This window comes from Arthrobacter sp. 10N44_2 (assembly GCF_056394385.1).
This window is the reverse complement of record NZ_JBFTHT010000005.1, coordinates 57,672-114,956: the sequence shown is the minus strand read 5'-3', so window position 1 is coordinate 114,956 and position 57,285 is coordinate 57,672. Positions and strand designations below refer to the sequence as shown.

The 57,285-nt window shown below is 67.4% G+C and carries 53 protein-coding genes and 1 tRNA gene (2 of these 54 running past the window's edge); 15 read left to right on the top strand and 39 right to left on the bottom strand.

Annotation, left to right across the window (positions count from 1 at the left end; translation table 11 throughout):
• Together galK and AC1DBX_RS07950 are read left to right on the top strand one after the other, a co-directional pair.
• Positions 1–922 carry the 3' portion of a galactokinase gene (galK, locus tag AC1DBX_RS07955; protein ID WP_476931485.1) on the top strand. It extends 239 nt beyond the left edge of the window, so only the last 922 of its 1,161 coding nucleotides appear in the window; the start codon falls outside the window, past its left edge; the stop codon is at positions 920–922.
• Positions 923–942: 20 nt separating this feature from the next.
• Positions 943–2,181: an acetyl-CoA C-acetyltransferase gene (locus AC1DBX_RS07950; protein WP_476931484.1), complete on the top strand. Its 1,239-nt coding sequence runs from the start codon at positions 943–945 to the stop codon at positions 2,179–2,181.
• A 111-nt stretch (positions 2,182–2,292) separates the two neighbouring features.
• Here the strand turns inward: AC1DBX_RS07950 and AC1DBX_RS07945 are convergent, their stop codons facing one another.
• The gene (locus tag AC1DBX_RS07945; RefSeq protein ID WP_476871243.1) at positions 2,293–3,210 is read right to left on the bottom strand and encodes a Bax inhibitor-1/YccA family protein; all 918 of its coding nucleotides are present in this window, start codon (positions 3,208–3,210) and stop codon (positions 2,293–2,295) included.
• A 164-nt stretch (positions 3,211–3,374) separates the two neighbouring features.
• A complete protein-coding gene (locus tag AC1DBX_RS07940; protein ID WP_476931483.1) occupies positions 3,375–4,310 on the bottom strand; it encodes a hypothetical protein in 936 nt (311 codons plus the stop codon).
• A 508-nt stretch (positions 4,311–4,818) separates the two neighbouring features.
• Here AC1DBX_RS07940 and AC1DBX_RS07935 point away from each other — a divergent pair.
• From AC1DBX_RS07935 to AC1DBX_RS07920, 4 genes are read left to right on the top strand one after another with little or no spacing between them, the layout of a single operon-like run.
• Positions 4,819–6,102: a branched-chain amino acid ABC transporter permease gene (locus AC1DBX_RS07935; RefSeq protein ID WP_476856583.1), complete on the top strand. Its 1,284-nt coding sequence runs from the start codon at positions 4,819–4,821 to the stop codon at positions 6,100–6,102.
• A gap of 9 nt (positions 6,103–6,111) precedes the next feature.
• Positions 6,112–7,080 (top strand): branched-chain amino acid ABC transporter permease, encoded by a 969-nt coding sequence (locus AC1DBX_RS07930; RefSeq protein WP_476849101.1) that lies wholly within the window; start codon positions 6,112–6,114, stop codon positions 7,078–7,080.
• Positions 7,077–8,171: an ABC transporter ATP-binding protein gene (locus AC1DBX_RS07925; protein ID WP_476931482.1), complete on the top strand. Its 1,095-nt coding sequence runs from the start codon at positions 7,077–7,079 to the stop codon at positions 8,169–8,171. Before AC1DBX_RS07930 ends, AC1DBX_RS07925 begins: the two co-directional genes overlap by 4 nt.
• Positions 8,168–8,941 carry an ABC transporter ATP-binding protein gene (locus AC1DBX_RS07920; protein ID WP_230009341.1) on the top strand — a complete coding sequence of 258 codons (774 nt, stop codon included), beginning with the start codon at positions 8,168–8,170 and terminating at the stop codon, positions 8,939–8,941. Before AC1DBX_RS07925 ends, AC1DBX_RS07920 begins: the two co-directional genes overlap by 4 nt.
• 533 nt (positions 8,942–9,474) lie before the next feature.
• On the opposite strand, the gene AC1DBX_RS07915 is transcribed toward AC1DBX_RS07920, so the two are convergent.
• The 24 genes from AC1DBX_RS07915 to AC1DBX_RS07800 form a co-directional block, all read right to left on the bottom strand.
• On the bottom strand, positions 9,475–10,824 hold the full coding sequence (locus AC1DBX_RS07915; RefSeq protein WP_476871241.1) for an ABC transporter substrate-binding protein: 1,350 nt from the start codon (positions 10,822–10,824) through the stop codon (positions 9,475–9,477).
• Positions 10,825–11,144: 320 nt separating this feature from the next.
• Positions 11,145–11,218: transfer RNA gene (locus AC1DBX_RS07910), tRNA-Leu, on the bottom strand.
• A gap of 32 nt (positions 11,219–11,250) precedes the next feature.
• Positions 11,251–12,195 carry an N-acetyltransferase gene (locus AC1DBX_RS07905; RefSeq protein ID WP_476931481.1) on the bottom strand — a complete coding sequence of 315 codons (945 nt, stop codon included), beginning with the start codon at positions 12,193–12,195 and terminating at the stop codon, positions 11,251–11,253.
• 126 nt (positions 12,196–12,321) lie between these two features.
• Positions 12,322–13,824 carry an NAD(P)/FAD-dependent oxidoreductase gene (locus tag AC1DBX_RS07900; RefSeq protein WP_476931480.1) on the bottom strand — a complete coding sequence of 501 codons (1,503 nt, stop codon included), beginning with the start codon at positions 13,822–13,824 and terminating at the stop codon, positions 12,322–12,324.
• Between the two features lie 38 nt (positions 13,825–13,862).
• Complete coding sequence (locus AC1DBX_RS07895) at positions 13,863–15,275, bottom strand: S8 family serine peptidase (RefSeq protein WP_476931479.1); 1,413 nt, start codon at positions 15,273–15,275, stop codon at positions 13,863–13,865.
• 66 nt (positions 15,276–15,341) lie between these two features.
• Entirely contained in the window at positions 15,342–16,301 is a 960-nt protein-coding gene (locus AC1DBX_RS07890; protein ID WP_476887327.1) for a Ppx/GppA phosphatase family protein, read from the bottom strand.
• Positions 16,298–16,960: a DUF501 domain-containing protein gene (locus AC1DBX_RS07885; RefSeq protein WP_476931528.1), complete on the bottom strand. Its 663-nt coding sequence runs from the start codon at positions 16,958–16,960 to the stop codon at positions 16,298–16,300. The genes AC1DBX_RS07890 and AC1DBX_RS07885 overlap by 4 nt, the downstream gene beginning before the upstream one ends.
• A 207-nt stretch (positions 16,961–17,167) precedes the next feature.
• Complete coding sequence (locus AC1DBX_RS07880) at positions 17,168–17,971, bottom strand: FtsB family cell division protein (protein WP_476931478.1); 804 nt, start codon at positions 17,969–17,971, stop codon at positions 17,168–17,170.
• An 86-nt stretch (positions 17,972–18,057) separates the two neighbouring features.
• A complete protein-coding gene (eno, locus tag AC1DBX_RS07875; protein ID WP_018774732.1) occupies positions 18,058–19,338 on the bottom strand; it encodes a phosphopyruvate hydratase in 1,281 nt (426 codons plus the stop codon).
• A gap of 189 nt (positions 19,339–19,527) precedes the next feature.
• The gene (locus AC1DBX_RS07870) at positions 19,528–20,145 is read right to left on the bottom strand and encodes a MazG nucleotide pyrophosphohydrolase domain-containing protein (protein WP_476931527.1); all 618 of its coding nucleotides are present in this window, start codon (positions 20,143–20,145) and stop codon (positions 19,528–19,530) included.
• Between the two features lie 121 nt (positions 20,146–20,266).
• Positions 20,267–21,433, bottom strand: coding sequence for an adenosine deaminase (locus AC1DBX_RS07865; RefSeq protein ID WP_243180079.1), 1,167 nt, complete (start codon positions 21,431–21,433; stop codon positions 20,267–20,269).
• Between the two features lie 32 nt (positions 21,434–21,465).
• On the bottom strand, positions 21,466–22,200 hold the full coding sequence (locus AC1DBX_RS07860; RefSeq protein ID WP_476856591.1) for a DedA family protein: 735 nt from the start codon (positions 22,198–22,200) through the stop codon (positions 21,466–21,468).
• A gap of 156 nt (positions 22,201–22,356) precedes the next feature.
• A complete protein-coding gene (locus AC1DBX_RS07855; protein WP_223914188.1) occupies positions 22,357–22,992 on the bottom strand; it encodes a DedA family protein in 636 nt (211 codons plus the stop codon).
• Between the two features lie 178 nt (positions 22,993–23,170).
• Positions 23,171–24,502 (bottom strand): thymidine phosphorylase, encoded by a 1,332-nt coding sequence (locus tag AC1DBX_RS07850; protein ID WP_476931477.1) that lies wholly within the window; start codon positions 24,500–24,502, stop codon positions 23,171–23,173.
• Positions 24,499–24,903: a cytidine deaminase gene (locus tag AC1DBX_RS07845; RefSeq protein ID WP_230010838.1), complete on the bottom strand. Its 405-nt coding sequence runs from the start codon at positions 24,901–24,903 to the stop codon at positions 24,499–24,501. Before AC1DBX_RS07845 ends, AC1DBX_RS07850 begins: the two co-directional genes overlap by 4 nt.
• Positions 24,904–24,905: 2 nt before the next feature.
• Positions 24,906–26,222 (bottom strand): ABC transporter permease, encoded by a 1,317-nt coding sequence (locus AC1DBX_RS07840; RefSeq protein ID WP_223914190.1) that lies wholly within the window; start codon positions 26,220–26,222, stop codon positions 24,906–24,908.
• Complete coding sequence (locus AC1DBX_RS07835) at positions 26,219–27,619, bottom strand: ABC transporter permease (protein ID WP_476931476.1); 1,401 nt, start codon at positions 27,617–27,619, stop codon at positions 26,219–26,221. The genes AC1DBX_RS07840 and AC1DBX_RS07835 overlap by 4 nt, the downstream gene beginning before the upstream one ends.
• On the bottom strand, positions 27,612–29,303 hold the full coding sequence (locus AC1DBX_RS07830) for an ABC transporter ATP-binding protein (protein WP_476931475.1): 1,692 nt from the start codon (positions 29,301–29,303) through the stop codon (positions 27,612–27,614). The genes AC1DBX_RS07835 and AC1DBX_RS07830 overlap by 8 nt, the downstream gene beginning before the upstream one ends.
• 163 nt (positions 29,304–29,466) lie before the next feature.
• Positions 29,467–30,573, bottom strand: coding sequence for a BMP family lipoprotein (locus AC1DBX_RS07825; RefSeq protein ID WP_476849114.1), 1,107 nt, complete (start codon positions 30,571–30,573; stop codon positions 29,467–29,469).
• Between the two features lie 308 nt (positions 30,574–30,881).
• A complete protein-coding gene (locus AC1DBX_RS07820) occupies positions 30,882–31,913 on the bottom strand; it encodes an NADP-dependent oxidoreductase (RefSeq protein ID WP_476931474.1) in 1,032 nt (343 codons plus the stop codon).
• Positions 31,910–32,341, bottom strand: a complete 432-nt coding sequence (locus tag AC1DBX_RS07815) for an organic hydroperoxide resistance protein (protein WP_223914194.1) — start codon at positions 32,339–32,341, stop codon at positions 31,910–31,912. Before AC1DBX_RS07815 ends, AC1DBX_RS07820 begins: the two co-directional genes overlap by 4 nt.
• Positions 32,342–32,507: 166 nt before the next feature.
• Positions 32,508–32,972, bottom strand: coding sequence for a MarR family winged helix-turn-helix transcriptional regulator (locus AC1DBX_RS07810; protein ID WP_476859162.1), 465 nt, complete (start codon positions 32,970–32,972; stop codon positions 32,508–32,510).
• 275 nt (positions 32,973–33,247) lie between these two features.
• Entirely contained in the window at positions 33,248–34,447 is a 1,200-nt protein-coding gene (locus AC1DBX_RS07805) for an amidohydrolase (protein ID WP_476849117.1), read from the bottom strand.
• Between the two features lie 97 nt (positions 34,448–34,544).
• Positions 34,545–35,678, bottom strand: coding sequence for a mannose-1-phosphate guanylyltransferase (locus AC1DBX_RS07800; protein WP_026537818.1), 1,134 nt, complete (start codon positions 35,676–35,678; stop codon positions 34,545–34,547).
• A 267-nt stretch (positions 35,679–35,945) separates the two neighbouring features.
• Here AC1DBX_RS07800 and sdhC point away from each other — a divergent pair, with 267 nt between their 5' ends.
• The 5 genes from sdhC to AC1DBX_RS07775 all read left to right on the top strand — a co-directional run bounded on the left by sdhC (position 35,946) and on the right by AC1DBX_RS07775 (position 40,498).
• Positions 35,946–36,326 (top strand): succinate dehydrogenase, cytochrome b556 subunit, encoded by a 381-nt coding sequence (gene sdhC / locus AC1DBX_RS07795; protein WP_079553238.1) that lies wholly within the window; start codon positions 35,946–35,948, stop codon positions 36,324–36,326.
• Positions 36,327–36,329: 3 nt separating this feature from the next.
• On the top strand, positions 36,330–36,824 hold the full coding sequence (locus AC1DBX_RS07790) for a succinate dehydrogenase hydrophobic membrane anchor subunit (protein ID WP_476859163.1): 495 nt from the start codon (positions 36,330–36,332) through the stop codon (positions 36,822–36,824).
• Positions 36,825–37,015: 191 nt separating this feature from the next.
• Positions 37,016–38,815, top strand: coding sequence for a succinate dehydrogenase flavoprotein subunit (gene sdhA / locus AC1DBX_RS07785; RefSeq protein WP_476849119.1), 1,800 nt, complete (start codon positions 37,016–37,018; stop codon positions 38,813–38,815).
• A gap of 1 nt (position 38,816) precedes the next feature.
• Positions 38,817–39,599 (top strand): succinate dehydrogenase iron-sulfur subunit, encoded by a 783-nt coding sequence (locus AC1DBX_RS07780; protein WP_026537821.1) that lies wholly within the window; start codon positions 38,817–38,819, stop codon positions 39,597–39,599.
• A gap of 134 nt (positions 39,600–39,733) precedes the next feature.
• Positions 39,734–40,498, top strand: a complete 765-nt coding sequence (locus tag AC1DBX_RS07775) for an alpha/beta hydrolase family protein (RefSeq protein ID WP_079553244.1) — start codon at positions 39,734–39,736, stop codon at positions 40,496–40,498.
• Here the strand turns inward: AC1DBX_RS07775 and AC1DBX_RS07770 are convergent.
• From AC1DBX_RS07770 to glyA, 11 genes are all read right to left on the bottom strand, one after another.
• On the bottom strand, positions 40,461–41,627 hold the full coding sequence (locus tag AC1DBX_RS07770; RefSeq protein WP_476859221.1) for a YihY/virulence factor BrkB family protein: 1,167 nt from the start codon (positions 41,625–41,627) through the stop codon (positions 40,461–40,463). The two genes, AC1DBX_RS07775 and AC1DBX_RS07770, sit on opposite strands and share 38 nt — an antisense overlap.
• A complete protein-coding gene (locus AC1DBX_RS07765) occupies positions 41,572–42,183 on the bottom strand; it encodes a 2'-5' RNA ligase family protein (RefSeq protein WP_223914197.1) in 612 nt (203 codons plus the stop codon). Before AC1DBX_RS07765 ends, AC1DBX_RS07770 begins: the two co-directional genes overlap by 56 nt.
• A 4-nt stretch (positions 42,184–42,187) precedes the next feature.
• Positions 42,188–43,303, bottom strand: a complete 1,116-nt coding sequence (trpS, locus tag AC1DBX_RS07760) for a tryptophan--tRNA ligase (RefSeq protein ID WP_476931473.1) — start codon at positions 43,301–43,303, stop codon at positions 42,188–42,190.
• A 17-nt stretch (positions 43,304–43,320) separates the two neighbouring features.
• Positions 43,321–44,154, bottom strand: coding sequence for an exodeoxyribonuclease III (locus AC1DBX_RS07755; RefSeq protein WP_476849121.1), 834 nt, complete (start codon positions 44,152–44,154; stop codon positions 43,321–43,323).
• Between the two features lie 10 nt (positions 44,155–44,164).
• Positions 44,165–44,734, bottom strand: a complete 570-nt coding sequence (locus AC1DBX_RS07750) for a hypothetical protein (protein WP_476849122.1) — start codon at positions 44,732–44,734, stop codon at positions 44,165–44,167.
• Positions 44,735–44,826: 92 nt separating this feature from the next.
• Positions 44,827–45,183: a VOC family protein gene (locus AC1DBX_RS07745; protein WP_230009984.1), complete on the bottom strand. Its 357-nt coding sequence runs from the start codon at positions 45,181–45,183 to the stop codon at positions 44,827–44,829.
• A gap of 24 nt (positions 45,184–45,207) precedes the next feature.
• Positions 45,208–46,056: an ABC transporter permease gene (locus AC1DBX_RS07740; RefSeq protein WP_476931472.1), complete on the bottom strand. Its 849-nt coding sequence runs from the start codon at positions 46,054–46,056 to the stop codon at positions 45,208–45,210.
• The gene (locus tag AC1DBX_RS07735) at positions 46,053–46,928 is read right to left on the bottom strand and encodes an ABC transporter permease (RefSeq protein ID WP_476931526.1); all 876 of its coding nucleotides are present in this window, start codon (positions 46,926–46,928) and stop codon (positions 46,053–46,055) included. The genes AC1DBX_RS07740 and AC1DBX_RS07735 overlap by 4 nt, the downstream gene beginning before the upstream one ends.
• A gap of 10 nt (positions 46,929–46,938) precedes the next feature.
• A complete protein-coding gene (locus AC1DBX_RS07730; protein WP_043436284.1) occupies positions 46,939–47,916 on the bottom strand; it encodes an ABC transporter ATP-binding protein in 978 nt (325 codons plus the stop codon).
• A 183-nt stretch (positions 47,917–48,099) separates the two neighbouring features.
• Complete coding sequence (locus AC1DBX_RS07725; RefSeq protein ID WP_230008086.1) at positions 48,100–49,020, bottom strand: bifunctional methylenetetrahydrofolate dehydrogenase/methenyltetrahydrofolate cyclohydrolase; 921 nt, start codon at positions 49,018–49,020, stop codon at positions 48,100–48,102.
• Between the two features lie 3 nt (positions 49,021–49,023).
• The gene (gene glyA, locus AC1DBX_RS07720; RefSeq protein WP_476931471.1) at positions 49,024–50,322 is read right to left on the bottom strand and encodes a serine hydroxymethyltransferase; all 1,299 of its coding nucleotides are present in this window, start codon (positions 50,320–50,322) and stop codon (positions 49,024–49,026) included.
• Positions 50,323–50,635: 313 nt separating this feature from the next.
• Here glyA and purU point away from each other — a divergent pair, with 313 nt between their 5' ends.
• The 3 genes from purU (at position 50,636) to AC1DBX_RS07705 (ending at position 52,623) form a co-directional block, all read left to right on the top strand.
• Positions 50,636–51,496, top strand: a complete 861-nt coding sequence (gene purU, locus AC1DBX_RS07715; RefSeq protein WP_476856602.1) for a formyltetrahydrofolate deformylase — start codon at positions 50,636–50,638, stop codon at positions 51,494–51,496.
• Positions 51,497–51,517: 21 nt separating this feature from the next.
• The gene (locus tag AC1DBX_RS07710; protein ID WP_476859172.1) at positions 51,518–51,997 is read left to right on the top strand and encodes a methyltransferase domain-containing protein; all 480 of its coding nucleotides are present in this window, start codon (positions 51,518–51,520) and stop codon (positions 51,995–51,997) included.
• Positions 51,998–52,101: 104 nt separating this feature from the next.
• Positions 52,102–52,623 carry a gamma carbonic anhydrase family protein gene (locus AC1DBX_RS07705; RefSeq protein ID WP_223984877.1) on the top strand — a complete coding sequence of 174 codons (522 nt, stop codon included), beginning with the start codon at positions 52,102–52,104 and terminating at the stop codon, positions 52,621–52,623.
• A gap of 27 nt (positions 52,624–52,650) precedes the next feature.
• Here the strand turns inward: AC1DBX_RS07705 and AC1DBX_RS07700 are convergent, their stop codons facing one another.
• The gene (locus AC1DBX_RS07700) at positions 52,651–54,348 is read right to left on the bottom strand and encodes a flavin monoamine oxidase family protein (RefSeq protein WP_476856604.1); all 1,698 of its coding nucleotides are present in this window, start codon (positions 54,346–54,348) and stop codon (positions 52,651–52,653) included.
• A complete protein-coding gene (locus tag AC1DBX_RS07695) occupies positions 54,345–55,883 on the bottom strand; it encodes an amino acid permease (protein WP_223914206.1) in 1,539 nt (512 codons plus the stop codon). The genes AC1DBX_RS07700 and AC1DBX_RS07695 overlap by 4 nt, the downstream gene beginning before the upstream one ends.
• A 111-nt stretch (positions 55,884–55,994) precedes the next feature.
• Between AC1DBX_RS07695 and AC1DBX_RS07690 the strand changes: the two genes are divergently transcribed.
• Positions 55,995–57,285, top strand: the 5' portion of a protein-coding gene (locus AC1DBX_RS07690) for a PucR family transcriptional regulator (RefSeq protein ID WP_476931470.1). Its footprint extends 485 nt past the window's final position; 1,291 of the gene's 1,776 nt are visible here — the first part of the coding sequence; its start codon is at positions 55,995–55,997; its stop codon lies off the right edge, out of view.

Genomic DNA, 57,285 nt, shown 5'->3' with positions numbered 1-57,285 from the left:
CGCGGAGACCGGCTCGCTGGACCGCGCCAGCGCCAGGGGCTGGACAAAATACCCGCTCGGGGTCATCTGGGCCCTGCAGCAGCGGGGCCTCCAGGTTCCCGGCGTGGACCTGCTCCTGGATTCCGAGGTTCCGCGCGGGGCGGGCCTGTCGTCCTCCCATGCCATCGAATGCGCCGTGATTTCGGCGCTGAACGGGCTCATGGACGCCGGCCTCTCCGTGCAGGACATGGTCCTGGCCACCCAGCGGGCGGAGAACGACTTCGTCGGCGCGCCCACCGGCATCATGGACCAGTCCGCCTCGCTCCGGGCCACGGCCGGCCACGCCGTCTTCCTCGACTGCCGGGACCAGAGTGTCCGGCTGGTGCCGTTCGACGCCGACGCCGCGGGACTGGTGCTGCTGGTTATCGACACCCGGGTTTCCCATTCCCACGCCGACGGCGGGTATGCGGCCCGGCGGGAATCGTGCGAACTCGCCGCCGAGGTCCTTGGCGTGCGGGCGCTGCGCGACGTCGGGTTCGAGGATCTCGGGGAGGCCAGCGGGCTTCTGGACCAGGAGACCTTCCGCCGGCTACGGCATGTGGTCACCGAGAACCAGCGCGTGCTGCAGACGGTGGAGCTGCTGGACACCCGGGGCCCGGCCGCCATCGGCCCCCTGCTCGACGCGTCCCATGCCTCGATGCGCGATGACTTCGAGATCTCCTGCGCGGAGCTGGACCTTGCCGTGGACACGGCGCGGTCGGCCGGCGCGGTCGGCGCCCGCATGACTGGCGGCGGCTTCGGCGGCTCCGCGATCGTCCTGACCCCGGCGGGATCGGCGCAGCAGGTTCGCTCCGCCGTCGAACGTGCCTTCGCCCGGGCCGGGTATGCCGCGCCGGAGATCTTCAGCGTCAGCCCCGCGGCCGGAGCCATGCGCCTGGCCTAGGCGGGGCGTAGTCTGGGCGCATGCCAGAAGCTGTCATCGTTTCTACCGCCCGGAGCCCGATCGGCCGCGCCTTCAAAGGATCCCTGAAAGACGAACGTCCCGACGATCTCGCCGCGGCCATGATCACAGCGGCCCTCGCCGGGATTCCTGCGTTCGACGCCGCCGCCGGGCCAGGCCGCGGCCTGGACGACATCTATCTGGGGTGCGCCGAGCCAAGCGGTGAGGCCGGCTCCAACATGGCCCGGGTGGTCAGCATCCTGGCCGGGCTGGACAACGTTCCGGCCGCCACCATCAACCGTTTTTGTGCCTCCAGCCTGCAGACGCTCCGGATGGCCTTCCACGCCATCAAGGCCGGCGAAGGCCAGGCGTTCGTGGCCGCCGGGGTGGAGGCAGTGTCGCGCTACCGGGACTGGGCCGGCGCCGGCGAGACCGACGCCAGCACGCACAATCCGCGCTTCGAGGCGGCCCGGAAACGCACCGAGGCCCGCGCGGCCGCCAACACGCCGTGGACCGACCCGCGGCTGGGCGGCCGGATGCCGGACGTGTACATCGCCATGGGCCAGACGGCGGAGAACGTCGCCACAAGCTACGGCATCACCCGCGCCGAGCAGGACGACTGGGCGGTGCTCAGCCAGAACCGGGCCGAGGCAGCCATCGCCTCCGGGTTCTACGCCCGCGAAATCACGCCCTACACCCGTGCCGACGGCTCGGTGGTGGACCGCGACGATTCACCGCGTGCCGGGGTGACAGCAGAGGCGGTCGGTGCCCTGCAGCCCGTCTTCCGCAGTAGCGGCACTGTGACGGCCGGGAACGCGTGCCCGCTCAATGACGGGGCCGCCGCCGTCGTGGTCATGAGTGACTCGCGCGCCCGCGAACTGGGTCTCGAACCGCTAGCCCGGATCGTCTCCACCGGTGTCAGCGCCCTGTCCCCGGAGTTGATGGGCATGGGACCGGTGGAAGCGACCCGCCGGGCGCTCACGATCGCCGGGCTGGGCATCGGGGACATCGACCTCGTGGAGCTCAACGAGGCCTTCGCGGTCCAGGTGGTGGCCAGCGCCCGGGAGCTCGGCATCGATCCGGAGAAGCTCAATATCCACGGCGGCGCCATCGCGCTCGGCCACCCCTTCGGGATGACCGGCGCACGCATGACCACCACGCTGCTCAACGGGCTCCGCGCCCGCGATGCCTCCCTCGGCCTGGCCACGCTGTGCGTCGGCGGCGGCCAGGGCATGGCGGTTGTGTTCGAGCGGCTCAGCTGAGGCGTTGCAGCTGATGGGCTGCAGCAGGTTCCCGTCGCCGCAAACACGAGGAGCCCCGCCGTTGGGCGGGGCTCCTCGCGGGAAATCAGGGTCGTTCAGGAACGACGCCGGCTACTCGTCGCCGCGGAGGATGGCCAGGAGTCGGATGATCTCGACGTAGAGCCAGACCAGCGTGACCGTGAGGCCGAAGGCAGCGGTCCAGGAGAATCGCTGCGGGGCGCCGGCGCTGATGGCCGCCTCGATGGACGTGAAGTCCATGATCAGGGAGAAGGCGGCCAGGCCAATCGCCAGGAAGCCGATGAAGACGCCGAGCGGGATGCCCATGATCTCCACGCTGGTGCTCAGTCCGAACGGCGTGGTCACGGCCCCGGTCATCATCATGAAGAGGTTGATGAGCGCGAACACCGCATAGCCGATCAGTGCGATCATGAAGAACCGCATGAGCTTGGGCGTCGCCCGGACCTTGCCGCTCTTGAATAGCACCAGCGTCACGGCGAAGACGGACAGCGTCCCGACGACGGCCTGGATGCCGACTCCCGGGAACAGGTTGTCGAGGATGCGGGTCAGGCCGCCGAGGAAGAATCCTTCGAGCAGGGCGTAGGCCAGGATCAGTCCGGGCGACGGCTGCTTCTTGAAGGTGTTGACCATTGCGAGGGCGAAGCCGCCGAGGGCTCCGAGGATCATCAGCATGGATCCGGTGCCCTGCGGGACGGCGAGCGCCACTGCGGCGCCGACTACCAGGATGCCGAGGCACCCGGCGGTCTTGACGATGACGTCGTCGTACGTCATCCGGCCAATGTCAGCCGGCCCGGCCGCCGGGCGGTTGTACAGGTCCTGGAGCTGTTCCTGGGTCATGCCCTGCTGGGCCGAATTCCACCCGCCCTGGCCCGGGGCCTGGCCGTAAGCGGTCTGGCCATACTGGTTCTGACCGTATGGGTTCTGACCGTATGGGGCCTGCGGGGCAGGCGGTGCCTGGGTGGCTTCGCGGAAATTCTTTCCGCTGAAGATCGGGTTTCCGCCATGTGCCATTGCGGGTGTCCTCCAAAATAAGGGGGTGGGTGATGTTCCGGTGCGATGCGGACTAGTGCGTTGCGGACTAGACGAAACAGGGTTTTATATAGTCACGCTACCAATTCCCACGGCTGACAGGGAGGGATAGTTCCCCACGGGGACCGCCGCAACCGAACCGTGATCTAGGTCAGCGGGTTTTTCAGGCCGAGCATGTCCGCGGACGCCGGCCTCCCGGCGCGGCTCGTGAGAGTGCGGCTCGTGACGGTGCCGGCCGCGAGCAGGCCGGACTGTCCGTCACCGTGGAAATCGTCGAACCGCTGCGACGGGTCCCCCTTCGGCTCCGGGAGCGGGCCGGGAACCGGCGCCGGCGTTCCCGTGCCGCTGTTGACAATGACGTCGTCGATATAGATGTCGGCCATTTGCTGATCGTGTTCGGAGCCAAGCTGGAGCGTGTCGAGCGTCGTGGCGGAAATACTGACAGTGCCGGCGTAGACCGAACGCCCGTCCCACCAGATTTGGACGTTGGTCCCGGGGCCGTTGGGGACCACGTGCATGACGAGCCGGTGCCAGGAGTCAGTCGGGACGTCCCGCCGCAAGGTGGTGTAGGCGAACCCTGCGGGTGACGAGGTACGGAGCACGAGCTCATGGGAGATGTTCTGCCGGAAAACATCCAGGACGCGGACTCCGCCGGCAAAGAACCGGAAGTAGGGAACATTGTTTCCCGCCATTCCTTCGGCGGCGATGTTGAACCAGCCGTCCGCATATGCCTCCGTGGTCCCGGGGGTCAGGCCCACCGTCAGCCTGGCGATGGAGCCCGGCGCCGCGGTGGTGTGCAGGAGGGCGGCACAGTTCCCGGAGCGCGAGAGCCCGGTGGACACCGAGGCGTTCCCCGTCCCGGCCGCGGAAATGCCGAACCCGTCCAGGGTGCCTGCCTCGAAGCTGGACGCCGCCGCCTGGATCCCCGGATAGGGGTCCCTGAGTGCCTCCGTGGAGGGAACGCAGGCCTGCGCCCCAGCGGTTTCGGGGCCCAGGCTGAGCGCCGGGAGGCCCAGGATCGCCAGTACAAGCGAACCCGCGAGGCACAGCTTGACCACCCGGTTCATCAGTCGGCCCTCCACGATCGGCCCCTGCCTTCGGCGCCGGCCGGATTCCGGAACGAACGGACTCGGGTTCTGGCGCTCTTCGCACCATAACGCCGGCGGGCTTGGAAAAAGCTTGGGGGTGGCGGTGACGCGGGCCGGAGCGGACGTGCCCGGCCGCCCGCGCCAGCCCCGGGCGGCCCGGCGAATTGGGGACCGGGCAGGCCACTGTTTAGGCATACTCGGAATCAACAAAAGTTTTCTTTAGCTGGGCTACAGCAAGGTGTCGGCGGCGCTACACGGTTGTTACCCGATCGCGACGTTCTCCCTGCTCGCGGCGGCATTCTTTGGGCCCCCCGGGCTGTAGCATAGGCCACACAGGGTGACGGACATCACAACACATGATCGTATTGCCAGACGCTCGTCCCCTGACCGTTCGCAACGGTTGCAAAGGCGCAACCCACAGCACCCCCATGTGGAGGTTTTCAATTTGAGAAGCACAACGAGCGGCCTGTCGCAGAGACGGCGCGGCAGACTATTGAGGGCTGTGGGGTCAGTATTTGCAGCCACGGCTGCGCTACTGCTCATCGTGGCCCCGGCGTCCAGCGCCACGACCCCCTCGCCGACACCATCCCCGTCGGCCACCCAGTTCACGAACAGCATCAGCGGCTTCCTGCGCGGCGACGACCGCGCACCGATCCCCGGGGTGACCATCACCGCCACGAGCGGCGATTTCACGGGAACCACGAAATCGGGGGCCAACGGCGCCTGGACCATCGGCGTCCCCACCCAGGGAACCTACGAGGTCAAACTCGATGAGTCCACGCTTCCGCAGGGCATCAAACTGGCCGAGGGCCAGGAGAACCCCCGCAACGTCACCTTCAGCCAGACCTCAAACCTCTCGGTGATCTTCACGTTTGGCAAGGGCATTGTCGTGGAGCAGCAGAATTTCATGCAAAACCTGCTCAACCGGCTGGTGGCAGGCCTGAGCTTCGGCCTGTTGCTCGCCCTCGCGTCCGTGGGCCTGTCCCTGATCTTCGGCACCACCGGCCTGACCAACTTCGCCCACGGTGAAATGGTCACCCTCGGCGCGGTGCTGGTGTTCGCCTTCAACCAGATGCACCTGCCGTTCTGGCTGGCCGTCATCCTGGCCGTCATCGGCGGCGGATTGTTCGGCTACGTCCAGGACGCGGGCCTGTGGAAACCCCTGCGGCGCCGCGGAACCGGACTTGTTCCGATGATGATCGTCAGCATCGGCCTCGCCCTGTCCGTGCGCTACATCATCCAGTTCTACTTCGGCGGCGCCACCCAACAACTGCCGTTCGCCCAGAGCGTGGAAATCCTGATCGGCCCGATCTCCATCTCCCCCAACAACCTCTTGTCCCTCCTCGTCAGCGCCGTCGTGATCGCCGCCCTCGGGATCGTCCTGCTCAAGACCCGCCTCGGCAAGGCCACCCGTGCTGTGGCCGACAACCCGGCGCTGGCCGCGGCCTCCGGCATCGACGTCGACTCCGTCATCCGGATCGTCTGGGTGGTCGGCGGCATGCTCGCCGCCCTCGGCGGCATCCTCTGGGCCTACTACCGTCCCGGCGTCACCTTCGACATGGGCTCGCAAATCCTGCTGCTCATCTTCGCCAGCGTCACCCTCGGCGGCCTCGGCACAGTCTGGGGCGCCCTGGTCGGTTCCATCATCGTCGGCATCTTCGTTGAGCTGACCACCGTGTTCGGCCTCGCAGCCGACCTCAAATACGTGGGAGCGTTGTTCATCATGATTGTTGTCCTCTTGTTCCGCCCTCAGGGCATTCTGGGCCGCAAAGAGCGCGTGGGTTAGGAGACAGCCATGGACTTCGGATTCATATTTTCCAGCGCCGCCGGCGAACTTTTCAGCCCGACGACAGCTGCCTACGCCCTGGCCACCCTCGGCCTCGCGGTTCACTTCGGCTACACCGGCCTGCTCAACTTCGGCCAGGCAGGCTTCATGGCAGTGGGAGCCTACGGCTTCGCCATCTCCACCCTGACGTTCCATGTGCCGTTCTTCGTCGGACTGCTCATCGCCGTCGTCGCCTCCGCCATCTTCGCCCTGCTGCTGGGCATCCCGACGCTGCGGCTGCGGGCGGACTACCTGGCCATCGTGACCATCGCGGCGGCCGAAATCGTACGCTACATCGTCACGACCAACCAGCTGACCGCCGTCACCGGCTCGGCCAACGGCCTGGCCGCCTTTGAGGGCGATTTCTACGCCATGAACCCTTTCCCGCCGGGGACCTACGTTGGCATGAACAACCGCGACTTCTTCATCCGGGTGGTCGCCTGGGCAGTCGTGGCCTTCTTCTGCACCCTGGTCTGGCTGCTGATGCGCAGCCCCTGGGGCCGGGTACTCAAGGGCATCCGCGAGGACGAGAACGCCGTCCGCTCGCTCGGCAAGAACGTGTACGCCTACAAGATGCAGTCCCTGATCATCGGCGGCGCGCTCGGTGCCCTGGCAGGCATGATCTTCACGATTCCCCGCGGCGCGGTGCAGCCGGCCAACTACGGCACGGAATTGACGTTCTTCCTCTACACCTGCCTGCTGCTCGGCGGGCTCGGCACTGTGCTCGGCCCGGTGGTCGGCGCGATGATCTTCTGGGTGGTGCTCTCGCTCACCCAGGGCATCCTCTACGGCCTGATCGAGTCCGGCACCATCACGTGGCTGAACACGGTCCAGGCCGGGCAGCTGCGTTACATCCTGGTCGGCGTGGCGCTCATGCTGCTGATGATCTTCAGGCCCCAGGGCGTTCTCGGCAATAAGAAGGAGCTGGCATTCGCATGAGCATTCCAAGCGAAGAGTCACGGGACGAACCCCGCACGTCGGAAGAGATCGACTACATGACGGACAACCGTCCGATCGCCGCCGGCGAGATCGCGCCCGGTTGCAAGAAGCGTGATCCGATCGTGGTGGCAGAAAACGTCACCCGCACCTTCGGCGGCATCAACGCCGTCGACGTCCAGTACCTCGAGATCCCGCGGCACAAGATCACCGCGCTGATCGGCCCCAACGGCGCCGGCAAGACCACCTTGTTCAACCTGCTGACGGGATTCGATACCCCGAACTCGGGTACCTGGCAGTTCGAGGGCAACAACATCGCCGGCGTCTCCTCGTACAAGGTTGCCCGGATGGGGATGGTGCGCACGTTCCAGCTCACCAAGGTCATGGGCAAGCTCACCGTCATGGAGAACATGCGCCTCGGCGCCTCCAGCCAGTCCGGGGAACGGCTGTCCAAGGCTTTGTTCAAGGGCATCTGGGGCGGCCAGGAAAAGAAGATCACCCAGGAAGCCAACGTGCTGCTGGAGAAGTTCAAACTGGACGCCAAGAGGGACGACTACGCGGCGTCGCTGTCCGGCGGGCAGCGGAAGCTGCTGGAAATGGCCCGCTCCCTCATGGTGCGGCCCAAGCTGGTCATGCTCGACGAGCCGATGGCCGGCGTCAACCCGGCGCTGACGCAGTCGCTGCTGGACCACATCAAGAACCTCAAGGCCGAGGGCATGACCGTCTTGTTCGTCGAGCACGACATGAACATGGTCCGCCACATCGCCGACTGGGTGGTGGTGATGGCAGAGGGCAAGATCGTGGCCGAAGGGCCTCCCGCCGAAGTCATGAAGAACCCCGCCGTGATCGACGCCTATCTCGGCGCCCACCACGACGTGGATCTCGGCGACGCCGAGGGCATCAAGGAACTGGCCGCGGAGCTGGTCGCCGACGAGGAATCGATTGTCGGCACTGAAAACGCCGGCATCATCTCCGCCGACGTCCTCACCACCGAGGCGGAGGAGGCGGCGAACGGGACAACGCGCGGCCGCCGCAGCGCCGGAGAGCCGAACCGCGCCCAAGAGCCAAACCGCACAGAGAAGGACAAAGAATGAGCGCCACCAGCGCGGCACCGGCCGCCCAGCCCGCCTTCGATGGCGACTCGGTCGTGAAGGTCACCGATCTGGTGGCTGGTTACATCCCCGGCGTCAATATCCTCAACGGCTGCAGCATCGAGGCCCGCAAGGGTGAGCTGATCGGCATCATCGGCCCCAACGGCGCCGGCAAGTCCACGCTACTGAAGGCCATGTTTGGCCTGGTCAAGGTCCACTCCGGCTCGGTGGTGGTCCGCGGGCAGGACATCACCGGGCTCAAGGCCAACAAGCTGGTCAGCAAGGGCGTCGGCTTCGTTCCGCAGAACAACAACGTGTTCGCCGCCCTGACCATCGAGGAAAACATGCAGATGGGCATGTTCCAGCGGCCCAAGGACTTCGCCAAACGGTTCGACTTTGTCTCCGAACTGTTCCCGGAGCTCGCCAAACGGCGCGCCCAGCGTGCCGGCTCGCTCTCCGGCGGCGAACGCCAGATGGTCGCCATGGGACGGGCCCTCATGATGGACCCGGCCGTTCTGCTGCTCGATGAGCCCTCCGCGGGCCTCTCCCCTGTCAAGCAGGATGAGACCTTCCTCCGGGTCCACGAGATCAACCGGGCCGGCGTCTCCGTCATCATGGTGGAACAAAACGCGCGCCGCTGCCTGCAGATCTGCGACCGCGCCTACGTGCTGGACCAGGGCAAGGACGCGTACACCGGTACTGGCCGGGAGCTCATGAAGGATCCCAAGGTCATCCAGCTCTACCTGGGGACGCTCGCAGACACTGTCGAATAGCGCTTCGGGCAGTATCCCCACAGGGGCCGTCACCAGCCGGTGGCGGCCCTTCTGCGTGCCCGGTGCCTGCTAAAACAGTCCGGGGCCCCACGGCATCTCCAGTCGCCTCCGGCCGCCCCCGCAGCCGCTTGCTCTGCCCCCGTCACTCTTCGTTTGAGCCACGTTTTCGCGGCGGTTTCGGACCGGCGCACCTCGGATCCGCGCCGCCCTCGTCCGAATCCGCAGCGCAAATCCGGTTCCGCAGCCGCCGCACGGCCACGGCAGCCCTTCCCCGCACCTCGTGGCTGCCAATGCACCTCGGATGTCGACACCACGACGCCGGCCCCTCCTGGCGTCCTCGTGTCCTGTTTCCGCACCGGCTCCGGACCGGCGCACCTCGGATCCGCGCCGCCCCTGTCCGAATCCGCAGCGCAAATCCGTTTCCGCAGCCGCGTCCGTTTCCGCGGTCCTGACGCTCCACCCCCGCTCCCCCGCACGCAAAAGACCCCCGTCCGGACTGGACGGGGGTCTTCTGTTAGTCGAGGGGAAGCGGCTTACAGCTTGCCGAATTCTTCCTTGACCGGCTTGTAGGTGTTGTCATCCTGGTACTCGTAGATGCCAATGTAGGCTTCCGTCGGGTCGCCGGCGTCGGAGAACGTTACGGGGCCGGACTGGCCGTCGTAGTCGATGTCCTTACCGTTGCGGAGCAGGGTGACGCAGCTCGGGAAGGTGTTGCACTTCTCCCCACCTTCAGAGACTGCCTTGAGCTGGGCTGCGATGTCGGTGCCCTTGGTGCTCTTGGCGGCCTCGGCGGCCAGTGCGATCAGGTTCACTGCGTCGTAGGACTCGCCGGAGTAGCTGTAGTCCTTCAGCGCCGGGTCAATCGCCAGGAGCTTCTTCTTGAAGTCCTCCTTGGCGAAGGTGCCCGGGATGGTGCCCTGGGCGCCCTTCAGGGTTCCTGCCTGGAAGTCCTTGCTGTAATCGGACATGTTGCCGTCCACCATGAAGATCTGGGTCGGCTTGACGCCCTTGCCCGTCATCAGCGGAACGATGCTCTTGGCCTGGTCGAAGGTGATCAGGGCAATGGCATCCGGCTTGGCGGCCAGAACCTTGTCCACCTGGCTGCTGAACTGGGAATCGCCTTCATTGAACAGCTCCTGGGCAACAACCTTGCCGCCGGCCGCCTCGAAAGCTGCCTGGACGTTCTTAGCAAGGCCGGTTCCGTAGGCGTCGTTCAGGACGATCATGCCGACCGTCTGGGCGCCACAGGTGGCCATGTAGTTGCCGAGGACCTTGCCCTGGAGCACGTCCGAGGGGGCGGTGCGCCAGTAGAGGCCCTTGTCATCCCACGCCGTGAAGTCCGGGGAGGTGTTGGCCGGGGAGAACTGGACGACGCCTGCACCGGTGATCTGGTTGATCACGGTCTTGGAGACACCCGAGGAGGCGGCGCCGACGATTGCGCTGACGCCCTGTCCGAGCAGTGCCGTGGTGGACTGGGTGGCGATGTCGGTCTTGGTGTCGCCGGAGTCACGGTGGATGACCTCTACCGGCTTGCCCAGGACGCCGCCGGCATCGTTGACCTCCTTGATGCCGAGGTTGACACCTGCAATTTCGGGCGGGCCGAGGAAGGCCAGCGAACCCGTCGTCGGCAGGAGCGAGCCGATCTTCAGGGGCGTGGGGGTGGTGGTGGCCGAGGCGGGCACAGTGCCCGTTTCGCCGGCGGCGCTGGTACCGCCACCGGTGGCGCTGGGTGCCGGGCACGCGATTCCCGCGGCCGCGGCTGAGCTGGATCCCGACGAACTCGGGGCGGGTGAACCGCCACAAGCCGTAGCCAAAAGGGCGACGCCGAGGCTAAGCACGGTGAGCTTAGCGACGCGGGGCGCAACCCGGGGGAGTGAAGTCATGTACAAGCTCCTCGATCTAAAGGTGCGAACGGCCTTTGACGCGAAAGATCAGGTGTTCCTGATTCCACTTCAAGCTAGTGCAATTTCGACGTGAAAATAAGTGACTACGGTCACATCCTTATAACACTCGTTGCATAGAGGAAATCTGGACGGTTTGCGGCGGCTGTTTTGTCGGGGGCGACGGCCCGGAACGGCTGCCCGGGTCAGGCGGCCCCGAGGGCAAGCACGTGCGTGGGAGACAAGCCCGTGCGAGGGGCCTGGGAACGCCGGGGGTCAGGGCCACCCGGCTGTCGGGCGCCGCAGGGCGGCGCACAGCTCAGTGCCCCAGGTGGGACTCGAACCCACAACACGCGGATTTTAAGTCCGCTGCCTCTGCCAATTGGGCTACTGGGGCGCCCGGTCAATGGTATCCCGTCGCCGGGCGGATCAGCCCGCGAAAGGATCCGCATAGCGGAAGGTGCCGCTCACGCCGCCGGGCCAGACGGCGAGCGGCAGCAACTGGAAGTGCGCGGCCCAGCCTGCCTCCGGCGGCGCCACCCCGAGCGAGGTGGACGGAACAAAGCCGAACCGGGAGTAATACTCGGGGCTGCCCAGCAGGGCTATCCCCCGCTCCCCCGCGGTGTTAGCCCGCGCCACGGTCTCGTTCATGAGCGCGGTGCCGATGCCGTGGCGCTGCAGCCGCGGCACCACCCCGATCGGCCCGAGGCCGAGCAGCTCCAGACCGTCCACCCATCCGCGGGTGCTGATCACATGCCCCACGATTTCGCCGGCGAGTTCGGCCACGATGCTGAACGCCGGCAGGTATTCCTGGCACTCGAACAACCGCGCCAGCAGCTTCACTTCCTCGGGTTCGCCGTCGATGTGCTCTCCGGTGGCGGGCGAGATGGCAAACGCGGCGGCGGTGAGGGCGAGGATGGCGGGACGGTCCGCCGGTTCCTCGCTGCGCAGCACGAGTTCCGGTGCCGGTTTGTGCACCCCCTTGGCCGCGACGAGCTCGTGCAGTACCTCCAGCGCCCGTTCGGTGTCCGCCACCGGCACCAGCAGGTGGTCATGGTGGAAGCCGGCCAGGACGTTGCAGCTGATCTTCGCCTCGGTCAGGGCCGCGCTGACGGCTGCCGTGAGGCCGATCGCCTCAAGCGAAGAGTGCACCTGGAGCGTGATCCAGGCCGCGACGAAGTCGTAGGAGAGCCCCAGGCTGTCCGCTTCGTGCCGCGGCAGCACGACGGTCAGCCCTTCCGCCTCACGGACGGCGGCCGCAATGGCCCCGGCCAGGGGCTTGCCGTGCGGCCACAGGGCGTAGACGTATTCGCCCTCGCGCAGTTCGGGGTGCATGGTGGCCAGGAGGGCGTGCAGGTCCTTTTCAGCTGTCATGGAGCCAGTCTAGGCGGGGGTCCCGCGCTCCGGTCCGCTCCCGGCGTCCTGGGGGCGGCTGCCCGCCACGAAAACGGCGGCCGCTCCCCCTGAGGGGAACGGCCGCCGTCGAAGGCTCGGATCAGGCTACTTGGAGTCGGCCGGAACAGCTTCCTTGGTGTCGTTCTTGGCAGTGCCGTTCTTGGCAGTGCCACTTTTCGCGGCGTCGTTCTTGGCAGCATCCGCAGGCGTGCCGGCAACGGGAGCAGCGGCAGTCTTCGGGGCCGGCGTCGCTGCGGCCACGAAGGCGCCGCGCGGGTTGTCCAGATCCATCAGCTGCGTGGTGTCGCGGCCCAGGAAGAAGGCCCAGATCCAGCCGGAGATCACGCGGATCTTGCGCTCCACGGTGGGGATGGCCATGCCGTGGTAGCCACGGTGTGCCAGCCAGGCCAGCGGGCCCTTGAGGCCGATGCGGCCAAGCAGGTTGATGTTCGCCACGCCCTTCCATTCGCCGAAGCCGGCGACGGCGCCCAGGTTCTTGTGCTTGTAATCCTTGAGCGGCTTGTCCCAGCGGGAGGCCCACAGGTTCTTGGCGAGGCGCTTGGCCTGGCGCAGCGCGTGCTGCGCGTTCGGCACGCACGTGCCGTCCGGCAGGCCGCTGCCCGTGAGGTCGGGGACGGCAGCGACGTCGCCGGCGGCCCAGGCGTTCTCGATGATGCCCTCGTCGCCTGCGATGCGCAGATCGGCCAGGACGCGGACGCGGCCGCGCGGCTCGAGCGGGAAGTCGGTGGAGCGGACCATCGGGTTGGCCTGCACGCCGGCAGTCCAGACCAGGGTGTCGGTCTCGAATTCCTGGGCCGGGCTCTTGTCCGGGAGGTTGATGAGCTTCAGGGAACCCTCGGCGTTGTCGAGGGAGGTGTTCAGCAGGACCTCGATGCCGCGGCTGCGGAGGTGCTCGACGACCCATTCGGCCTGCGATGCCGTGACCTCGGGCATGATGCGGCCCATCGCCTCGACCAGGACGAAGCGGACTTCCTCCTGCTTGATGCGCGGGTTGTTCTTGACCGCGGCGCGGGCCAGGTCTTCCATTTCGGTGATGCACTCGATGCCGGCGAAGCCGCCGCCGACGACGACGAACGTCAGGGCGCGGGCGCGCTCAACGGGGTCCGTCATGAGGGAACCGGTCTCGATCCGCTCGAGAACCTTGTTGCGCAGGGCGACGGCCTCTTCTATGGTCTTCAGGCCGATGCCCTTGTCCGCGAGGCCCTTGATCGGGAACGTGCGGGTGATGGCGCCGGCGGCAAGCACGACGTCGAAGTACGGAATCTCGAAGGTGTGGCCACCGTCGGAGGGTGCGACCACTGCCGTGCGGTTGGCGTGGTCGATCGAGGTGACGCGGCCCTGGATGAGTTCCGTCTGCTTCAGGTGCTGGCGGTGCGAGACGACTGCGTGGCGCGCCTCGATGTTGCCGCCGGCAACTTCCGGCAGGAAGGGCTGGTAGGTCATGTAGGGCAGCGGATCCACGAGGGTGACGATGCCACCAGCATTCGCGATCTTTTTCTGAAGTTTGAGGGCTACATACAGGCCGACGTACCCGCCGCCGACGACGAGTACCCGGGGACGGTCCTGGAGCTGAAGGGAGGATGCCATATCTCAAGAATACAGTAGTTTGTGAAAACCTTCACTAACTATGACGGCTTGCTGGAGTCCACCGGATTGACGGCCTCGGGTTCGGCCTTGCCGGTCCCGTCCGGGCCGTCCGGGCCGTCCTTCGGCGGCGTGCGCATGGCGGCCCGCAGCTGGAACGCGGCGGCTACAACGATTCCCACGAGCAGGGCTCCGAAGCCCAGGACCACCGCGGCCGGCACGGCACTGTCCAGCTGGGACGGCTTCTCCGCGACGGGCAGGGTCGCTTCGGGCAGGGTGGGGGCAGCGCTGGAGGGCGCGGGCTCCGCGGCAGGGGCAGTCGTGGCGAGGTTTCCGCGCCGGTGGACCCGGATCCAGTCCGAAATGGACCCCAGCGGATTGACTTTGGTTTCCGGGACATCGGCCTTGAGTGCGGCCTCGGCGTTCAGCACGCCGAAGCCGTAGAGCGGATCCTTCCCTGGCGCCCCGGCGTCCTTGGCCGTGGTGACGATCCGGTTGATGACCTGGCTGGCGGACATTTCGGGCCATTTGGAGCGAATCAGGGCCGCGACGCCGGACACGATGGGCGTGGCTCCGGAGGTGCCGGCCCAGTCGGCGTAGCCGCCGCCGGGCAGGCCGCCAACCAGGTCCTCGGCGGGAGCTGCGACGCCGATGCTGATGCCTTGGGAGGAGGAGTCGATGCTGGCCGCGCCCGTGCGGTCCAGGCCTGCAACCGTCAGGACGCCGGGGATGGTGGCCGGGGCGCCGACCTGGACGTTGCCGCCCACCCGGTTGCCCGCGGCGGCGACGATCACGACGTCCTTCTGTTCGGCGTAGAGGAATGCCGCGTCCCAGCTCTGCGGCCATTCCGGCGACGTGCTGCCGAGGGAGATGTTGATGACGCGGGCGCCGTTGTCCACGGCCCAGCGCACTGCCTCCGGGATCTGGTCCTGGTCGCTCTTGCCGCCCGGGTTGGCGGAACCGAGCCAGGTGGAGACGGACAGCAGCTGCGCTTCCGGGGCGACGCCGACAACCCCGTCAGGTCCAGCGGCCGGGCCGGCGGCAGGGCCAGTTGCGCTGGCGCTCGGTTTGGCGGTCGCTTCGGGCGCTTGGTGCCCCCGTCCGGCCAGCATGGTGGCCACGAGCGTGCCGTGTTCGGGTTTGGCGCCGATACTCTCCTGGCCGTTGGCCTTGCCGGCGCCGGAAATGTCCGCGCCGCCAGCGAGCACGCCGCCCAAATCCGGATGCCGGCCGTCCACGCCGCTGTCAATCACGGCGACCTTGACCCCGGCTCCCTTGGAAACGTCCCAGGCTTTGATGATGCCGGACTCGGCGAGCCAGTATTCCTTGTCCCGCCAGGAGTCGGCGTGGGCGGGTGCGGCCAGGGTCAGCGCCGCCGTGGACGCTCCGCCGGCGAGGGCCAAGGCCATCAACGCGGAGGCGGTCCGGCGGCGCCGGGCTGTTGCTCTGGTCATTCAGGTCCTATCGGCGGATGCACCAGCGGCACGGGCGCGCGCTGGGGCACGGCTGCTGGGGCGGGATCATCGGATGCTGAGGGCAATTCCGTCAAGAATATCGTGTTCGCTGCTCACGGCCGTGGTGATGCGCCCGCCGGTGACCTCGGCCAGGCGCTGCAGGACCCGCCGCCAGACCAGTCCACCGGCGCCGATCACGTCCACCCGCCCGGGGTGCATGTAAGGCAGCGCGGCCCGCTCCTCCCGGGTCATTTCGAGCAGCTCGGTGCAGGCTTTCCGGACCGCGTCCAGGTCCAGTTCGGTGCCGTGGATCGCGGCCGGTGAGTACTCCGGCAGGCGCAGCGCGTGCGCCGTGATGGTGGTGACGGAGCCGGCCACGCCGACGACGGCGGTGGCGCGTTCCAGCGGAACGGTTTGTGCCGCCTCGCTGATGGCGGCGTCGACGTCGGCCTCTGCCGCTGCGATCTGATCCGCTGTGGGCGGATCGCTGCGCAGGTGCCGTTCGGTCATCCGGACGCAGCCGACGTCGACCGAGCGGGCCGCGATGACGCCGTCGGCGTTGCCCAGCACGAACTCCGTGCTGCCGCCGCCGAGGTCCACCACCAGCACGGGGTCCTGCCCGCGGGAGGGCAGGACACTGCTGGCGCCGGCGAAGGACAGCGCGGCTTCCTCGTCGCCGGTGATCACCTCGGGTTCGACGCCGAGGATGTCGCGGATGCCGTCGACGAAAACCTGGCGGTTGCGGGCATCGCGGGTGGCGGAGGTGGCCACGAAGCGCACTTTTTCGGCGCCGTGCTCGCGGATGAGGGCAGCGTAGTCCCGGGTCGCGGCGAAGGTGCGCTCAAGCGCTTCCTGGGCCAGTTCACCTGTGGAGTCCACGCCCTGGCCCAGCCGGACCACGCGCATTTCCCGCACGATGTCGGTCAGCCGCGGCGTGGCCGGCCCTGTTGCGCCGCCTGCGCTCACATCTGCGATCAGCAGGCGGATGGAGTTGGTGCCGCAGTCTACGGCCGCGACCCGGGTCACTTGGACTCCCCCGTGCCGGTGGTACCGGCCGTCTCAGCAGCACCGGCGGCGGCGGCCGTGTCAGCGGCGCCGGCGCCGGCGGCGTCGACGCGGGACTTGCGGACCGGTGCGGGCCGGCCCACGATCTCCGGCAGGCCTTGGGGGCCATGGCGGCTGAGGTCCCGGGACGGGGCCTCCCCGCCGGTGTCCCAGGCGCCTTCGCAGTAACAGCGCTCCACGGTCCACCATTCGGCGATGGCCGCGATCGATTCATCGCCCAGCGGGTTCACGCCCGGGCCGGCCGCCAGCGAATGCCCCACGAGGACGTGCAGGCATTTGACGCGGGTCGGCATTCCGCCGGCGGAGACGCCGTCAATTTCGGGAACGGCCCCGATGCCGGAGCGCGCGCCGATCTCGGCACGGGAGGCCAGATATGCCTCGTGGGCGGACCGGTACCGGGCCGCGAGGCCGGCGTCGGCAGCGAGCCGGTCGTTCATTTCGTTCATCAGCCCGGCGGCCTCCAGCCGCGATACCGCCGACGTGATCACCGGGTGGGTGAGGTAAAACGTGGTGGGGAACGGCGTACCGTTGCTGAGCCGCGGCGAAGTGGCGGCAACGAGCGGGTTTCCGCAGACGCAGCGTGCCGGGATTTCGACGACGTCGCGCACGGGCCGGCCCAACTGGCGGCTGAGGACCTCGAGATCGTGCGGCGACGGCTGGCGGGAGCCCTCCGGGGTGTCTGCCCTGTGCCGTGGTGCCGGGGTCTTGGCCCCGTCGTTGTTCTCGGCTGCTCGGTTCTGGTCCACTCGGTTCTCGTCCACGGGAGTGGCACCTTCCTGCCCTGTTCCGGATTGTCCGCGGGACAATCCCGGCGGCGGGCGCCGCTTCTAGTCTGTTGCCGATCGCCTGATGGACTCCCAGAGGGCGTCCACCCAGGGCAGGTTGGCCGGGTCTTGTGCTGATGCTGCACCCGCCGCGCCACCGGACTGCGCGGCAGGAAGATCGCTGCCGAATACCCAGTAGCCCGTCTCTCCGGGCATAACCATGTTAATGCGGTCGCGGGCCTGCTGTTTCACATAGTTGGGATCCTGCCACCGCGACACCTGGCGTTTGAGGTCCTCCTGCTTCGTCTGCTTGGCCGCAATATCGGCCTGCAGCGCCGCGATTTCGGCGCGTTTGTCCAGGAAGATCTTGACCGTGGGGGCCAGCAGGATGGTGATGGCAATCATGACGACGCCCAGGGCCAGCAGCCGGCCCGAGAACGCCTTGGCGGGCACGGGGTCCAGGGATTCGTCCGGACCCCCTGCGGCGGTCCGGTTCTGAGTCTTGCCGCCGGCCTTGCCGCCGGCCTTGCCGCCGGCCTTGGCGCCGGCCTTGACGCCGGCCTTCCCGGCCGCCGGGCGGGTCTCGGGCTTAGCCGGTGCTCCTGCCGGGGCTGTTGCGGGACGGGCTTTGGCCGCAGATGCGGCGCCAGTGCTGCCCGGGGCCGGCTTGCCTGTGTGAGCTGATACCCGTGGCGGGGCAGGCGCAGCGCCGGCCGGCGCCGCCGCGCCGCTGCGGGCGCCGCCAAAGTCCGCCTGGATGACCTCGCCGCCGTCGGCTGCTGCCCCCAGACCCGTGGCCGCAGGCTTGGCAGCAGCAGCCTTGGCGGCAGGCGTAGCCCGGGGAACATTGGGGCGTCGGGTTGCCATGTCACTCCTTCAAAAACGGACCAAAAAAAGAACCGGTGGCCATGGTCTTTCAACCATAGCCACCGGTTACCGGTTTTCGCGGCTAACTAGCCCTTGAAACGCGGGAACGCGCTGCGGCCGGCGTACCGTGCGGCGTCGTCGAGTTCCTCTTCGATGCGCAGCAGCTGGTTGTACTTGGCCACGCGCTCGGAGCGTGCGGGGGCACCGGTCTTGATCTGTCCCGCGTTGGTGGCAACGGAGATGTCAGCAATGGTGGTGTCCTCGGTTTCGCCGGAGCGGTGTGAGGTGATGGTGGTGTAGCCGGCACGCTGGGCCAGGGAAACGGCGTCCAGGGTCTCGGTCAGGGAACCGATCTGGTTGACCTTGACGAGCAGGGAGTTCGCGGTCTTGGTGTCAATGCCGCGCTGCAGGATGGCCGGGTTCGTGACGAAGAGGTCATCGCCCACGAGCTGGACCTTGTCGCCGATGGTGTCGGTGAGGGTCTTCCAGCCTTCCCAGTCGTTCTCATCCAGCGGGTCCTCGATGGACACGAGCGGGTAGTCGGCCACGAGCTCGGCGTAGTAGGCGCTCATCTCGGTGGCGGAAAGTGCCTTGCCCTCGAACTGGTACGCGCCGTCCTTGAAGAACTCGGAGGAGGCGACGTCCAGGGCCAGGGCAATGTCCTTGCCCGGGGTGTAGCCGGCGTTCTTGATGGCTTCCTGGATCAGGTCCAGGGCGGCACGGTTGGACGGCAGGTTCGGCGCGAAGCCGCCCTCGTCACCCAGGCCGGTGGACAGGCCCTTGGCCTGCAGGACGGACTTGAGGTTGTGGTAGACCTCGACGCCCCAGCGCAGGCCTTCGGAGAAGGTCTCGGCGCCGATCGGGACGATCATGAATTCCTGGATGTCCACGTCGGAGTCGGCGTGCGAGCCGCCGTTGAGGATGTTCATCAGGGGCACGGGCAGGACGTGCGCGTTGGGCCCGCCCAGGTACTTGTACAGCGGCAGGTCAGCGGAGGCGGCGGCGGCGTTGGCCACGGCCAGGGACACGCCCAGGATGGCGTTGGCGCCGAGCTTGCCCTTGTTGGGGGTGCCGTCCAGGTCGATCATGGCCTGGTCGATGCTGCGCTGGTCGGTCGCGTCGAAGCCGGTCAGGGCCGGGGCGATCTGGTCGATGACCGCGTCGACGGCCTTCTGGACGCCCTTGCCGAGGTAGCGGCCCTTGTCGCCGTCGCGAAGTTCAACGGCCTCGTGCTCGCCGGTGGAAGCGCCGGAGGGAACTGCTGCGCGGCCGATCTGGCCGTCCGAGAGCAGGACTTCAACTTCTACGGTCGGGTTGCCACGGGAATCGAGGATTTCGCGGGCGTGGATGGCATCGATAAGCGCCATGGATATGCTCCTTTGGGTGAAGCGATCTGCAGGGAATCTGACTGCTTGGACTCTGGCTGTACATCAAGCGGAAAAGCCGACGTCGTCGTCGCTACTAGCGTAGTCGAGAGCGGGATAAGTTACGGAAACCTATCCAAACCCCGGACGTCATGATGGTGCCGCTACCGTGCCGACTCTAGTCTGCCAGCGCTAATGTGCCGATGGCCGGGAGCCGGTGCTGTCCTGGAACCGGCGCAGGGCGCCGCGGAGGGCGCGTTCGGCGTCGAGCCCGCCGGCCCGGGCAGCGGCCACGATCCCGAACAGCAGGTCGCCGAGTTCCTCCTCGGCGGCCGGGAGGTCGACGGCGGTTTCGACGGCGGTTCCGACGGCGGTTTGGCCGGCGGCCGCTGCCATGCCCGCGCGTTCGGCGCGGTCCAGGAGCTTTTGGGCCCGCGCGAGGGCCGGCAGCGCGGCGGGAACCCCGTCGAAGACGTGGCCGCGTTCGGGCCTCTCGGCCTTCTTGACGGCGTCCCATTTCAGGACGATCTCCTCCATCGTTGCCGGGAAGGATTCCTGCAGCGAGCCGTCGGGCCGGAACACGTGCGGGTTGCGCCGGATCATCTTGGCCTTCAGGCCCCGGGCGACATCGCCCAGGTCAAAGGCGCCGCGTTCCTCGGCGAGCCGGGCGTGGAGCACCACCTGCAACAGGACGTCCCCCAGTTCAGACTGCAGTTCCGCGTCGCCGGCGCCGGTCTCGATGGTCTCGGCCACTTCATAGGCCTCCTCCAGGAGGTACTCCACGAGGGACTCGTGGGTGAGGGCACCCATCCAGGGGCAATGCTCGCGCAGGGCCGCTATCAGCCCCAGCAGCTCCCCGACCTCGCAAGCTCGGCCAGGGACCCCTGCCGCTGTGGGCCCAGCGAGCCCCTGGACGGGTGATGTGTCCTCGTTAGCCAAGATCGGAGTAGGCCTCGTTGATGTATTCGACCAGGGCTTCCTTCTCCTCGAGCGGCAGGAAGGCGGCCTCGGCCGCGTTCAGCGTCAGCTCCAGCAGGTCATCGAGGTCGTAGTCGAACGTCTCAACCAGGAGTTCGAACTCGTCGGTCAGCGTCACGCCGCTCATGAGCCGGTTGTCGGTGTTGATGGTGACGTTGAAGCCGAGCTGGTAGAGCATGTCCAGCGGGTGGCTTTCGATGCCCTCACCGAAGCCGGCAATGGCGCCGGTCTGCAGGTTGGAGGAGGGGCAGATCTCCAGGGCGATGCCACGGTCCCGCACCCAACTGGCGAGCTCGCCCAGGGTCACCATGCCGATGGTGTCGTTGACGGAGTCGTCGAAGCCTTCGGCGTCGGCGGCCTCTTCGTCCTCTTCGAATTCGATCGTGACGTCCTCGGCGATCCGGACGCCGTGGCCCAGGCGCAGGGCCCTGCCGTCGACGAGGGCCGACTGGATGCTTTCCAGGCCGGCGGCTTCGCCGGCGTGGACGGTGGCCGGGAAGTTGTGCTGGGCCAGGTAGGTGAAGGCGTCCTTGAAGCGGGACGGCAGGAAGCCGTCCTCGGCGCCGGCGATGTCGAAGCCGACGGCGCCGTTGTTGCGGTGGCGGACGGCCAGTTCGGCGATCTCCTGGCCGCGGTCGGCGTGGCGCATGGCGGTGATGAGCTGGCCCACCTGGATATCGCGGCCGGTCTCTGCCACGGCGTCCACTCCAGCTTCGAGGCCGGCCTGCACGGCTTCGACCACGTCGTCCAGGCTCAGGCCCTTCTGCAGGTGCTGTTCGGGCGCCCAGCGCACCTCGCCGTACACGACGCCGTCGTCGGCCAGGTCTTCGACGAATTCCTTCGCGACGCGGAACAGGCCCTCCTTGGTCTGCATCACGGCGATGGTGTGGTCGAAGGTCTCCAGGTAGCGGACCAGGGAGCCGGAGTCGGCGGATTCGCGGAACCACTCCCCCAGTGCAACGGGGTCCGTGGACGGCAGCGTGTGGCCGACGGCCTCAGCAAGTTCAATGATGGTGGCCGGGCGGAGTCCGCCGTCCAGGTGGTCGTGAAGGGAAACCTTGGGAAGGCCCTTCAGGTCGAAGTCGAGGTCAGGGGCAGCGTCAGGAATAGTCTCAGTCACGTTCCAACCATAGGGTCGCCGGGCGCTGGAAGCTACTTTCCGGATGCTCCGGACTCAGCGGACGGACCGGCCAGCATCGTGCCGTGCAGCTCGGAAGCACGCTCACCGGAGGCGGGTTCGTTGACGTATTCGGTCTCGGACGGGACCGGACTGGTGTCGTGGCGGCCCAGGCGCTTGTGCCACCAGCGCAGGAGATGGTCGATGAGGACACCGAGCACAATGGCGAATACCACCGCGATGCCCGCGCTGAGCAACGGGTTGTGGTGCAGCCACGGGAAGGAACTGGCCAGGACGCCGATGCCGATTGAGTAGGCGACCCACGTCAGGCAGGCGAAGCCGTCCAGGAAGAAGAACCGGCGGTGCGGAAACGCCGTCGTGCCTGCCACGTAGTTGACGGCGACGCGGCCCCACGGAATGTACCGGGCGGTGAAGATCAGGACGGCGCCGCGCTTCTCGAGTTCGTAGTGGGCCCAGCCGAACACCTTTTGGACCTTCGGTTTGCGCATCCAGCGGAACCGCTCGAGGCCAATCTTGCGGCCCAGCATGTAGGCCATGTTGTCGCCGGCCATGGCTCCCACGAGGGCCGTGAGGCCGAGGATCCACAGGTTGGGCTGGCCGCTGTGCACGGAGTACGCAGCCAGGGCGACGATCAGGGTCTCGCTGGGGACCACCATCGCGAAGCCGTCCACGAAGAAGAAAACCAGCAGGAGGGGGTAGATCCACCACTGGCCAGCGGCATGGAGCACGGCCTCGTTAATGAACTCCATGCAGGTGGTGCTCCTTGATGACTGGGAACGGACAACTAAGCCGTATCGTACTCGCGATGACAGTGGGTAGAACTATGGACGAAACTTTGCACGACGTGCGGCCAACAACCGTGACCCAAATCGCTCCTAAGTGTCCCATGGGCGGGCCCAATCCGCCTAGGACTCGGCGGGCGGCACGGAATGCGTCGGTTCCTCCGGTGCGCGGCCGCGCACCCTGCTGATCACGCGGTCCAGGACGACGCCCAGGACGATCGCGCAGACGATGGCAATGGCCGCGCCCAGCACGTGGTTTTCCTCAAACCACGGACCAACAGTCAGTCCGATCCCCACCGAGTAGCTGGCCCAGAGCAGCGCCGAGAGCACCGTCAGGCTGACGAATCTGCGCCACGGGTAGTGCGTGGCGCCGGCCGTCAGGTTAACGGCCACCCGCCCGATCGGGACGAAGCGGGCCACAAGGATCAGTGAGGCGGGCCGTTTCCGCAGTTCCCGGCCGGCCCAGCGGAAGGCCGCCTGCATGCGCGGGCCGCGCTGCCACGCCCAGCGCCGGGTTCCGGTCCCGCGGCCGATCAGGTAAGCCATGTTGTCGCCCACCAGGGCCCCTGCGGCAGCCGTTGCGATCAGGAGCAGAGGGTTGGGGACGCCCGCAGTGGCGGCGACTGCAGCCAGGCCCACCACCACCGATTCGCTCGGAATCGGGGGGAAGAACCCGTCGATCACGCAGCAGGCGAAAACCAGGACGAGGACCCAGGGTTGCCCTGCGGCGGCGAGGATGAAGTCGTTGATTGCCTGCACAGCTTCCTAACGCGCGGCGGGGCCAGATCGATCCAAGCGCAGGCTCGGCCGGAGCCGGGCCTGCGCTTGACGGGTACTGCTGTGGAGTCAGTGTACCGCCGGCTCCGGCCGCCGCTGCCCTCTCCCCTACGGCTGTTATCCCCAGGGTTTGGGCACCGTAAGGGATAGGGCGACGGGCTTAGGCGATGCGGTCGATGATGAGCTTCTGGGCGGGCCGGGAGCCCTCGGGGGCGATCACGGCGGCGCGTTCGAGCGCTTCCTTGGCACGCTCGAACTTCTCCGGTGTGTCCGTGAGCAGGGTCATGAGCGGTTCGCCTGCCTTGACCGTGGCGCCGGGCTTGGCGTGCATCCGCACCCCGGCACCGGCCTGGACCTGGTCCTCCTTGCGGGCGCGCCCGGCACCGAGCCGCCAGGCAGCGACGCCGACGGCCATCGCGTCGAGCTCCACCAGGACACCGTCGGCCGGGGCGTAGATGACCTCGGATTCCTTGGCGACCGGGAGCTTGGCGCGCGGGTCTCCGCCCTGGGCCTCGATCATCCGGTTCCAGACGTCCATGGCCCGGCCGTCCCGGAGTGCTGCCCGGGGATCGGCGTCGCGGATGCCGGCGCACGCCAGCATTTCCTCCGCGAGCCGGACGGTGAGTTCGACGACGTCGTCCGGGCCTCCGCCGGCGAGGACCTCCACGGATTCCTCGACCTCGATCGCGTTGCCCGCGGTCAGGCCCAGCGGCGTGTTCATGTTGGTGAGCAGGGCCACCGTGTTGACGCCGGCGTCCTTGCCCAGGGCCACCATGGTTTCGGCCAGTTCGCGGGCGCGGGCCTCGTCCTTCATGAACGCGCCGCTGCCCACCTTGACGTCGAGCACCAGCGAGCCGGTGCCTTCGGCGATCTTCTTGCTCATGATCGAGGAGGCGATCAGCGGGATGGCCTCCACGGTCCCGGTGACATCGCGGAGCGCGTAGAGCTTCTTGTCCGCCGGGGCCAGCCCGGCGCCGGCCGCGCAAATGACCGCGCCGACGTCCTGGAGCTGGGCCATCATTTCCTCATTGCTCAGGGCCGCACGCCAGCCCGGGATGGCCTCGAGCTTGTCCAGGGTGCCGCCGGTGTGGCCGAGGCCGCGGCCCGAGAGCTGCGGCACTGCCACGCCAAACACCGCTACAAGCGGAGCCAGCGGCAGGGTGATCTTGTCCCCGACGCCGCCGGTGGAGTGCTTGTCCGACGTCGCCTTCACGCCGCCGTCGGGCCGCCGCAGGCTGGAGAAGTCCATCCGCTCGCCGGAGGCGATCATGGCCGCCGTCCAGCGGGAGATCTCGGCCCGGTCCATGCCGTTGAGCAGGATGGCCATGTTCAGGGCGGCCATCTGTTCGTCGGCGATGGCGCCGCGGGTGTACGCGTCGATTGTCCAGTCGATCTGGGCCGGGCTGAGCACACCCTTGTCCCGCTTGATGCGGATGATGTCGACGGCGTCGAACGCTTCACTGTTGGGGGGGTTCTGAGTCGTTTGTGTCACCGGGGTTCCTCCAGGTGTTGGGGGCCAAAGGCATCGGGAAGGACCTGGTCCATGGTCTTGATTCCCTGCGTGGTCATGAGCTCCATGTCCGGAGCCCGGAATTCGTAGAGCAGCTGGCGGCAGCGCCCGCACGGCATGAGGACATTCCCGCCGGCGTCGACGCAGTAGAAGGCGCGCAGCCGTCCCCCGCCGGTCATCTGCAGGTTGCCCACCAGGGCGCACTCGGCGCACAGGGTCAGCCCGTAGCTGGCGTTTTCGACATTGCAGCCGCTGACGATCCGCCCGTCTCCGGTGAGGGCCGCGGCCCCCACCGGAAACTTCGAATACGGCGCATAGGCGTTCTTCATGGCGGACACTGCCGCAGCTTCGAGTGCAGCCCAGTCGACGTCGATGCTGTCCATTCTCAGCCCTTGATGTACGGTATGCCGTCAGCGGCCGGCGGCCGGGAGCGGCCGACGAGCCCGGCCACGGCAAACACGGTCACCACGTACGGCAGCATGGCCATGAACTGGCTCGGCACCGGGGTGCCGATGATCGTCACGATGCTCTGCAGGTTGTCGGCGAAGCCGAACAGCAGCGCGGCGAAGAACGCCCCGATCGGGTTCCAGCGGCCCAGGATCATGGCGGCGAGGGCAATGAAGCCGCGCCCGCCGGAGATTTCCTTGGTGAAGCTGTCGATCGCCACGAGGGTGAAGAACGATCCGCCGATCCCGGCGACGGCGCCGCCGAGCGTGACGTTCCAGAAGCGGGTCGCGTTGACCTTGATGCCCAGGGTGTCGGCCGCCTGCGGGTGCTCGCCCACGGCACGGACGCGCAGGCCCCACTTCGTCTTGAACAGTGCGACCCAGATCACGATGACTGCCACGTACATCAGGTAGCCCACCACGGACTGTTTGAAGAGGATGGGCCCGATCACGGGGATGCTGGACAGGACCGGGATATCGATGATGGGCAGCTCGGCGGGCGAGTTGTACTTCTCCGGATCGGACTGCATCACGGTGGTGAACAGGAAGCCGGTGAGCCCGGAGACCAGGACGTTGAGCACGACGCCGACGATGATCTGGTTGACCACGTACTTGATGCTGAACACTGCCAGCACCACCGACACAAGGGCGCCCGCCACGGCCGCCGCAAGCAGGCCCAGGTAGGGGTTGTGCGTCAGGCTGGCGACGAGCGCGGCCGTGAAGGCACCGCCCAGGAGCTGGCCTTCGATGGCGATGTTAACGACGCCGGCGCGTTCGCACAGCACACCGGACAGGGAGCCGAAGACGATCGGCACGGCGAGGGTCACGGATCCGGCGATGAGGCCGGCCAGCGAAATACTGGGGGTCCGGGCGCCGCCCACCACCCAGATCAGGAAGGCGACCACGAACACGACGGTGAACACGGCCGGCACCCAGCGCGGGGGCCGCCGGTTCGCTCTCGCCTTCAGGACCAGGGCGTAGCCCGCGAGGCCCAGCAGGATCAGGGAGAGCACCATGCCGGACAGGAATGCGGGTACTTCGATCGCCGGGAGCTGGAAGAAGTCTCCGCTGGATGAAACGCCGAACTTGGCGTTCGCCTGCGGGCCCAGCAGTCCGAAGAAGATGAACGCTACGGTGGCCAGCACCGCAAGCGTGACCGGCAACTTCCAAGTCACGGGCTTGGCGGACACCGTCGGCCTGTGGTTCTTCTCCGGCTGGGGTTTTCCTTCAACGGGCGAGGTTGCTGTTGTGCTCATGCGGCACCTCCGGTGGTTGCGGCCTGCTTGGTTTTGCCGGCGGTCGCGGCCTTCTTCTTGCGCGGGTTGAGTCCGAAGATCGCCCGGACCAACGGCGGCGCCGCGATGAACAGCACGATGAGTGACTGGACCACGAGCACGATGTCGATCGGAGTTCCGGTCTGGATCTGCATCTGGACAGCGCCTGCGCGGAAGGCCCCGAACAGCAGGCCGGCGGCGAAGGTGCCCCATGGCGAGGACCGTCCCAGCAGCGCGACCGTGATCGCGTCAAAGCCGTAGGTTGCCGCGACACCGTCGGTCAGGACCTTTTCGGTGCCCGCCACCTGTGCCACGCCGGCCAGGCCGGCCAGGCCACCGGCAATGGTCATCACCAGGATGGTGGCCCGGGAGACGTTGATGCCGGCGGTCAGGGCTGCCTTGGGGTTGGCCCCGACGGCACGGAATTCGAAACCGAGCGTGGAGCGGTTCAGCAGCCACGAAACAAACACGGTGGCCGCGATGGCCAGCAGGAATCCCAGGTGCAGCCGGTACTGGCTGCCGAAGATCAGCGGGTACGCGGCGCTGGGGTCCACGATGGGCGATATCGGTGTGTCCGCCCCCGGACGCTGGAACAAGTCAGTGTCGAGCAGGTAGCGCAGGAAATAGAGTGCGATGTAGTTGAACATGATGGTCACGATGACCTCGTGGGCGCCGGTCCGGGCTTTGAGCACGCCGACGATGCCGCCCCAGACGGCGCCGCCGATGACGCCGGCCACCAGGACCAGCAGCAGGTGTATCCCCAGCGGCAGGTGCAGCGCGAAGCCGACCCATGAGGCGAGGATGCCGGCCATGATGATCTGGCCCTGCGCACCGATGTTGAACAGGCCCGCGCGGAAGGCCAGGGCGACGCCGAGGCCGGCGGTGATCAGCGGGGTGGCGATGGTCAGCGTCTCCATGAGGGGGGCGAACTGTCCGGCCACGCCGTTCCCGCGGGGGTTGAAGACCGCGCCCTGGAAGAGGGCGACGTACGAATCGGTGGCGGCGGACCAGACGGCGATGAGGAAGTCACTGGGCCGGGCAAAGAGATAGCCCGCCGTGGTGCCGACAACCTTGTCCGTCATGGCGATGAGCAGGCCGCCGAGGATCAGTGCGAGCAGCACCGCCAGGATGGTCACGATGCCGTTGCCGGTGAAGATCTTGCGCAGCAGCGACTCCTCTTCCGGGGCACCCGGAAGAGCTCCGCTCTGGGTCGAGACCGGAACGGCCGATGGCTGGTGGGCGCCGCCCGCGGTGTCCAGCAAGGTGACGAAGTCTGCATCGTCCTCGAGCGGTTCAGGCTCCACGTCGGTGGCCTGCGATGCCGGAAGTTGGTCCGGGTCCGGTGCGGCCGCGGACCGCGGCTCGGTGTTCTCACTCATGGGGGTCTCCTACGGCGCCGGAGCCGGGCTCCTGCACGGACGGGGCGGCGGGGGCCGGGTTCATGGCCGGCTTCGTTGCGGGGTTTTCGGCCGGGGTGCCGGCCGGGTTTTCTGCTGCGTTCGCGGCCGGGTTTTCAGAAAGGGATCGGGCCGAGTGCCTGCCTGCGGCGTCGGTCTGGGCCTCGTCCGGGGAAACGCCGGCCATCATCAGGCCCAGGACGTCGCGCCCGGTGCCGGCCGGGACGATCCCGACCAGCCGGCCCTTGTACAGCACGGCGATCCGGTCGGCGAGTTCAATCACCTCGTCCAGTTCGGTGGAGACGATCATGACGGGCGTGCCGTGGTCCCGCTCCGCGACGATCCGCTTGTGCAGGAACTCGATGGAGCCCACGTCCACGCCGCGGGTGGGCTGGGAGGCGATGAAGAGCCGCAGCGGCCGGGAGAGCTCCCGGGCCATGACGACCTTCTGCTGGTTGCCGCCGGACAGGGTGCCGGCTGCCAGCGAGCCGGACGGGGTGCGGACGTCGAATTCCGCGATCCGGGTCTTGGCGTTCTCCAGGACCTTGGCCGGGCTCATGCTGATGCCTTTGGCGAACGGCGCCTGGTCGTAGCGGTCCAGGATCAGGTTCTCGGCGATGGAGAACGTGCCGATCAGCCCGTCGAGGGAACGGTCCTCCGGGACGAACCCGACGCCGGCGTTGAGGACCTCCTTGACGCTGCGGCCCACGAGTTCTTCGCCGTCGAGGGTGATCGAGCCGTGGACCCGCTCGTGCAGGCCCAAAATGGCTTCGGTCAGCTCCGTCTGGCCGTTGCCCTGGACGCCGGCGACGGCGAGGATCTCGCCGCGGGCGATTCCGAAGCTGATCCCGTCCACCACGTGCTGGCCGTTGGGGGCGATGACGGTGAGGTCCTTGACCTCGAAGGTGGTCTCCTGCGGATTCGCGGGAGCCTTGTCCAGGGTCAGGCTCACGGCCCGGCCCACCATCATGGAGGCCAGCTCGGTGGTCGAGGCGCCGGGATCGGCCGAGCCCACTACCTTGCCGCGCCGGATGACTGTGATGGTGTCCGAAACGGCCTTCACCTCACGCAGCTTGTGGGAAATGAAGACGATCGAGGTGCCGTGGCTCTTGAGCTGGCGCATGATGTCCAGCAGTTCATCGGTGTCCTGCGGGGTCAGCACGGCCGTGGGCTCATCGAGGATGAGCACCTTGGCGTCGCGGACCAGTGCCTTGATGATCTCCACGCGCTGCTGCACGCCCACGGGGAGGTCTTCGATCAGCGCATCGGGGTCGACGTCGAAACCGTACCGGTCGGAGATCTCCCGGATTTTCCGGCGGGTGTCATCCAGGTCCAGGAATCCGCCGGTCTTGGTGGTCTCCGCTCCCAGGGCAACGTTCTCCGCGACGGTGAAGACGGGGACCAGCATGAAGTGCTGGTGCACCATGCCGATGCCGGCCGCCATGGCGTCGCCGGGGCCGCGGAACGTGACCGGTTTGTCGTCGATTAGGATTTCGCCCTCTGTGGGCTCGTACAGTCCGTAGAGGACGTTCATCAGCGTGGACTTGCCAGCGCCGTTCTCACCGAGCAGACAGTGGATCTGCCCGGGTTCAACAACCACATCGATGTGATCGTTCGCTACCAGGGAGCCGAAGCGTTTGGTAATGCCCTTGAGTTCAAGTTTCAAAACTCTGACCAATCTCGAGGTGTCCGGACGGCTTGGTCCGGACGCGTAGGGGCGCTGCAGCACCAGCTTAGTGCCTGGGATCTGAGGCACTAAGGGCCGCAACGAAAAGCGCCACAGCCCGTGCGGTGGTGACCGGACGGGCCGTGGCGCTTAGCGGAGGAAGTTAGGCTTTCGGGCTGGCTGCGGATTCAACCTTCAGCTTGCCGTCGGCGATGTCCTTCTTGATCTGGTCCAGGTCGGACTTCAGTTCGGCCGGAACCTGGGAATCCATGTCGTGGAACGGGGCAAGCTGGACGCCGTCGTTCGCGAGGGTGCCAACGTACGGCTTGTTGGTGAACTGGCCGTCCTTGTCCTGCTTGACGACCGTCTCGACGGCCTCGCCCATCTGCTTCATGACGGAGGAGAGCATGATGTCCTTGTAATCCGGTGCCGTGAGGTAGCCGTCGGAGTCAACCCAGATGAGCTTGACGTCCTTGCCTGCTGCCTTGGCTTCCTGCAGGGCCGCGCCGGCACCCTTGCCGACCGGACCGGCGACGGGCATGACGATGTCGGCGCCCTGGTCCAGGAAGTTCTGGGTGAACTGCTTGCCCTTGTCCTGCTTTTCAAAGTCACCGGTGAAGGAGCCGTCCTGCTTGGCCTTGTCCCAGCCGAGAAGCTTGACGTCCTTGCCCTTCTTCTCGTTGTAGTACTTCACACCGTCGGCGAAACCGTCCATGAAGATGGTGACCGTGGGGATCTTGATGCCGCCGAACGTGGCGACCGTCCCGGTCTTGGTGGTGCCGGCTGCGAGGTAGCCGGCCAGGAATGCTGCCTGGGCGGTGTCGTAGATGATCGGCTTGACGTTGGCGACCGGGGTGTCATAGCCGAAGTCGATGATGGCGAAGTGCTTGTCCGGGTTCGCGGTGGCCTGGGACTTGGTGGCGTCGCCGAGCAGGAAGCCGACCGTGATGGTCAGGTTGCAGCCGGCGGAGACCATGGCGCGCAGGTTCGGTTCGAAGTCGTTGTTGGTCTTGGACTCGGCCTGGTTCATCTCGATGCCGAGATCCTTCTTGGCCTTCTGCAGTCCCTCGTAGGACGACTGGTTGAACGACTGGTCGTCGAATCCACCCGAGTCGGACACGATGCAGCCCGTGTAGTTGCTGGCGGTGTTGGTGGCGGTGCTGGCCTCCGGGGCAGCTCCGCAGCCGGTCAGCAGGAGTGCAGCCGCGCCCGCGGTGGCAACGCCGGCCATTGATCCGCGCTTAAAGGTGGCACGCAGAGAGTTCTTCAATTTTCCTCCAGGAAGAAAGAGTAGGCGCTACGACGGAAGTTCAATGAGTGTCTGTCTGCGGTGTTCCGCTGATCTCTGTTGTCACTGATGGATTTCGCAGCACTGCGCCGAGGCGCACTTATGCAAGCTACTGTAGTGGCCTGCGCCACGTCCCGATAACACACGTCCCGGCGAATGCCCAGATTGTTGAGAACTTGTTACCTAGAGGTAGCCGGTGCCCGCCGTGCCACATACGCCTCCGGCGCCGGTCCCCGCAGGAACCGGCGCCGGAGGCGTATGTGGCGGCACGGCGATTGCCGGGTGTCCGGCTACAGCCGCACGAGCATCTTGCCGGTATTGGCGCCGTCGAGCAGGTCCATGAAGGCCTGCGGGGCGTTCTCCAGCCCGTCCACCACCGTCTCGTCGTAACGGACCGTTCCGTCGGCCAGCCAGCCGGACATGGTCTCGACGAACTCGGCCATGTGCTGCCAGTAGCCGCCCACCAGGAAGCCCTTGAGCGTCAGTTGTTTGCCGATCGCCAGCATGAGGTTCCGCGGTGCCGGCGTCGGTTCGGTCGCGTTGTACTGGGCGATGGCCCCGCACATGGCCACCCGGCCACCGACCGTGAGGGCGGACAGCGCGGCTTCGAGGTGCTCGCCGCCGACGTTGTCGAAGTAGACGTCGATCCCGCGCTCACCCGCGGCCGCGGCGAGCTGTTCCGCCACGGGGCCGTCGTGGTAGTTGAACGCGGCATCGAAGCCGAGTTCGAGCAGACGTGCCACCTTTTCCGGCGAGCCGGCGCTGCCGATCACCCGGGACGCGCCCATGGCCTTGGCGATCTGCCCGACGAGCGAGCCGACCGCGCCGGCGGCGCCGGAGACGAACACGGCGTCGCCGGGCTTGAATTCCGCGACCTTCAGCAGTCCCGCGTAGGCGGTCAGCCCGGTCATGCCGAGGGCGCCGAGGAATGCTGACGCGGGGGCCAGATCGGTGCGCGCCACCGTGGTGGCCGCGGCATCGACGACGGCGTATTCGCGCCAGCCGAGGCCGTGCACCACCGTGTCGCCCACAGCGCGCCCTTCGGCCCGGGACGCGATCACTTCGCCGACGGCGCCGCCGTCGAGGGCGGTATCCAGCGCAAACGGCGCGGAGTAGGACTTGACGTCGTTCATGCGTCCGCGCATGTACGGGTCCACCGAGATGAACAGGTTGCGAACCAGGACCTGGCCGTCCTGCAGTTCGGGCAGCGCCGACTCGGCGAGGCGGAAGTTCGCCGGGACGGGGCGGCCGTGGGGGCGAGACGCCAGCTGGATCTCGCGGGTGGTGGCGGGAAGGGTGAGAGTTTCGGTTTTGTTGCTCATGCGGCTACCTCCAGGATGGTGATGTCGACAGTGATGTTGCCGCGGGTGGCGTTGGAGTACGGGCAGATCTGGTGCGCCTTGGCCACGAGGGCCTCGGCCGTGTCCCGGTCCACGGCGGGCAGGGCGATCTCAAGTTCGGCGGCCAGACCGTAGCCGGCACCGTCCTCGAGGGCGCCGAAGTGGATCTTGGCGGCGACGGCGGAGTCCGTCAGGTCGGCGCGCTCCTTGCGTCCCACCAGGCGCAGGGCGGAGTGGAAGCACGCGGCGTAACCGGCGGCAAAGAGCTGTTCGGGGTTGGTACCCGCGCCGTCACCGCCGAGTTCGACCGGGCTGGCAAGGGTGACGTTCAGCTTGCCGTCCTTGCTGATGGCGGTGCCGTCGCGGCCTTCGCCTGAGGCCAGGGCCTCTGCTGTGTAAAGGGTCTTCATGGTGTTTCCGTTCTGTCGGCGGGAAGAAGGGGTTCAGCGGGGAACTCGCCGGAAGCCTGCGGAGTCGCCGTAAATTTCCGGCGAGCTGGCACGCCTCCCGCGATTTCGACGTCGGCCGTGGGGGCCGGGGAAGGGTGGTGGAGGGGGAAGGGCTTAAGGGAAGGGCTTAGTGGGAGGCGTGGAGCGCGTTCGTCAGCCGGCCCAGGGTGTCGCGGAGCTGGTCCAGTTCCGCGGCGGTGAACCCGGCGGCGTCCGCCAGTCGCTGCGGGATTCCGCTGGCCTTGGCGCTCAGTGCGGCGCCGGCGCCGGTCAGGAAGATCTCCACGCGGCGCTCGTCCTCGGCGGAGCGGCGGCGCTGGACGAGTCCGAGCGCTTCGAGCCGCTTGAGCAGCGGCGAGAGCGTGCCGGAGTCCAGGCCCAGCTCCTCCCCCAGTTCACGCACGCTGCGCGGCTCCGCTTCCCAGAGCACCAGCATGGCGAGGTACTGCGGGTAGGTCAGGCCGAGCTCCTCGAGCATGGGCCGGTAGGCGGCCGTGGCGGCACGTGAGGCAGAGTACATCGCAAAACACACCTGCCGGTTCAGGCGGAGCGCTTCCGGGCCGCCCGTGCGGGCCTCTTCTGACGTGGTCATGACTCCACCGTACCGCACAATTTAGTTGCGTGCAATTCAGTTGTGCACAACTGAATTGCGGAGCAGGAACCGGCATCGACGTAGAAGGGGCCGCCGCGGCACGATTCCCAGCCGCTGCCGCCGAGTTTCCCCACGTTTGACGGGTGCCGACGGCGTGTCGGCCCGCACCGCCGGCGTGTCCCGGCGTCATGCCGGCATAGGTGGGGAAACTCCGCGCGGCGGTCCTGGCCGGGTGCAGCAGGGCGGACCCGGTGTAGGGGCCCGGGCGGAACGGCCTACAGGTCGCGGATAGTGCGCAGGGCCGCCGCCGTGAGCACCTGGATGCCCAGGCCCAGCGCCCGCTCATCGACAATGTAGTCGCCGCGGTGCAGGTCGTATTCTTCCCCGCCTGGCGTCTTCGTGCCGAGGCGCATCATGGCGCCGGGGGTGTCGGCCAGGAACCAGGCAAAGTCTTCCCCGCCCATGGACTGCGGGGTCAGGACCACGGCGCCCTCGCCGATTTCGGCGCGGGCCGCGGCCTCGATCAGCGCGGTCTCGTGCTCGGAGTTGACCACCGGCGGCACGCCGCGGGTGTGTTCCAGGTGGACATCGACGCCGTACGGCTCGGCGACCTGCCGGATGATGTCGTCGAGCAGCTCGCCGGCGTCGTGCCAGGCGTCGCGGTCCAGGCAGCGCATGGTGCCGGCCATGTAGCCGCTGCCCGGGATGGCGTTCGGGGCCGAGCCCGCGGAGATCTGCCCCCAGACCACGGACACGCCGCTGCGGACATCGACGCGGCGCGAGAGCACTGCGGGAACGTTGACCGCGATCTGCGCCAGGGCGAAGACCAGTTCCTCGGTCAGGTGCGGGCGCGAGGTGTGGCCGCCGCGGCCGGAGAGTTCAATCTTGATGGTGTCCGAGGCGGAGGTGATCGCCCCGATCCGGGTGCCGATCTTGCCGATCTCGATCCGGGGGTCGCAGTGCAGCGCCAGGATGCGCGGCACGCCTTCCAGGACGCCCTGTTCGATGCACGAGGTGGCGCCGCCGGGCATGGTTTCCTCGGCCGGCTGGAAGATGATCCGGACGGTCCCGCTCAGCGGGGACGCCTCGTGCATGCGCTGCAGGACCAGCGCGATCCCAAGCATGGTGGCAGTGTGGACGTCGTGGCCGCAGGCATGGGTCACGCCGTGGTTCTTCGAGGCGAACTCAAGGCCAGTTTCCTCGATGATCGGCAGGGCATCGATATCCCCGCGCAGTGCGGTGGCGATGGGACCCTGCCCGACGTCAACCGTCAGGCCAGTGCCCTCGAGGCGGCGCGGCTTGAGCCCGGCTTCCTCGAGCCGTTTCGCCAGCTTGTCGGTGGTGCGGAACTCCTTGAACGAAAGTTCCGGATGCGCATGGAGGTCGCGGCGGAAAGCGATCAGCTCCGGCAGGAGGGGCTCCAGCCACGGCCCCACGAGAGTCGTGGGCTCAGCTTCAGTCGAATAGTTGCGCACGGAATAACTCTATCGAGCGGCCAAAGAATAGCGGCATCGGGTACGGCGCGTTACGGATTGCTGAACACTGCACAGGCCGTGATCCGCTCCCCTCCGCCTACAGGACGTCGGTGTCGCCCTTGGCCTTGATGGCATCCACGGCCTGCTTGACCCGCTGCGAGTGTTCCTTGGTGGTGACCAGCAGGGCGTCCGGGGTGTCAACGATCACGACGTCCTTGATGCCGATCAGGGCGATCACCCGTTTGGTGTCGGAGACCACCACGCCGCTCGCGTTTTCGGTGAAGACGCGTGCGCCCTCGCCCAGGACCGTGACCTCGTCGACTTCCTTGGCGCTGTTGAGCCGGCCCACGGAGGCGAAGTCTCCGACGTCGTCCCAGAGGAACGTTCCGGGCACCACGGCGACGTCGCCGGCGGCGGCGGCGGGCTCGGCGACGGCGTAGTCAATAGCGATCTTGGGCAGCGTGGGCCACACCCGGGCCGTGACGGCGTCGCGCTCCGGAGTGTCCCAGGCCTTGGCGATCTCCTGGAGTCCGGCGAAGAGCTCGGGCTGGTTGGCTTCGAGGTGCTTGAGCATCAGCGAGACCGGGGCCACGAACATGCCCGCGTTCCAGACATATTCGCCGCTGTCGACGTACTCCTGGGCCACTTCCTCGCTGGGCTTCTCCACGAACTCCACCACGGACTGCGCACTGGGCGCGTCCGGGATGTGGAGGTTCGCGCCGGAACGGATGTAGCCGAATCCGGTGGAAGGGTGGGTCGGCTTGATGCCGATGGTGACTATCTTCCCCGCGGCCGCGGTGTAGACGGCTTCACGGACGGCGTCCTGGAAGAGGTCGTCCGGGCTGATGACCTGGTCCGCGGCGAACGAACCCATGATGATGTCCGGGTCCCGCTCGTGCAGGATGGCCGCGGCGAGGCCGATCGCAGCACCGGAGTCCTTGGGTTCGCTCTCCAGGACCAAGTCGGCTTCCAGGACCTCAGGCAGCTGGCGGCAGACGGCTGCCCTGTGGGCGGAGCCGGTCACCACCAGCACGTGCTTGCCGGCGACGGGCTGGAGGCGGTCATAGGTCGCGCGCAGCAGAGTACTGCCCGAACCAGTGAGGTCGTGAAGGAATTTCGGGGCCGCTGCCCGTGACAGGGGCCAGAGGCGGGTCCCCACCCCGCCCGCCGGAATAACCGCAATAAAACGGTCCAGCGGTGAATCCTGGCTTGTCACTTTGTCTGTAGTCATCACGGCTACTTTAGCCGACGGCGGCCAATTCGGTCCGAATTGGGCCGGGATCAGGCCCTGCCGGCGCCTGCGACCACGGCCAAATGTGGCGTTCGTCTCAAAACAAACGCAAAACCGCGCCGGGGCCTGTCAACAAGGAGTTCCCAAATTGAATAAGCTGTGAGCGAAGCCTAGATTTAGGCTTGAGCTTACGAGTGCTCTCGCAGCAGGCGTTCCCCCCGCGTGGATCCCATGCCAGCGCCGCTGTGTTGCAGGGAGGTTTATTCAGTGCCGACAAAACCAGCTGGCACCTTGTACCGCGGCCGTGAAGGCATGTGGTCCTGGGTTGGACACCGCATTACCGGTGTAGTGATTTTCTTCTTCTTGTTGGTCCACGTGCTGGACACCTCATTGGTGCGTGTGTCCCCCGAGGCCTACACCGCAGTGATTGGTGCCTACAAGAACCCCCTCATGGCCCTGGGTGAAACGGGCCTTGTCGCGGCGATCGTGTTCCACGCCTTCAACGGCCTGCGGATCATCGCCGTCGACTTCTGGAAGAAGGGTGCCAAGTACCAGCGTCAGATGCTCTGGACGGTCCTGGGCCTCTGGGTCGTCGTCATGGTCGGCTTCTCCATCCGCCACCTGTCCCTCGCCCTTGGAGGTCACTAAGCCATGACTGCAACCATTCAGAGTCCGCGCAGCGGAAAACCCGGTAGTGGAAAACCCGGTAGTGGAAAGATCCAGCCCAAGTACCGCCGCACTGGCGGTTCCAAGGGCAACTTCGAGATGCTCGCCTGGCTCTTCATGCGCCTCTCCGGCGTCGTGCTGGTGGTGCTGATCTTCGGCCACCTGACGGTGAACCTGCTGGTCGGCGAGGGCATCCACGCGATCGACTTCGGCTTTGTGGCCGGCAAGTGGGCCGACCCGTTCTGGCAGTTCTGGGACCTGGCCATGCTGTGGCTCGCCATGCTGCACGGCACCAACGGCGTCCGCACGATCATCAATGACTACGCCGAGAAGGACGCAACGCGCCTTTGGCTGAAGATTGTGCTCTATGCGGCCACCACGGTCATCATCATCCTGGGCACCCTGGTCATCTTCACGTTCAATCCGTGCCCCGTGGCCAACGGCGTCCAGCTTCCCGGCGGTTTCTGCCCCGCGCCTTAGGGCGCAGCCGATACGACTCAGCCGTAGCGGCGGAACCGCCGCGGACAGCAGCCCGTCCGGGCAGGAATCCGCGGTCCGTCACGGCAACTGATCTTGCCTGCCGAACGCAGGCGCAGATTGCACGAGACTTCACCGGGCAGGCGCGGCCTGCCGGTGGTTTATAGCGAATTTTGAGAGAAAGAGCGTCTGGTATGCAGGTCCATAAGTACGACGTCGTGATCGTCGGTGCCGGTGGCGCCGGGATGCGCGCGGCGATCGAATCAGGTCAGCGCGCCCGAACAGCAGTACTGACCAAGCTCTACCCCACGCGGTCCCACACCGGCGCGGCGCAGGGCGGCATGTGTGCAGCCCTGGCCAACGTCGAGGAAGACAACTGGGAGTGGCACACCTTCGACACCATCAAGGGCGGCGACTACCTGGTTGACCAGGACGCCGCCGAGGTCATGGCGAAGGAAGCGATCGACGCCGTCCTGGACCTGGAAAAGATGGGCCTGCCGTTCAACCGCACGCCCGAGGGCCGCATTGACCAGCGCCGCTTCGGTGGCCACACCCGCGATCACGGCAAGGCACCGGTCCGCCGCGCCTGCTACGCCGCCGACCGCACCGGCCACATGATCCTGCAGACCCTGTACCAGAACTGCGTCAAGCACAACGTCGAGTTCTACAACGAGTACTACGTCCTGGACCTGCTGACCGTCGAAGAGGACGCTGTCCGCGAGGACGGCACGCCGTACAAGCAGAAGCGCGTGGCCGGCGTCGTGTCCTACGACCTCGCCTCCGGCGAGCTGCACGTCTTCCAGGCCAAGTCCGTGGTGTTCGCCTCCGGCGGCGCCGGCAAGGTCTTCAAGACCACCTCCAACGCCCACACCCTGACCGGTGACGGCATGGGCATCGCGTTCCGCCGGGGCATCCCCCTGGAGGACATGGAATTCTTCCAGTTCCACCCGACAGGTCTGGCCGGCCTGGGCATCCTGCTCTCCGAGGCCGCCCGCGGCGAAGGCGCGATCCTGCGCAACTCCGAGGGTGAACGCTTCATGGAGCGCTACGCGCCCACCATCAAGGACCTCGCCCCGCGCGACATCGTGGCCCGCTCCATGGCCAACGAAGTCCGTGAGGGACGAGGCTGCGGCCCGAACAAGGACTACGTCCTCCTGGACCTGACGCACCTTGAGCCTGCACACATCGATGCCAAGCTGCCGGACATCACCGAGTTCGCCCGCACCTACCTGGGTGTGGAGCCGTACACGGAGCCGGTTCCGGTGTTCCCAACGGCCCACTACGCCATGGGCGGCATCCCCACGAACATCAGCGCCGAGGTCCTCCAGGACAACGACACGGTGGTCCCGGGCCTCTACGCCGCCGGCGAGGTCGCCTGCGTCTCCGTCCACGGCTCCAACCGTCTGGGCACCAACTCGCTGCTGGACATCAACGTGTTCGGCAAGCGCGCCGGTATCGCCGCCGCCGAGTATGCCAAAACCGCCGACTTCGTGGAGCTCCCCGTTGACCCGGAGGCCTACACGCTGAACCTGCTGGAGCACGTCCGCACCTCTGACGGCACCGAGAAGGTCGCTGCGATCCGCAAGGAACTGCAGGACACCATGGACGCCAACATGCAGGTGTTCCGCACCGCCGACACGCTGAACCAGGTCCTGAAAGACATTGCCTCCTTCGAGGAGCGGTACCAGCGCATCAGCGTCCAGGACAAGGGCAAGCGCTTCAACCTGGACCTGCTCGAGGCCGTGGAGCTGGGCTTCCTGCTCGAGCTCGCCAAGGTCATGACCGTGGCGGCCCTGCACCGCGAGGAATCCCGCGGCGGCCACTTCCGCGAGGACTTCCCCGAGCGCGACGACGAAAAATTCATGAAGCACTCCATGGCGTACAAGGATGACCACGCCCCGGCGGACGGTTCCGCCGAGTCGATTGCCGGCATCCGGCTTGCCACCAAACCGGTGGTCTTTACGCGCTACGAGCCGATGGTGAGGAAGTACTAAGATGAGCGCTGAACTCGCTGAGCCAGCATCCAAGATCGAACTGCCCGCCGGCGTCGGCGGGGGCGGGGAAATCCCGTCCTTCGACGTCACGCTGCGCGTGCGCCGCTACAACCCCGAGGTCTCCGAGGACGCCACGTGGGATGACTTCAAGGTCACCATGTACGGCACCGACCGTGTCCTGGACGCCCTGCACAAGATCAAGTGGGAGATGGACGGCAGCGTCTCCTTCCGCCGTTCCTGCGCCCACGGCGTCTGCGGCTCCGATGCCATGCGCATCAACGGCCGCAACCGCCTCGCCTGCAAGACCCTGCTGAAGGACCTGGACACGTCCAAACCCATCACGGTCGAGCCCATCAAGGGCCTGCCGGTGGAGAAGGACCTGATCGTGGACATGGAGCCGTTCTTCCAGTCCTTCCGCGAAGTCATGCCCTTCCTGATCAACCGTGGCCACGAGCCCACCAAGGAACGCCTGCAGTCGGCCGAGGACCGCGAACGGTTCGATGACACCACCAAGTGCATCCTGTGCGCCGCGTGCACCTCGTCCTGCCCGGTGTTCTGGACCGACGGGCAGTACTTCGGCCCGGCGGCGATCGTCAACGCGCACCGCTTCATCTTCGATTCCCGTGATGACGCGGGCGACATGCGCCTGGAGATCCTCAACGACAAGGAAGGCGTGTGGCGCTGCCGCACCACCTTCAACTGCACCGAAGCATGCCCCCGCGGCATCCAGGTCACGCAGGCAATCGCTGAGGTCAAGCAGGCCATCCTGTCCCGCAAGGTCTAAGGACCGGTTCCACCGGCCCGCATTACCGGCTTCACCTTCAGTAGTTACCGACGACGGCGCCTCTCACCTTTCGGGTGGGGGCGCCGCCGTCGTTTCCGCCCTCAATGATTCGCCCTCACACGAAAGGGGACACTTTGTCCCACTCAGAAAAAGTCTCGTTCCTGGGTTCCACCGGCGAGCGGCTCTCCGGCGTGCTGGACCTGCCGGAGGGCCCGGTCAAGGGCTGGGGTGTGTTCTCGCACGGCTTCACCCTGGGCAAGGACAGCCCCTCGGCGTCGCGGATGTGCAAGGCCCTGGCGGACAACGGCGTGGGCATGCTCCGGTTCGACAACGTGGGGCTCGGAGAGTCGGCGGGAATGTGGTCGGAGGGGTCCTTCAGCCACAAGGTGGCCGACACCGTCAAGGCCGCCGAATTCATGCGGGACTCAGACCGCCGGGTTTCCCTGCTGGTGGGCCACTCGTTTGGCGGCGCGGCCGTCCTGTCCGCCGCGCGGCAGATCCCGGAGCTGAGGGCCGTGGCCACCGTGGGTGCCCCCTTCTCCCCCAAGCACGTGGCACACGTCTTTGACGCGGCCCTGGACCGGATCCTGAGCGAGGGAAGCGCCGAGGTGGACCTCGGCGGCAAGCGGGTGGAGATCCGCCGGCACTTCGTCGAGGACCTCGAGAACGCGGACCTGACGGACTGCATCCGGCAGCTGCACAAGCCGCTCATGGTGCTGCACTCCCCCACCGACAATACGGTCGGGATCGAAAACGCCAGCACCATCTTCCAGACGGCACGCCACCCGCGCAGCTTCGTCTCGCTGGAGGGCAGCGACCATCTCCTGACCGGCAAAGGCCAGGCTGCCCGTGCGGCGAAGATTATTTCGGCGTGGGCCGACCAGTACCTCGACGCCTGAACGCGGCGGCCAGCGGCCTGCGGCGGACCCGCGGCTCTACCGGGGTTTTACCCGGCTGGACGCGCCGGGCACCCCAGCCGGTGGTCGCGGCGGCGGGCCCGGCCTTGAGGTCCTCTTCCCGGATCGCCACCCACGCGGCGCAGATCACGTAGACCTGGCTGACCAGGTTGAACCAGATCAGCAGGCCGATGATGATGGCGAAGGGCGCCAGAATGGGGTTCTTGCCCGCGCTGGCCAGCAGCTGGGTGCTGAAGATCTGCAGGATGGTGGTGCCCACCGCGGCGAGAGTGGTCCCTTCCAGCAGGGAGCGCCGGGCTGGCTTCAGCCCGGCGGCCACCCGGTACATGATCACGGCGGTGCCCCAGCCGAGCAGCAGCGGGACGAGGATCGTGACGGAGGTCGTCAGCGGCCCGGCAACTATCGGTTCGAGGCCCAGCTGCCCGGTAACCCATCCGGCGGCCGTGCCGAAGATCAGCGAGGCGGCGGAACTGACTACCAGGGCCAGCCCCATCAGCAGCAGCGTGCCGACGTCCTTGAGTATCTGCAGGATCGGATTCATCACCAAAGGGCCGAGCTGCATCATGCTCCGCATACCGTCGCGGATGCCGCTGATCCAGCCCAGGGACGTGAACACCGTCACCACGGCGGCGATCCCGGCGGCCCAACCCAGGCTGGTGGGGTTCAGCAGCGCATAGGGGTCAACCAGCCCCTCGCTGCCGTCGACCTGCAACAGGCCGGGCGCGGCGGCGGCCACACTCCTGATGACCTGGTCCAGCAGGGCCGGGTGGTCGCTGAGCACGAGGCCCGCCAAGGACAAGCCAGTGGCCAACAGGCCCGTGATGGAGAAAAACATCCGGAAGCCGATGCCGGCACTCAACAGCGGGCCACGCTGACGCAGGTAGTGCGAGTATGCGCGCAGGGGCAGCAGCATGTTCAGCCGGGCCAGGAGCCAGTTCATCATCGCGATCAGGGACGCGACCATGCCGCCGCCGGAGCGCCGGGTCCGGCCCCATTCGACCCTCTTGCGGATGACTTCCAGTTTCAGCCCGGCCAGATCGGTGGGGAGCGGCGGCTTATCGGGCGCCTGCGGTGCCGTCCGGGCCTCTGTCGTGGTCAGGTTTGGTCCCAAAATCAAGCTCTTCCCGTAGCTGCCAGATGCCGTTGTCATCGTGCTCGTAAAGTCCCATGCTAGCCACAGGAAACGTGGCCCTGTAATCCTTCAGGACCGTTTCGGCCTCGTCGAGGCTTTCCGGGGCAACATCGTGGGCCACGGTGACGTGCGGGTGGTAACCGAACGGCAGTTCCCGCTCCAGGGGGCCGGACTGCAGCTGGCGGTGCAGGTTCACGCAGTCCCCGAAGCCGTCCTCTACGTTCAGGAAGACCACCGGGGACACCGGCCGGAAAGACCCGGTCCCTGCGATGGTCACAGTGAAGGGCTCCTGCCGCCGTGCCACGTCCCGGACATGGCGCTGGGTCGCGGCCCAGTCCTTCGTCATGGTGGTGGTGACCAGCGTGATGTGGGCCGGGACGACGGCGGCCATGGGATCCCCGAAGGATGCCCGCCAGCGCTGGAGCTCCTCAGCGATGTCCGCCGGGAACCTCAGGATCACACCGATGCTGATGCCTTCGCTGCGCTGTCCGTTCGACGTGGCGGCTTTCGCGGTGACTTTGCTGACGGAGGACATTGACCTAGCGGACTCCCTGGGCGCCGGCATAGGGCAGGAAACCCACCTTGGCGTAGACGTCGCGCAGGGTCACCGAGGCAATCTCCCGGGCCTTGTCCGCGCCGAGGCCCAGCAGCCGGTCCAGCTCCGCGGGATCGTCCAGCAGCTCCTTGGCCCGGTTCCGGATCGGGGTCAGGTGCTCCGTGACCACCTCGGCGAGGTCCGCCTTCAGGTGGCCGTACATCTTTCCCTCATAGGCGGTGACGAGGGCGTCGACGCTTTGCCCGGTGATCGAGGAGTAGATGGTCAGCAGGTTGGACACGCCCGGCTTCGCCTCCCGGTCGAACCGGATCTCGGTCTCCGTGTCGGTCACGGCGGACTTGATCCGCTTGGCCGTGACCTTGGGCTCGTCCAGCAGGTTGATCAGCCCTGCCGGCGACTCCGCAGACTTGGACATCTTGGCGGTGGGGTGCTGCAGATCGTAGATCTTCGCGGATTCCTTCTGGATGAAGGGCTGCGGCACTGTGAACGTCTCGCCGAAGCGGGAGTTGAACCGCTGGGCCAGGTCACGGCTGAGTTCCACGTGCTGGCGCTGGTCCTCGCCGACGGGGACACCGTGCGGCTGGTACAGCAGGATGTCCGCTGCCTGCAGGATGGGGTAGGTGAACAGCCCGACGCTGGCGTGGTCGGAACCCTGTTTGTGCGCCTTGTCCTTGAACTGGGTCATCCGGGACGCCTCGCCGAAGCCGGTGATGCAGTTCAGGACCCACGCCAGCTGGGCGTGCTCGGGCACCTGGGACTGGACGAAGAGCGTGCACTTGTCGACGTCGACGCCGCCGGCAATGTACTGCGCGGCCGTGACCCGGGTGCGGTGCGCCAGCTCGGCAGGATCCTGCGGAACGGTGATCGCGTGCAGGTCCGGGATGAAGAAGATGGCGTCGTACTCGTCCTGCATCCGGACCCAGTTCACGAGGGCGCCGAGGTAGTTGCCAAGGTGCAGGGAGTCGGCGGAGGGCTGCATGCCGGAGAGGATGCGGTGCCGGGCCGCGGTGGCCGCAGAGGCGTCCTTCGCGGTGGCAGTCTGAGCGTCGGGGGCGACGCCGTTCTGGGTCACAGTGGTCGCAGTTGAAGTGGTGGTCATTCGTGGAAGCCTTAAGACTAGAGCCGGTAGTCCACTACCAGCGGGGCGTGGTCGGAGAAGCGTGTGTCCCAGGACGCTGCCCGGTCAACAACGGCTGACACTGCGGCAGCAGCGAGAGCGGGCGTGGCCATGTGGTAATCGATGCGCCAGCCGGTGTCGTTGTCGAAGGCCTGGCCCCGTTGCGACCACCAAGTGTAGGGGCCGTCGACGTTACCCGCCAGGCCCCTGTGAACATCCTTCCAGCCGATTTCCTCGCCGAAGAAACGGTCAAAATAGGCCCGCTCTTCCGGCAGGAAGCCGGCACGTTTGACGTTGCCCTTCCAGTTCCTGATGTCCAGCTCCGTGTGGCCGACGTTGAGGTCGCCCACCACCAGCGCGTGGTCACTGTGCTTGGCGAGTTCGGGCAGCCGCTGGACCATGACGTCGAGGAAACGGAATTTGTCGTCCTGCTTGGGAGTGCCGGCCTCGCCCGAGTGCACGTAGGCGCTCACGACGGTCAGCTGTGAGGCCTGCCCGTCCGCGTCCCGCACGATGTAGTCCGCCTCGACCCAGCGTCCGGCCGTGGCGAAGAAGTCATCGCCGATCCCCACCCGGGTGGCCAGGGGCTCTTCCCGGGAGGCAATGGCAACGCCGGCCCGGCCCTTGGCCTCGGCCTCGGCGTGGAGAATGTACCAGCCCTCGCCGAGCAGTTCCTCGACGATCGCGTCCGGCGCGCGGACCTCCTGGAGGCACAGGATGTCCACCTCGCGCGGCTCAAGCCACTCCGCCATGCCCTTCTTGTAGGCGGCACGGAGGCCGTTGACGTTGACTGACGCGATGCGAAGGTGGTCCTTCTTCAATGCCGAGCTCACCCGATCCACTCTAGTCGATGATGGTTCCGCTGACGGGAGCGTCATCGCCGCCCGGGGATTTGATCATGTCCCGCGCGTTGGTGGCGGTGATCTCGATGGTCTCCAGGGCGCGGCTGATCGTGTCGCGGTCCGCCGCCTCGCCCTTCGCCCGCTCCTGCTCGACCACCCGGACCTGGACCTGGACGATCTTGAAGGAGTGGTCCAGCTTCATGTCGCGGACGCTGTCCGCTGCGCGGCTTTCGCTCACCACGCGGGTTCCGCCGTGGTCCGCGCTGCCCGCAGCCGGCGGCCGGCCCGCTGCGGCGTTGAACGCGTTCTGGGCCTCGGTCAGCCTGGCCCCGGCCTTCTTGGCGGCCTTCTGGATGCTGAACACGACGAAGGAGGCCAGCGCCAGCCAGAAGCCGGCGATGATCGCCACGATCCAGCCCACGACGTCGTTCTGGTTGGCCGCGAAGATCACGGCCACCACGAACGCGATGATGAAGACCAGCAGCCCCGGCCCGCTGATGCGGAACATGGAAAACCGGCCGCGGGCCGTTGTGTCGTTGGACGTGGACGAGGAGCTACCCAGAGATTGCATGAGCCCATTATCGCAAACGGGGCCGGCCGCCCGTTCCGCTTCCACCCCGGGCGAACGCCGCCCCCGCGCCGGGCCTGGGTCAGGACCAGCTTTTAGGTCAGGACAAGGCAGAACGGGTGGCCGCTGGGGTCCGTGTAGACCCGGAAGGTTTCCGTACCGGCGTCGAGGCTGGTGGCGCCGAGCCGGAGCACCTCGGCTTCGGCGGCGTCGAGGTCCCCGACGAGCACGTCCACGTGCATCTGCTGCGGGTGCTCGGCGTCGGGCCACTGCGGGCGGACCAGCCGTTCCACCCGCTGGAAGGCGACGGCGGGACGGTCGGCGGCGTCGCCGATCGAAATCCATTCCTCGTCCTCCTGCACCCGGATCATCCCCAGCAGCTCCTGGTAAAAGCCGGCGAGCTTGTCCGGGTCCTCGCAGTCGATGACGAGGGCCTGCCATTTTCCGATCATGGGGTCTCCTTTTTGGAAGGACGGCTACTTGAGGAACAGTTTGCGCAGCCGGCTCGTGGTGAGCAGGACGCCGAGGGCAATCATGACGAGGTAGTAGCCGATGTGCACGGCGGTGGCCGGGGTGAACACCCCCACGCTGATCTGGCGCAGCAGTTCCACGCCGTGCCACAGCGGCATGGCCTGGATCAGCCACTGGATGGACTGCGGGTAGACGCTGAGCGGGTAGAACGTGGCACTGAAGAGGAACATGGGCAGCATGACGAAGTTGATCCAGTCCATTTGCTGGAACGTCTTCATGTAGCTCGTGATCCCCATGCCGAAGCTCGCGAAGCCGAAGGCGATCAGTACCGAGGCCGGGATCATCAGGATGGCCCACGGCGTGGTGACGAGGCCCATCAGGCCCATGACGGCCGTGAAGCCGGTCGCGTACATGGCCCCGCGCAGCAGGGCGAGGAAGATTTCGCCCATGGCGACATCCAGCGGCCCCAGCGAGGTGTAGAGCATGCCCTGGTACAGCTTGGCGAAGTTCATCTTGAAAAAGACGTTCCACGTGGAGTCGTAGACGGCGCCGTTCATGGCGGACACGGCCAGCAGCGCCGGCGCGATGTACGCGGCGTAGCTGATTTCCTGCCCGCCCGGGCCCTGGACCGACCCGACAATGGCGCCCAGGCCCACGCCCATGGAGATCAGGTACAGCACGGGTTCGAAGAACCCGGAGACCATGACCATCCAGTTGCTGCTCTTGGTGGCCATGAGCCCGCGGGCGACGACGGCGCGGACGTTGCGGGAGTAGATGGGCCCGAAGCGGCGGCGGCGCGCGGCTTCGGTGACGCTGTGGTCCCCTGTGTTGAAACTTCCGGTCAGGACGCTCATGAGGCCATCCTTTTAGCGAACTGGCGTTTGGTCAGGATCCAGCCGGCAGCCGCCAGGCCCAGCAGGAAGAGGACGTGGACGACGGTGAGCCACGGCTCTTCCTCGTACCCGTAGCTGACCACGCGGCCAAGCTCGGTTCCGTGCCAGATCGGTGAGATCCAGCCGATCCAGCGGACTGCGAGCGGGAGCGTGTCCAGCGGGAAGAACGTGCCGGAGAACAGGAACAACGGCATGACGATGAACCGCATGACCATGGCGAACTGGCCCTTGTCGTGCTGGATGGTGGCCGCGTAGGCCATGAGCGGCAGGCCGAAGGACAGGCCGGCGAGGGTGGCGATGAGGATCGACACCCAGCCCCAGGCGCCGGGCGAGGCGCCGAAGAGCGCGACGACGGCGAAGTAGATGGCCGACTGCAGCAGGAAGCGCACCGTCACGGCGATGATCTGGCCGCCGGCGATCTGCTCGGGAGTCAGCGGTGAGGCGTGCGGGCCGTAGTAGACGCGCCGCCACTTGAAGCCGTCCATCACGGGGAAGGTGAACTCGTTGGCGGCCGTCATGACGGCGGCCGAGATCAGCAGGGCCGGCGCGATGAACGTCAGGTAGCTGACCCCGCCGAAGACGCCGGCGCCGTTGGCCTCGACCAGGGTGGCCAGGCCAACGCCCATCGCGAACAGGTAGGCCACCGGCTGTCCCACCCCGTACATCACGATGGTCCAGCCGTAGCCCTTCATGACCCGCAGGACCTGTTCGGCGTAGTAGAACGCGCCCCAGCGGCGGGCACGGGCGGCCGAGACTTCCGGCGAGTGCGCGCGCAGGGCCGTCCCCGCCGCGGCGCCCGCCGTCGTGCCCGCTGCCTGAATTGGCTTAGCCAGCTGCTCTTTCTTAGTCAACGAGGCTCCTGCCGGTCAGGCGCAGGAAGACGTCTTCGAGTGAGGAGCGGCGAACCAGTGAGGTGACCGGACGCAGGCCGCGGGCGGTGACCTGCTCCAGGGCGGCCTCGCCGTCGTGGGCGTAGATGAGCACCCGGTCCGGCAGGGTTTCCACGCGTTCGCCGATGCCGCCGAGCTCCGCGCCGACGCTCGCGTTGCGTTCCGAGCCGAAGCGCAGTTCCAGGACCTCGCGGGTGGAGTATTCGCGGATCAGGCTGGCCGGCGATCCCTCGGCCATGATCCTGCCCTTGTCCACCACAATCAGCCGGTCGCACAGCTGCTCGGCCTCGTCCATGTAGTGCGTGGTGAGGATCAGGGTGACGCCCTGTTCCTTGAGCCGGAACAGCCGGTCCCAGAGGATGTGCCGCGCCTGCGGGTCAAGGCCGGTCGTCGGCTCGTCCAGCAGCAGGATCCGGGGCTCGTTGATGAGCGAGCGGGCGATTGTCAGGCGCCGCTTCATGCCGCCGGAGAGGGCGTCGACCTTGGAGTTGGCCTTGTCGGTGAGCTGGGCGAATTCCAGCAGCTCGTCGGCCTTGGGCTTGAGGTAGCTCATGGGCAGGCCGAAATAGCGGCCGTAGACCAGCAGGTTGTCCCGGACTTTCAGTTCCTCGTCCAGGTTGTCCTGCTGCGGCACGACGCCCAGGTGGGCGCGGACCTCCGGCCCGTGCTGTTCGGGGTCCAGGCCCATGATATTCAGGCTGCCGGAGGTGCGTTGCGAGACCCCGCCGATCATCTTCATCGTGGTGGACTTGCCGGCGCCGTTGGGGCCCAGCAGGCCGAACGCTTCCCCGGCGGGAACGCGGAAGGAGATGCCGTCGACGGCGGTGACGTCGCCGTAGCGTTTGGTCAGGTTCTCGGCGGTGATGACGTATGGGAGAGCGGCGTCGGAGGGGCTGCTCGCGCGTGATTCTTTAGAGGCAAGTTCGGACACCCGCACTACGGTAGTGGATCCCCGCAAACTATGAAAGAGTCTTTTCGTAAAAACTCCTGACGTATCCGTTCCGTTATGCCGGCAGGCGGTAGAACGTGCGGAATCCTGCGGTGGTTGGGCCCGCCGAAAGCCGGCCCAACCACCGCGGGAGCCTTAGGCGGGCCCCGGGCGGCGTTCCTCTGCTCAGCGGTTTTTCTCTGCCCATTGGCGTTCCGCGGTTTCCACCACATTGGCGAGCAGCATGGCGCGGGTCATGGGCCCCACTCCCCCGGGGTTCGGCGAGAGCCAGGCGGCGACGTCGGCCGCAGCGGGGTCCACGTCGCCGGTGACCACTGCCTTGCCGCTGCCGTCATCGACCCGGCTGACACCGACGTCGAGCACGATCGCCCCGGGCTTGAGGTCCCCGGCCTTGATCATGTGAGGCTGCCCGGCGGCGGCAATCACGACGTCGGCCTGCCGCAGTTCTGCCGGCAGGTCCACCGTTCCGGTGTGGGCCAGGATGACCGTGGCATTGACGTCCTTGCGGGTCAGCAGCAGACCCACGGGACGGCCGATGGTGACGCCGCGGCCCACCACGAGGACGCGTTTGCCGTTCAGGTCGATCCCGTGCCGGGTCAGCAGCTCCACGCAGCCCTTGGGCGTGCACGGCAGCGGAGACTTCATGGGTCCGCTGACGTTGGCCACGAGCCGGCCCAGGTTCATCGGGTGCAGGCCGTCGGCGTCCTTCTCGGGATCCATGGCCTCCAGGATGACGTCCTGGTCGATGTGTTTGGGCAGGGGCAGCTGGACGATGTAACCGGTGCATTCCGGGTTCTCGTTGAGCTCGCGGACCACGGCCAGGAGTTCGTCCTGGCTGGTCTCTTCCGGCAGGTCGCGGCGGATGGAGGTAATGCCCACCTCGGCGCAGTCCTTGTGCTTGCCGCCGACGTACCAGGTGCTGCCGGGATCGGAGCCCACCAGGATGGTGCCCAGCCCGGGCGTGATGCCCTGGGCCTTGAGCACGGCCACGCGCTCGGTCAGCTCGGCCTTGATGGCGGCGGCGGTGGCCTTGCCGTCAAGGATCCGTGCAGTTTCAGCCGTTTTTGCGGTGTGCGAAGAAGTCATGGCCTACCACTGCTCGTGCTGCGGGTACAGCGGGAAATCGGCGGCGAGCTTGTCCACGCGGGCCTGCAGGGGTTCGATCTCCGTGGCAGCTCCGGACTTCAGCGCCGTGGCGATGATGTCCGCCACCTCGGTGAATTCCTCGGCGCCGAAGCCGCGGGTGGCCAGGGCCGGTGTGCCGATGCGCAGGCCGGAGGTGACCATCGGCGGGCGGGGGTCGAACGGCACCGCGTTGCGGTTGACGGTGATGCCGATCGAGTGCAGGAGGTCCTCGGCCTGCTGGCCGTCCAGCTGGGAGTTGCGCAAGTCCACCAGGACCAGGTGCACGTCGGTGCCGCCGGTCAGGACCGAGACGCCCGCGCCGGCGACGTCGGCCTGGCAGAGGCGCTCGGCGATGATCTTGGCGCCTTCGAGCACACGCTCCTGGCGCTCCTTGAATTCCTCGGTGCCGGCGATCTTGAAGGCCACGGCCTTCGCCGCGATCACGTGCATGAGCGGGCCGCCCTGCTGGCCGGGGAACACGGCGGAGTTAAGCTTCTTGGCCCACTCCTGCTTGGCCAGGATCACGCCGGAGCGGGGACCGGACAGCGTCTTGTGCACGGTGGAGGTCACGACGTCGGAGTACGGCACCGGGCTCGGGTGCAGTCCGGCGGCGACGAGGCCGGCAAAGTGCGCCATGTCGGTCCAGAGCAGGGCGCCGACCTCGTCGGCGATCGAACGGAAGGCAGCGAAATCGAGGTGCCGCGGGTAGGCGGACCAGCCGGCGATGATCACCTGGGGCTTTTCGGCGATGGCCTGCTCGCGCAGCTTGTCCATGTCGATCCGGAAGTCATCTTCCTCGACCTGGTAGGCGGCGACGTTGTAGAGCTTTCCGGAGAAGTTCAGCTTCATGCCGTGGGTGAGGTGCCCGCCGTGGGCCAGGGACAGGCCCAGGATCTTGTCGCCCGGGGTGATCATGGCGGCGAGCGCGGCGGCGTTGGCCTGCGCGCCGGAGTGCGGCTGCACGTTGGCATATTCGGCGCCGAACAGTTCCTTGACGCGGTCGATCGCGAGCTGCTCGGCGACGTCGACGTATTCACATCCGCCGTAGTAGCGGCGTCCCGGGTAGCCCTCGGCGTACTTGTTGGTCAGGACGGAGCCCTGGGCTTCCATCACGGCGCGCGGGGCGAAGTTCTCGGAAGCGATCATTTCCAGGGTGCCGCGCTGGCGGCCAAGCTCCTGGGCAAGGACGGCGGCGATTTCAGGGTCGAGTTCGGCCAGCGGCTGGTTGCTCACGGCGGCTGAGGTGGCGGTGGTAGTAGTCACGAGGAACTCCTGGTTGGCAACGGGTACGGCTATTGGTCAGGCTACCGGCTGGCCCGTTGCGCCGCCCCTTGATTACGGGCCCCTTGACAGCGGGCCGCGACAGCGGCGGCCGGCACCCCGCGCGGGCACCAGCAACGGTGCGGCAGCGGTGATGCTGCCGACCGGTAAGACATGACCCTCGGCCCAGGCGTACGATCCGTGGTCTTCGTGAGTGCCGCTCCCTGATGGTTAGCCATCCAACGCCAGTTGCGACGGGTTAACACTACCAAAACCCTTTCAAAACTGCCCTTGAAGCGCAGGTAGGCTGTTCCTCGTGACTGATGAGAACCTGACTGCCTCCTACATCCTGACTCTTTCCTGCCCTGACCGGCCTGGCATCGTGCACGCCGTCGCCGGGGCCCTCCTCGTGGCGGGCTGCAATATTACAGATTCCCAGCAGTACGGGAGCCAGGGCACGGGCACCTTTTTCATGCGGGTCGAGGCGACGACGGCGGCGGCCCAGGCGGAGCTGCAGGCGGCGCTGGAACCTGTGGCGCAGGCCTTCGGGATGCAGTGGAGCCTCAACCCGGCCGGGCGGAGGGTCCGCACCCTGCTGATGGCCAGCACGTCCGCCCACTGCCTCAACGACTTGCTGTTCCTGCAGCGCTCCGGAACCCTGCCGATCGACATTCCGGCCATCGTGTCCAACCACCGCGACCTCGAGGGTTTGGCGGAGTTCTACGGCATCCCGTTCCACCACATCCCGGTCACCCCGGACACCAAGATCCAGGCCGAGGACGCCCTCCGGGTCCTGATGAAGGAACACGACATCGAGCTCACAGTCCTGGCCCGGTACATGCAGATCATCTCGGACGAGCTCTGCACCGAACTGACGGGCAAGGCCATCAACATCCACCACTCGTTCCTGCCCTCCTTCAAGGGTGCCAAGCCCTACCACCAGGCGCATGCCCGCGGCGTGAAGCTCATCGGCGCCACGGCGCACTACGTCACGGCGGCCCTGGATGAGGGGCCCATCATCGAGCAGGAAGTCATCCGCGTGGACCACCGGCGCACCGCGGAGCAGTTCGTCCAGATGGGCCGCGACGTGGAGGGCCGGACCCTCGCCCAGGCCGTGCAGTGGCATGCCGAGCACCGCGTCCTGCTCGACGGCAACCGGACGGTTGTCTTTAACTAGAAGCGGTCATTAACTGGAGCTATGGAATCCTCCCGCAGGGACCGGCTCGAATCGTTTGTGGCGCTGTTGAAGAACGAGGGCCGGCACGGCGTGCTGGGCCTGGATTGCGGCCCGGGCGCCGACGGGCTGCACTTTGTGCAGTCCGGCATCCATTTCACCGGTGTCGACCAGTCCGAGGAGAACATCCACATCGCCCGATCCCACGGGCTGGAAGCCTCCGTGGCCGGACCGGTCTCCCTGCCGTTCGCCGATGCCGCGTTTGCCTCAGTGTGGGCGGTGGACGCCCTGGCGGGCCTGCCCGCGGAACAGTGGGACGACGTCGTCCGCGAACTCGGGCGGGTGGCGGAACCGGGCGCGCCGATCGCCGTCGTACTCCCCGCACCCGACCCGCGCAGCTCAGGCGACCCGCACACCTCGGCCGACCCGCGCGGCGAGAGCGAGTGGCGTGGCGAGAGCGAGTGGGGCGGCGAGGGCTTCACGGTGCTCCGCTCCCCCGCCTGACCCTCCTTTTCCCGTTGAGCTATCACTTGTGGTGGTTAAACCGCGCCCATGGCAACCAGAACTGATAGCTCAACGGGGCGTGGGGCGTGTCCTAGGCTGGAGGCATGGCTCCCCTCTACGCATTCGCCGGTACCACTCCGGCCGTCCATGACTCCGCCTTCGTCGCGCCCACGGCGTCCGTGATCGGCAACGCCACCCTGGCCGAGAACTCGAGCGCCTTCTACGGCGTGTCAGTCCGCGCCGACACCGCCGCCATCAGCGTGGGCGCCGGCAGCAACTTGCAGGACAACGTGGTGCTGCACGCGGACCCCGGCTTCCCCTGCACCGTCGGGGCGCGGGTCAGCGTCGGCCACAGCGCCGTGGTGCACGGCTGCACCGTGGAGGACGACTGCCTGATCGGCATGAGCGCCACCATCCTCAACGGCGCCGTGATCGGCGCCGGGTCCCTCATTGCCGCCGGTGCCGTGGTGCTCGAGGGCACCGTCATCCCGCCCCGCTCGCTGGTGGCCGGCGTTCCGGCCAAGGTCCGGCGCGAGCTCAGCGACGAGGAGTTCGCCGGTGTACAGCACAACGCCGCCCACTATCAGGAACTGGCACGCGCGCACCGCGAACTTCACAGCGCCTGAGGAGCAGTGCGCCGGGGCCGGCGGCACTCAGTCCAGGGCGATCGGCCCGAGCTCGGAGAGCAGCTCGCCCGGTCCGGGATTCCCGGCCGGGGTGGAGCCACCGAGGTGGTTGACCACGCCCCAGACGGCGTTGAGCCCTGTGGTGACGGCTCCCTCGGCCCAGCCGGCGGTGAAGGAGACGTCGTCGCCGGCGAGGAAGATCCCGCGCTGTTCGGCCGGCAGCCCGTCCTGTTTGAAGTGCGTGAAGAGCCGTTGCTGGTAGCGGTAGTGTCCCGGCAGGTTGGCTTTGAAGGCGCCCATGAAGTTGGGGTCGGCCTCCCAGGAGACCGTGATCGGCTGGCCCACGATGTGGCTGGCGATGTCCACCCCGGGGTAGATCTGCTGCAGCGAGTGCAGCATGAGCTCCGCCCGTTCCTCCGCGGTGAGCGAGAGCCACTTCAGCGCGTCGTCGTTCCAGGTGTAGGACAGCAGGATCACGGCCGGCTGGTCCGGGCCGTTGTCCAGCAGGTAGGTGGCACGGTTCAGCCGGTCGGTCAGCGTCATGGACAGGACCTCGCGGCCGGTGGCCGGGTCGATGTCCTTCCAGAACGGCCGGTCCACCATGACGAAGGTCTTGGAGGACTGCATGTAGTGGGAGCGCTCGATCGCCGTCCACAGTTCGGCGGGGAACAGGGCCTCGTCCGTGTGGATCCTGGTCGAGAGCAGCCATGACTGGCAGGTGGTCACCACCGCCGGGTAGGCGGATTCGCGACCCCAGCGTTCCCGGATCCGGAAGTCGCCGCCGCCGTCGCGGGCGATGCGGTCCACGGCGCCGCGCGGCGCGCCTGCGTGCAGCGAGGCCAGCGAGGTGCCGTCCGGCCAGTGGGCCATACCCGACGGCGCGTGCTCCCACAGTGCCTCGGGGAGCCGCTGCGCGCCGCCGTCGATGAGCCGGTGCCGGTCATCGGCGTCGGTGTAGACCACGCGAAGGATTTCGAGGATCGAGTTGGGGAAGTCGGTGTCCCAGCCGCCGGTGCCGAATCCCACCTGCCCGAAGGCCTCGCGGTGGGCGAATCCGGCTTCCTTGAAGGAGTCGCTGCCGGCGATGAAGCCGTAGAACGTCTGCTCGTCGAGCTGCGGGAGCAGCGCGTTCCAGAGGTCCTTGATCCGGGCTGTGTCCCGGGCGCGGATGGCGTCCTGCATCTCGGCGAACGCGGCGCCGTCGTTCACGGCGGCCTTCCACGCGTCCGCGACCTCACGGAAGAACGGCGGCAGGTCCGCGGCGGTCTCGGCATAGTATTTCTGGCCCGCGAGCTCGATCACCGTGCTGGAGGTCGCCGGCGCCAGCGGATTAGGGAAGGCCCGGGTCTGCAGCCCGAGCAGGTCCACGTAGTGGTAGAAGGCCTTGCCGGATTCCGGGAAACGCATTCCGCCGAGGTCTGCCACGATCCCCGGCGCGGACGGGAAACTGGCGGTCCGCAGCCGGCCGCCGATCCTGTCGGCCTCGTAGACAACCGGCCGGAGGCCCAGCTTCATGAGCTCATACGCGGTCACCAGTCCGGACAGTCCGGCACCGACGACGGCGACCTCCGTCCCGTACAGCTCGGGCGGCACCGATCCCAGGCCCTCCGGGTGGGCGAGGTAGTGGTCGTAGCTGAACGGGAAGTCCGGATTCAGCATGGTGATGGGCGCCGCGCCCGCTTCAGCAGCGGACCGGGGAGCCGGAAGTTCGGTGGCGATGGTCATGAGATCTCTGCCTTCAGTTCCTGGTGTGTGGTGGTGTTGTCAGGGTGGCGGCTTGATAGGTCAAGGTAGTCCTCGTGGCTCAGCGCAGCCACCCTGGAGTTCTTCCGGCCGTAGCCGAAGTAGGCGGCACAGCCAACGAGCATCCAGGCCCCGAACACCGCCCAGGTCTCGGCGCCGAGGTTGGCCATGAGGTAAGCGCACATGAGGGCGCCTAGAACCGGTGTCAGCGGAAAGAGCGGGACGCGGAAGCTGCGAGTGAGTTCGGGCCGGGTCCGCCGCAGGTAGATGACTGCCACGTTGACCAGGGCGAAGGCGAACAGGGTACCGATGCTGGTCGCGTCCGCGAGGGCACCGAGCGGCACCAGGCCGGCGGTCAGTGCGACGGCGGTGCCCACGATCAGGGTTCCGGCAGCCGGCGTGCCGGTCCGGGCCGAGATCCGGCCGAAGACCTTGGGCACCAGGCCGTCGCGCGACATCGAAAGCAGGATCCGGGTCTGCCCGTACAGCACGGTCAGCACGATGCTGGCGATGGCGAGCACGGCGCCGACGGCGAACACCACGCCAACCCACGGCTGGCCGGTGATTTCCTCAAGGATCTTCACGAGGGCCGCCTCGGTGCCGTCGAACCAGCCCCAGGGGCGCGCGCCGATGGCGGCGACGGCCACAAGCACATAGATGCTGGTGACGATCAGCATGGAGAGCAGGATGGCCCGCGGGAGGTCGCGCTTGGGATTCCGGGCCTCCTCGCCGGCCGTGGAGGCGGCATCGAAGCCGATGTAGGAGAAGAAGACCCGGGAGGCTGCGGCGGAGACGCCGGCGGCGCCCATCGGCATGAGGGGTTCGAAGTGTCCGCCGTTGAAGGCGGTGAAGGCCACGGCGCAGAAGAACAGCAGGATGCCGACCTTGACCAGGACGATCGCCGTGTTGATCCAGGCGCTCTCCTTGGCGCCGCGGACCAACAGCACGGTGGCCAGGGCGACAATCACGATTGCGGGCACGTTCAGCACGCCGCCGGCTCCCGGCGGTTGCGAGATGGCGTCCGGGAGTTCCAGGCCGAAGACCGCCAGGGCCTCGTTGACATACTGGCCCGCACCGACCGCGACGGCGGCCACGGAGACGGCGTATTCGAGCACCAGGCACCAGCCGCAGATCCAGGCCATGCCCTCGCCCATGGTGGCATAGGTGTAGGAGTAGCTGGAACCGGCGGCAGGCACCAGTCCGGCCATCTCCGCGTAGGACACCGCGGAGAGCAGGGCGGCGAAGCCGGCGATGGCGAAGGAGATCCAGATGGCCGGGCCGGCGAGCGGCACCGACTGGCCCAGGATGACCAGGATGCCGGTGCCCAGGGTGGCGCCGACGCTGATCATGGTCAGCTGCAGGACACCGAAGCTGCGGACCAGCCGCGTGCCGCCGTGTCCGGTCTCGGCCTCGCGGACCAGCTGTCCGATCGGCTTGCGGCGCAGGAGCTGGGCGGTGAGCCCGGGACGGCCGGCTTCCGCCGGCGGGCGTTCGCCGATCAGAGTTGGCACAGTCATCGTTGACGTCCTTATCTTCAGTAGTGGTCGGTTTCCCGAACCAACCCTAGGCGTGTGAGCCACCTCTCAAGGTTGTGCAAAATGACCTGTAGTCTTCACTCATGAGACTTAATGCACTTGGACTCCGCAGGCCGGGCGGCCGGCACGGGGGCCGCGGCCGTGGCTGCTGAGGACCCGGAGCGGCTCGGCTTCGTCACCCTGGCGCAGTTCCTGGGCCAGTTGCCGGCACTGGCCGTCGTGCACGACGGCGGCAACGGCCAGGAGCGCCTGCGCTGGGTGGAGCCCAGCGAACTGGAAGATCCCACCCCCTACCTGCTCGACGGCGAGTTCCTGCTCACGGCCGGCCTGCCGTTCGTGGGCGGGGGCGGCAGCGAGGAGGCGGTGGACGCTTACGTGCGGCGCCTGGTCCAGGCCCGCGTCGGCGCCCTGGGCTTTGGCCTGGAACCGTACTTCAACGCCGTGCCCGATGCCGTGGTGCGGGCCTGCCGGCAGCACAACCTGACCCTGGTCGCCATCCCGGAGAGCGTCCCGTTCGCCGCGCTGGGACTGGAATTCTCCCGGCTCCTGGAGTCGGACAACGCCAAGACCTTCCGCCAGCTGGCCGACACCAGCCGGCAGCTCATGCGCGCGGTCTTGTCCGCGCGCCCCGAGCACGAACTCCTCGCGGCCCTGGTCCAGCGCGTCCCGGTTTGGGCCGTGCTGGTTGGCGCCGACGGGCGGGTGCGCGCCCGCGGTTCGGGCCCCTCCCCCGGCCCGCGGGCCGCCGGCGCCGCTGCCGGCACGGTGCCGGGAGTTGACTCAGCCGACCTGCAGCCGCTGCTGGCCAGGCTGCTCGCCGGCAGCGGTCCGCGGGTCGAGATGGATTCGTTCGACGCCGCGGGCTCGTCCCTCGTCTTCGGGTATCCGCTGCGCAGCACCCGGGACGCCAACCTCGGCGCGCTCATCCTCGGCACGGACGCCCCGCTGACCCCGGCCCAGAACAGCGTTGTCTCCACCGCGGTCGGGCTGCTGGAACTGCTGGTCCGCCAGCGCATCAGCGGCTCCCTGGCCCCGAGCCAGCTGGCCACGGCGCTGCTGCTGCACCCGGAGAGCGTGGCCTCAGGATCCGCACGGCATGTCAACGGGTTCAAGGACCTGCTGGCCCAAAGCATCTCCTCCACCCGGTCCGGCCAGCTGCGGGTCGTGCAGGGTCTCCGGATTGACGCCGCCCCGGACAGCTCCCGGACCCCGGGCGGACCGGGGGAGGCTCCGGTGCGGGCGCTGCTGGAGTGGCGGCGGCTGTTCGACACAAAGCTCGTGGAGCTCACCGAGTACGGCTTTGCCGCCATTACCCGGTTAAAGGTCGACGACGCCCTGCTCGCCGAAGTGGAGCGGCTCGGCTGGCGCCTGGTGATCGGCAGCG

Coding starts and splice junctions, on each gene's coding strand:
- AC1DBX_RS07950 (WP_476931484.1), top strand. CDS start 943: ATGCCAGAAGCTGTCATCGTTTCTACCGCCCGGAGCCCGATCGGCCGC.
- AC1DBX_RS07945 (WP_476871243.1), bottom strand. CDS start 3,210: ATGGCACATGGCGGAAACCCGATCTTCAGCGGAAAGAATTTCCGCGAA.
- AC1DBX_RS07930 (WP_476849101.1), top strand. CDS start 6,112: ATGGACTTCGGATTCATATTTTCCAGCGCCGCCGGCGAACTTTTCAGC.
- AC1DBX_RS07925 (WP_476931482.1), top strand. CDS start 7,077: ATGAGCATTCCAAGCGAAGAGTCACGGGACGAACCCCGCACGTCGGAA.
- AC1DBX_RS07920 (WP_230009341.1), top strand. CDS start 8,168: ATGAGCGCCACCAGCGCGGCACCGGCCGCCCAGCCCGCCTTCGATGGC.
- AC1DBX_RS07915 (WP_476871241.1), bottom strand. CDS start 10,824: ATGACTTCACTCCCCCGGGTTGCGCCCCGCGTCGCTAAGCTCACCGTG.
- AC1DBX_RS07905 (WP_476931481.1), bottom strand. CDS start 12,195: ATGACAGCTGAAAAGGACCTGCACGCCCTCCTGGCCACCATGCACCCC.
- AC1DBX_RS07900 (WP_476931480.1), bottom strand. CDS start 13,824: ATGGCATCCTCCCTTCAGCTCCAGGACCGTCCCCGGGTACTCGTCGTC.
- AC1DBX_RS07895 (WP_476931479.1), bottom strand. CDS start 15,275: ATGACCAGAGCAACAGCCCGGCGCCGCCGGACCGCCTCCGCGTTGATG.
- AC1DBX_RS07880 (WP_476931478.1), bottom strand. CDS start 17,971: ATGGCAACCCGACGCCCCAATGTTCCCCGGGCTACGCCTGCCGCCAAG.
- eno (WP_018774732.1), bottom strand. CDS start 19,338: ATGGCGCTTATCGATGCCATCCACGCCCGCGAAATCCTCGATTCCCGT.
- AC1DBX_RS07870 (WP_476931527.1), bottom strand. CDS start 20,145: ATGGGTGCCCTCACCCACGAGTCCCTCGTGGAGTACCTCCTGGAGGAG.
- AC1DBX_RS07860 (WP_476856591.1), bottom strand. CDS start 22,200: ATGGAGTTCATTAACGAGGCCGTGCTCCATGCCGCTGGCCAGTGGTGG.
- AC1DBX_RS07845 (WP_230010838.1), bottom strand. CDS start 24,903: ATGGACAGCATCGACGTCGACTGGGCTGCACTCGAAGCTGCGGCAGTG.
- AC1DBX_RS07840 (WP_223914190.1), bottom strand. CDS start 26,222: ATGAGCACAACAGCAACCTCGCCCGTTGAAGGAAAACCCCAGCCGGAG.
- AC1DBX_RS07835 (WP_476931476.1), bottom strand. CDS start 27,619: ATGAGTGAGAACACCGAGCCGCGGTCCGCGGCCGCACCGGACCCGGAC.
- AC1DBX_RS07820 (WP_476931474.1), bottom strand. CDS start 31,913: ATGAGCAACAAAACCGAAACTCTCACCCTTCCCGCCACCACCCGCGAG.
- AC1DBX_RS07815 (WP_223914194.1), bottom strand. CDS start 32,341: ATGAAGACCCTTTACACAGCAGAGGCCCTGGCCTCAGGCGAAGGCCGC.
- AC1DBX_RS07810 (WP_476859162.1), bottom strand. CDS start 32,972: ATGACCACGTCAGAAGAGGCCCGCACGGGCGGCCCGGAAGCGCTCCGC.
- AC1DBX_RS07800 (WP_026537818.1), bottom strand. CDS start 35,678: ATGACTACAGACAAAGTGACAAGCCAGGATTCACCGCTGGACCGTTTT.
- AC1DBX_RS07790 (WP_476859163.1), top strand. CDS start 36,330: ATGACTGCAACCATTCAGAGTCCGCGCAGCGGAAAACCCGGTAGTGGA.
- sdhA (WP_476849119.1), top strand. CDS start 37,016: ATGCAGGTCCATAAGTACGACGTCGTGATCGTCGGTGCCGGTGGCGCC.
- AC1DBX_RS07780 (WP_026537821.1), top strand. CDS start 38,817: ATGAGCGCTGAACTCGCTGAGCCAGCATCCAAGATCGAACTGCCCGCC.
- AC1DBX_RS07765 (WP_223914197.1), bottom strand. CDS start 42,183: ATGTCCTCCGTCAGCAAAGTCACCGCGAAAGCCGCCACGTCGAACGGA.
- trpS (WP_476931473.1), bottom strand. CDS start 43,303: ATGACCACCACTTCAACTGCGACCACTGTGACCCAGAACGGCGTCGCC.
- AC1DBX_RS07750 (WP_476849122.1), bottom strand. CDS start 44,734: ATGCAATCTCTGGGTAGCTCCTCGTCCACGTCCAACGACACAACGGCC.
- AC1DBX_RS07745 (WP_230009984.1), bottom strand. CDS start 45,183: ATGATCGGAAAATGGCAGGCCCTCGTCATCGACTGCGAGGACCCGGAC.
- AC1DBX_RS07740 (WP_476931472.1), bottom strand. CDS start 46,056: ATGAGCGTCCTGACCGGAAGTTTCAACACAGGGGACCACAGCGTCACC.
- AC1DBX_RS07725 (WP_230008086.1), bottom strand. CDS start 49,020: ATGACTTCTTCGCACACCGCAAAAACGGCTGAAACTGCACGGATCCTT.
- AC1DBX_RS07710 (WP_476859172.1), top strand. CDS start 51,518: ATGGAATCCTCCCGCAGGGACCGGCTCGAATCGTTTGTGGCGCTGTTG.
- AC1DBX_RS07705 (WP_223984877.1), top strand. CDS start 52,102: ATGGCTCCCCTCTACGCATTCGCCGGTACCACTCCGGCCGTCCATGAC.
- AC1DBX_RS07700 (WP_476856604.1), bottom strand. CDS start 54,348: ATGACCATCGCCACCGAACTTCCGGCTCCCCGGTCCGCTGCTGAAGCG.
- AC1DBX_RS07695 (WP_223914206.1), bottom strand. CDS start 55,883: ATGACTGTGCCAACTCTGATCGGCGAACGCCCGCCGGCGGAAGCCGGC.